This window comes from Pandoraea faecigallinarum (genome assembly GCF_001029105.3).
In the GTDB taxonomy this organism is placed as follows: domain Bacteria; phylum Pseudomonadota; class Gammaproteobacteria; order Burkholderiales; family Burkholderiaceae; genus Pandoraea; species Pandoraea faecigallinarum.
In genome coordinates, this window is the sequence record NZ_CP011807.3 from 4605389 (window position 1) to 4663059 (window position 57671).

General features: G+C 65.0%; 45 protein-coding genes and 1 pseudogene (2 of these 46 running past the window's edge). 33 read left to right on the forward strand and 13 right to left on the reverse strand.

Annotated features, from left to right (window positions below; translation table 11 throughout):
• From pcaF to AB870_RS20255, 5 genes are all read left to right on the forward strand, one after another.
• Positions 1-1052, forward strand: the 3' portion of a protein-coding gene (pcaF, locus tag AB870_RS20235) for a 3-oxoadipyl-CoA thiolase (protein WP_047906065.1). The gene continues 151 nt to the left of window position 1, outside the view; 1052 of the gene's 1203 nt are visible here — the last part of the coding sequence; the start codon falls outside the window, past its left edge; it ends in the stop codon at positions 1050-1052.
• Positions 1053-1075: 23 nt separating this feature from the next.
• On the forward strand, positions 1076-1858 hold the full coding sequence (gene paaG, locus AB870_RS20240; protein ID WP_047906066.1) for a 2-(1,2-epoxy-1,2-dihydrophenyl)acetyl-CoA isomerase PaaG: 783 nt from the start codon (positions 1076-1078) through the stop codon (positions 1856-1858).
• Between the two features lie 201 nt (positions 1859-2059).
• On the forward strand, positions 2060-2518 hold the full coding sequence (gene paaI, locus AB870_RS20245; RefSeq protein WP_418303973.1) for a hydroxyphenylacetyl-CoA thioesterase PaaI: 459 nt from the start codon (positions 2060-2062) through the stop codon (positions 2516-2518).
• A gap of 88 nt (positions 2519-2606) precedes the next feature.
• The gene (gene paaK, locus AB870_RS20250; protein WP_047906067.1) at positions 2607-3902 is read left to right on the forward strand and encodes a phenylacetate--CoA ligase PaaK; all 1296 of its coding nucleotides are present in this window, start codon (positions 2607-2609) and stop codon (positions 3900-3902) included.
• 102 nt (positions 3903-4004) lie between these two features.
• Positions 4005-5471 carry an IS1182 family transposase gene (locus AB870_RS20255; protein WP_053059455.1) on the forward strand — a complete coding sequence of 489 codons (1467 nt, stop codon included), beginning with the start codon at positions 4005-4007 and terminating at the stop codon, positions 5469-5471.
• A 105-nt stretch (positions 5472-5576) separates the two neighbouring features.
• Here AB870_RS20255 and mltA read toward each other — a convergent pair whose 3' ends face one another.
• A complete protein-coding gene (gene mltA / locus AB870_RS20260; protein ID WP_053059456.1) occupies positions 5577-6719 on the reverse strand; it encodes a murein transglycosylase A in 1143 nt (380 codons plus the stop codon).
• On the opposite strand from mltA, the gene AB870_RS20265 reads away from it, so the two are divergent.
• Positions 6718-6966: a hypothetical protein gene (locus tag AB870_RS20265; protein WP_053059457.1), complete on the forward strand. Its 249-nt coding sequence runs from the start codon at positions 6718-6720 to the stop codon at positions 6964-6966. The genes mltA and AB870_RS20265 overlap by 2 nt on opposite strands.
• A gap of 27 nt (positions 6967-6993) precedes the next feature.
• On the opposite strand, the gene apaG is transcribed toward AB870_RS20265, so the two are convergent.
• A complete protein-coding gene (apaG, locus tag AB870_RS20270) occupies positions 6994-7368 on the reverse strand; it encodes a Co2+/Mg2+ efflux protein ApaG (RefSeq protein WP_039393382.1) in 375 nt (124 codons plus the stop codon).
• A 329-nt stretch (positions 7369-7697) separates the two neighbouring features.
• Here apaG and rpe point away from each other — a divergent pair, with 329 nt between their 5' ends.
• The 8 genes from rpe (at position 7698) to AB870_RS20310 (ending at position 20684) form a co-directional block, all read left to right on the forward strand.
• Entirely contained in the window at positions 7698-8378 is a 681-nt protein-coding gene (gene rpe / locus AB870_RS20275; protein WP_047906069.1) for a ribulose-phosphate 3-epimerase, read from the forward strand.
• On the forward strand, positions 8375-9091 hold the full coding sequence (locus AB870_RS20280) for a phosphoglycolate phosphatase (RefSeq protein WP_047906070.1): 717 nt from the start codon (positions 8375-8377) through the stop codon (positions 9089-9091). Before rpe ends, AB870_RS20280 begins: the two co-directional genes overlap by 4 nt.
• Positions 9092-9499: 408 nt before the next feature.
• The gene (gene trpE / locus AB870_RS20285) at positions 9500-11005 is read left to right on the forward strand and encodes an anthranilate synthase component I (RefSeq protein ID WP_047906071.1); all 1506 of its coding nucleotides are present in this window, start codon (positions 9500-9502) and stop codon (positions 11003-11005) included.
• Between the two features lie 394 nt (positions 11006-11399).
• Positions 11400-12890 (forward strand): efflux transporter outer membrane subunit, encoded by a 1491-nt coding sequence (locus AB870_RS20290; protein WP_047906072.1) that lies wholly within the window; start codon positions 11400-11402, stop codon positions 12888-12890.
• Positions 12891-12909: 19 nt separating this feature from the next.
• Positions 12910-13983: an HlyD family secretion protein gene (locus AB870_RS20295; RefSeq protein ID WP_047906073.1), complete on the forward strand. Its 1074-nt coding sequence runs from the start codon at positions 12910-12912 to the stop codon at positions 13981-13983.
• Positions 13984-13993: 10 nt separating this feature from the next.
• A complete protein-coding gene (gene rbbA / locus AB870_RS20300) occupies positions 13994-16807 on the forward strand; it encodes a ribosome-associated ATPase/putative transporter RbbA (RefSeq protein WP_084663933.1) in 2814 nt (937 codons plus the stop codon).
• Positions 16804-18078 (forward strand): ABC transporter permease, encoded by a 1275-nt coding sequence (locus AB870_RS20305; protein WP_237169994.1) that lies wholly within the window; start codon positions 16804-16806, stop codon positions 18076-18078. Before rbbA ends, AB870_RS20305 begins: the two co-directional genes overlap by 4 nt.
• A gap of 236 nt (positions 18079-18314) precedes the next feature.
• Positions 18315-20684, forward strand: coding sequence for a DUF3141 domain-containing protein (locus tag AB870_RS20310; protein WP_047908483.1), 2370 nt, complete (start codon positions 18315-18317; stop codon positions 20682-20684).
• Between the two features lie 10 nt (positions 20685-20694).
• On the opposite strand, the gene AB870_RS20315 is transcribed toward AB870_RS20310, so the two are convergent.
• Together AB870_RS20315 and AB870_RS20320 are read right to left on the reverse strand one after the other, a co-directional pair.
• Positions 20695-22056 (reverse strand): ATP-binding protein, encoded by a 1362-nt coding sequence (locus tag AB870_RS20315; protein ID WP_047908484.1) that lies wholly within the window; start codon positions 22054-22056, stop codon positions 20695-20697.
• Positions 22053-22718: a response regulator transcription factor gene (locus tag AB870_RS20320; protein ID WP_047906074.1), complete on the reverse strand. Its 666-nt coding sequence runs from the start codon at positions 22716-22718 to the stop codon at positions 22053-22055. The genes AB870_RS20315 and AB870_RS20320 overlap by 4 nt, the downstream gene beginning before the upstream one ends.
• A 159-nt stretch (positions 22719-22877) precedes the next feature.
• Between AB870_RS20320 and dsbD the strand changes: the two genes are divergently transcribed.
• The 11 genes from dsbD to AB870_RS20375 all read left to right on the forward strand — a co-directional run bounded on the left by dsbD (position 22878) and on the right by AB870_RS20375 (position 36524).
• Complete coding sequence (gene dsbD / locus AB870_RS20325) at positions 22878-24830, forward strand: protein-disulfide reductase DsbD (protein WP_047906075.1); 1953 nt, start codon at positions 22878-22880, stop codon at positions 24828-24830.
• Positions 24827-25672, forward strand: a complete 846-nt coding sequence (locus AB870_RS20330; protein ID WP_047906076.1) for a TlpA disulfide reductase family protein — start codon at positions 24827-24829, stop codon at positions 25670-25672. Before dsbD ends, AB870_RS20330 begins: the two co-directional genes overlap by 4 nt.
• Before the next feature lie 3 nt (positions 25673-25675).
• Positions 25676-26557: a thiol:disulfide interchange protein DsbG gene (gene dsbG / locus AB870_RS20335; RefSeq protein ID WP_237169995.1), complete on the forward strand. Its 882-nt coding sequence runs from the start codon at positions 25676-25678 to the stop codon at positions 26555-26557.
• Between the two features lie 412 nt (positions 26558-26969).
• Complete coding sequence (locus AB870_RS20340; protein WP_047906077.1) at positions 26970-27557, forward strand: anthranilate synthase component II; 588 nt, start codon at positions 26970-26972, stop codon at positions 27555-27557.
• A 39-nt stretch (positions 27558-27596) separates the two neighbouring features.
• On the forward strand, positions 27597-28625 hold the full coding sequence (gene trpD / locus AB870_RS20345) for an anthranilate phosphoribosyltransferase (RefSeq protein WP_047906078.1): 1029 nt from the start codon (positions 27597-27599) through the stop codon (positions 28623-28625).
• A gap of 23 nt (positions 28626-28648) precedes the next feature.
• On the forward strand, positions 28649-29461 hold the full coding sequence (trpC, locus tag AB870_RS20350) for an indole-3-glycerol phosphate synthase TrpC (RefSeq protein ID WP_047906079.1): 813 nt from the start codon (positions 28649-28651) through the stop codon (positions 29459-29461).
• 175 nt (positions 29462-29636) lie between these two features.
• Positions 29637-30332 carry a CYTH domain-containing protein gene (locus AB870_RS20355; RefSeq protein WP_047906080.1) on the forward strand — a complete coding sequence of 232 codons (696 nt, stop codon included), beginning with the start codon at positions 29637-29639 and terminating at the stop codon, positions 30330-30332.
• 111 nt (positions 30333-30443) lie between these two features.
• The gene (locus AB870_RS20360; RefSeq protein WP_047906081.1) at positions 30444-31346 is read left to right on the forward strand and encodes a uracil-DNA glycosylase; all 903 of its coding nucleotides are present in this window, start codon (positions 30444-30446) and stop codon (positions 31344-31346) included.
• A 166-nt stretch (positions 31347-31512) separates the two neighbouring features.
• Positions 31513-33804: a TonB-dependent receptor gene (locus AB870_RS20365; RefSeq protein WP_047906082.1), complete on the forward strand. Its 2292-nt coding sequence runs from the start codon at positions 31513-31515 to the stop codon at positions 33802-33804.
• A gap of 285 nt (positions 33805-34089) precedes the next feature.
• On the forward strand, positions 34090-35232 hold the full coding sequence (locus AB870_RS20370) for a hypothetical protein (RefSeq protein ID WP_047906083.1): 1143 nt from the start codon (positions 34090-34092) through the stop codon (positions 35230-35232).
• Positions 35229-36524: a trypsin-like peptidase domain-containing protein gene (locus tag AB870_RS20375; RefSeq protein ID WP_047906084.1), complete on the forward strand. Its 1296-nt coding sequence runs from the start codon at positions 35229-35231 to the stop codon at positions 36522-36524. Before AB870_RS20370 ends, AB870_RS20375 begins: the two co-directional genes overlap by 4 nt.
• Positions 36525-36585: 61 nt before the next feature.
• Here the strand turns inward: AB870_RS20375 and AB870_RS20380 are convergent, their stop codons facing one another.
• Together AB870_RS20380 and AB870_RS20385 are read right to left on the reverse strand one after the other, a co-directional pair.
• On the reverse strand, positions 36586-37518 hold the full coding sequence (locus AB870_RS20380; protein WP_047906085.1) for a pirin family protein: 933 nt from the start codon (positions 37516-37518) through the stop codon (positions 36586-36588).
• Positions 37519-37564: 46 nt separating this feature from the next.
• Complete coding sequence (locus AB870_RS20385; protein ID WP_047906086.1) at positions 37565-38164, reverse strand: FMN-dependent NADH-azoreductase; 600 nt, start codon at positions 38162-38164, stop codon at positions 37565-37567.
• A 221-nt stretch (positions 38165-38385) separates the two neighbouring features.
• Here AB870_RS20385 and AB870_RS20390 point away from each other — a divergent pair, with 221 nt between their 5' ends.
• Positions 38386-39324, forward strand: coding sequence for a LysR family transcriptional regulator (locus AB870_RS20390; protein ID WP_047906087.1), 939 nt, complete (start codon positions 38386-38388; stop codon positions 39322-39324).
• 47 nt (positions 39325-39371) lie between these two features.
• Here the strand turns inward: AB870_RS20390 and AB870_RS20395 are convergent, their stop codons facing one another.
• The 3 genes from AB870_RS20395 to AB870_RS20405 all read right to left on the reverse strand — a co-directional run bounded on the left by AB870_RS20395 (position 39372) and on the right by AB870_RS20405 (position 43297).
• Positions 39372-41189 carry a M61 family metallopeptidase gene (locus AB870_RS20395; RefSeq protein WP_084663937.1) on the reverse strand — a complete coding sequence of 606 codons (1818 nt, stop codon included), beginning with the start codon at positions 41187-41189 and terminating at the stop codon, positions 39372-39374.
• 49 nt (positions 41190-41238) lie between these two features.
• Positions 41239-42003: a DsbC family protein gene (locus AB870_RS20400; RefSeq protein WP_047906088.1), complete on the reverse strand. Its 765-nt coding sequence runs from the start codon at positions 42001-42003 to the stop codon at positions 41239-41241.
• A 106-nt stretch (positions 42004-42109) separates the two neighbouring features.
• A complete protein-coding gene (locus tag AB870_RS20405) occupies positions 42110-43297 on the reverse strand; it encodes a UbiH/UbiF family hydroxylase (RefSeq protein WP_047906089.1) in 1188 nt (395 codons plus the stop codon).
• A 182-nt stretch (positions 43298-43479) separates the two neighbouring features.
• Between AB870_RS20405 and ypfJ the strand changes: the two genes are divergently transcribed.
• The gene (gene ypfJ / locus AB870_RS20410) at positions 43480-44349 is read left to right on the forward strand and encodes a KPN_02809 family neutral zinc metallopeptidase (RefSeq protein ID WP_047906090.1); all 870 of its coding nucleotides are present in this window, start codon (positions 43480-43482) and stop codon (positions 44347-44349) included.
• Positions 44350-44516: 167 nt separating this feature from the next.
• Positions 44517-45611, forward strand: a complete 1095-nt coding sequence (gene ychF, locus AB870_RS20415; RefSeq protein WP_047906091.1) for a redox-regulated ATPase YchF — start codon at positions 44517-44519, stop codon at positions 45609-45611.
• Between the two features lie 153 nt (positions 45612-45764).
• Here the strand turns inward: ychF and AB870_RS20420 are convergent, their stop codons facing one another.
• A complete protein-coding gene (locus AB870_RS20420) occupies positions 45765-46421 on the reverse strand; it encodes a GntR family transcriptional regulator (RefSeq protein WP_047906092.1) in 657 nt (218 codons plus the stop codon).
• Between the two features lie 204 nt (positions 46422-46625).
• Between AB870_RS20420 and AB870_RS20425 the strand changes: the two genes are divergently transcribed.
• From AB870_RS20425 to AB870_RS20435, 3 genes are all read left to right on the forward strand, one after another.
• Positions 46626-47987: an SLC13 family permease gene (locus AB870_RS20425; RefSeq protein WP_053059458.1), complete on the forward strand. Its 1362-nt coding sequence runs from the start codon at positions 46626-46628 to the stop codon at positions 47985-47987.
• 369 nt (positions 47988-48356) lie between these two features.
• The gene (locus AB870_RS20430; protein ID WP_053059459.1) at positions 48357-49673 is read left to right on the forward strand and encodes a glycosyltransferase family 87 protein; all 1317 of its coding nucleotides are present in this window, start codon (positions 48357-48359) and stop codon (positions 49671-49673) included.
• Positions 49674-49678: 5 nt separating this feature from the next.
• The gene (locus AB870_RS20435; protein WP_084663941.1) at positions 49679-50842 is read left to right on the forward strand and encodes a glycosyltransferase family 2 protein; all 1164 of its coding nucleotides are present in this window, start codon (positions 49679-49681) and stop codon (positions 50840-50842) included.
• On the opposite strand, the pseudogene AB870_RS27470 reads toward AB870_RS20435, so the two are convergent.
• A pseudogene (locus AB870_RS27470) lies at positions 50787-51251 on the reverse strand (GtrA family protein); the annotation flags it as partial. The gene AB870_RS20435 and the pseudogene AB870_RS27470 overlap by 56 nt on opposite strands.
• Before the next feature lie 213 nt (positions 51252-51464).
• On the opposite strand from AB870_RS27470, the gene AB870_RS20445 reads away from it, so the two are divergent.
• Positions 51465-53852, forward strand: coding sequence for a penicillin acylase family protein (locus AB870_RS20445; RefSeq protein WP_047906093.1), 2388 nt, complete (start codon positions 51465-51467; stop codon positions 53850-53852).
• A gap of 167 nt (positions 53853-54019) precedes the next feature.
• Here AB870_RS20445 and AB870_RS20450 read toward each other — a convergent pair whose 3' ends face one another.
• The gene (locus tag AB870_RS20450) at positions 54020-55516 is read right to left on the reverse strand and encodes an MDR family MFS transporter (protein ID WP_047906094.1); all 1497 of its coding nucleotides are present in this window, start codon (positions 55514-55516) and stop codon (positions 54020-54022) included.
• A 309-nt stretch (positions 55517-55825) separates the two neighbouring features.
• Positions 55826-56083, reverse strand: coding sequence for a GlsB/YeaQ/YmgE family stress response membrane protein (locus tag AB870_RS20455; protein ID WP_047906095.1), 258 nt, complete (start codon positions 56081-56083; stop codon positions 55826-55828).
• A 315-nt stretch (positions 56084-56398) separates the two neighbouring features.
• Here AB870_RS20455 and hemA point away from each other — a divergent pair, with 315 nt between their 5' ends.
• Positions 56399-57671, forward strand: partial view of a glutamyl-tRNA reductase gene (gene hemA, locus AB870_RS20460; protein WP_047906096.1) — the 5' portion only. The gene runs 14 nt beyond the window's last position; the window shows 1273 of its 1287 coding nt (coding positions 1-1273); its start codon is at positions 56399-56401; its stop codon lies off the right edge, out of view.

Below are 57671 nucleotides of genomic sequence, written 5' to 3' on the forward strand. Positions count from 1 at the left end.
ACGTCATCTACGGTTGCGCCAATCAGGCAGGTGAAGACAACCGCAACGTCGCCCGTATGGCGTCGCTGCTCGCCGAATTGCCCATCGATGTCCCGGGCGCCACGCTCAACCGCCTGTGCGGCTCGGGCATGGACGCCATCGGCACCGCTGCGCGCGCCATCAAGGCCGGCGAAGCCGGACTGATGATCGCCGGCGGCGTCGAATCCATGACGCGCGCGCCGTTCGTGATGGGCAAGGCCGACAGCGCGTTCTCGCGTCAGGCTGCAATCTTCGATACGACCATCGGCTGGCGTTTCATCAACCCGCTGATGAAAGCCCAATACGGTGTGGACTCGATGCCCGAGACCGCCGAGAACGTCGCGGACGACTTCAAGATCAACCGCGAAGATCAGGACCGCTTCGCACTGCGCAGTCAGGAGAAGGCCGCCCGCGCGCAGGCCGACGGCACGCTCGCTCAGGAAATCACGCCGGTGTCGATCGCCCAGAAGAAAGGGGACCCGATCGTCGTCGAAAAAGACGAACACCCGCGTGCCACGAGTCTGGAAGCGCTGGGCAAGCTCAAGGGCGTGGTCCGCCCGGACGGTACGGTCACCGCAGGCAATGCCTCCGGCGTGAACGACGGCGCATGCGCACTGCTGCTCGCGAGCGAAAGTGCCGCCAAGCTCCACGGTCTGACACCGCGCGCCCGCGTGCTGGGCATGGCCACCGCCGGTGTCGCGCCGCGCATCATGGGCATCGGTCCGGCGCCGGCCACGCTCAAGCTCCTCAAGCAACTGAACATGACGCTCGATCAGTTCGACGTCATCGAACTCAACGAAGCCTTCGCCAGTCAGGGCCTGGCCGTGTTGCGTCAACTCGGTCTGGCCGACGACGACGCGCGCGTCAATCCGAACGGCGGCGCGATTGCGCTGGGCCATCCGCTGGGGGCCTCGGGAGCGCGTCTGGTGACCACGGCGATGTACCAGTTGCATCGCACCGGTGGACGCTTCGCACTGTGCACGATGTGCATCGGCGTGGGGCAAGGTATCGCCATCGCCATCGAACGCGTCTGAGCCCATACCCGGAGGAAGCCCCGATGACTGCCACGGTACAACTGACGCTCAAAGACAACGTTGCGACGATCACGCTCAATCGCCCCGAGAAGCTCAACAGCTTCACGCGGCAAATGCATGCGGAGTTGCGCGACGCCCTCGACACCGCACAGGCCCAGGGCGCGCGCGCCATTGTGCTGACGGGTGCCGGACGCGGCTTCTGCGCCGGTCAGGATCTGGCGGATCTGGACTTCACGCCGGGCGCGTCGACCGACCTCGGCGCGCTGATCGACGAGAACTTCAATCCCCTGGTGCGCAGGCTGCGTGCGATGCCGCTGCCGGTGATCGCCGCCGTGAACGGTATCGCCGCCGGTGCCGGTGCCAATCTGGCGCTGGCTTGCGACATCGTACTTGCGGGAGCCTCCGTCAATTTCATTCAGGCCTTCGTGAAGATCGGTCTCGTGCCCGACACCGGCGGTACGTGGTTCCTGCCGCAACGCATCGGCATGGCGCGTGCGATGGGGCTGGCGATGCTCGGCGACAAGCTCTCGGCCGAGCAAGCCGAGCAGTGGGGCCTGATCTGGCGCTGCGTCGACGACGACGCCTTGCTGCCCGAAGCGCAGAAGCTGGCGACGCAACTGGCCACGCAACCGACGAAGGCGCTCGCTACCATCAAGGAAGCGCTCTACGCGTCGACGACCAACACGCTCGATCAGCAACTCGATCTCGAGCGCGACGGACAGCGCTCGCTGGGGGCCTCCTACGACTATGCGGAAGGCGTGAACGCGTTTCTCGAGAAGCGCGCCCCGAAGTTCGAGGGCCGCTGAACATCATGAACTCGGCTGAACGAGCCTGAACCAGGCGAAAAGCGAGCCGAAGAAAAACCGGACCGCGGAACCGCCACAGAATCGCCACAGAACCGCCACGGAAACGCCGAACACAGCAGCGACGCAACACCGGACGCCAGGACCACGCGCCGCGCGAGAGACCAACGACATAACAAGATCAGAGACACTCAGGAGCCCCCGATGAGCCAGACCTCCACGGCCACGAAGGCCGTCAGCGAAATGACGCCGGAAGAACTCGCCCATGCCACGGGCGTGGCGATGTACAGCACGGACCGTGCGAGCCAGTGGCTCGGCATGGAGTTGCAGGAAGTGCGCCCGGGGTACGCGCGCATGTCGATGCGCATCCGCGACGAGTTCCTGAACGGCCACGCCATCTGCCACGGCGGCCTGATGTTTACGCTGGCCGACTCGACGTTCGCGTTCGCCTGCAACAGCTACAACGTCGTCACGGTCGCGGCCGGTTGCAGCATCGAGTTCCTGAAGCCGGTCTCGGGCGGCGACACGCTCACCGCGGAAGCGCAGGAGCAGGTGCTCTCGGGCCGTCACGGCATCTACGACATCCGGTTGACGAACAGCGCCGGGGAAATCGTGGCGATGTTCCGCGGCAAGTCCGCCCAGATCAAGGGCAACGTCGTCTGACACGCCCGAGCAACACGCGAGGCCGCGCACGGCCTCGCAAGACAGAAGCGTAACAAGCGTAAGAAGCAAGTCCCCAAGGAGACAAGTCATGACCACCGCCTTGCCGCTCGAGCCGATCGAGAAAGCGAGCCTCAACGAACTGCGCGCCCTTCAGCTCGACCGTCTGAAGACGACGCTGCGGCATGCCTATGAGAACTCGCCGGTGTACCGCCGGAAGTTCGAAGAGGCCGGCGTCCACCCGGACGAACTGACCTCGCTGGCCGACCTGGCCAGGTTCCCATTCACGACGAAGCAGGACCTGCGCGACAGCTATCCGTTCGGCATGTTCGCGGTTCCGATGGAACAGGTTTCGCGCGTGCATGCATCCTCGGGCACGACGGGCAAACCGACGGTCGTGGGCTACACCGCCAACGACATCAGCACGTGGGCCGATCTGGTCGCGCGCTCGATCCGCGCTTCGGGCGCACGTCGCGGCGACAAAGTGCACATCAGCTATGGTTACGGCCTGTTCACCGGCGGCCTCGGTGCGCACTACGGTGCGGAGCGTGCGGGCCTGACGGTGATCCCGTTTGGCGGCGGCCAGACGGAGAAGCAGGTGCAACTTATCCAGGACTTCAAGCCGGACATCATCATGGTCACGCCGAGCTACATGCTCGCGATTGCCGACGAACTTGAGCGCCAGGGCATCGTGGCCGCCGAATCGTCGCTGCGCATTGGCATTTTCGGCGCGGAACCGTGGACGAACGACATGCGCACGGCTATCGAGAAGCGCATGGGCATCGACGCGGTCGACATCTACGGGCTGTCGGAAGTGATGGGCCCGGGCGTGGCGTGCGAGTGTGCCGAGACGAAGGACGGCCCGACCATCTGGGAAGATCACTTCTATCCCGAAATCATCGATCCGGAGACCGGCGAAGTGCTGCCGGACGGCGAGTTCGGCGAACTGGTGTTCACCTCGCTCACGAAGGAAGCGCTGCCCATCATCCGTTATCGCACGCGCGACCTCACGCGCTTGCTGCCGGGCACGGCGCGCACGATGCGCCGCATGGAGAAGATCACGGGCCGCTCGGACGACATGATGATCATTCGCGGCGTGAACGTGTTCCCCTCGCAAATCGAAGAACTGTTGCTGCGTCAGCCGGTCCTCTCCCCGCACTACCAGATCATTCTGGACAAGGAAGGCCCGATGGATACGATGGCGGTGGAGGTCGAAGCGGCCGTCGGCTGTGAGGACACCGCGGCGCTGCAAGCAGCGGGTGGCGAACTCAAGCGCGACATCAAGACGCTCATTGGGGTGTCGTGTGCGGTGCGTGTGAAGCCGGTCGGCGGCATCGAGCGCTCGGTAGGCAAGGCTCGCCGTGTCGTGGACAAGCGCCCGCGCTAAGCGACATCGATCCCCGTCGACATGAAAAAGCCCGCGACGCCGCGGGCTCAGATTGCTGACAAACCCTCGCCAAGTGCGAGGGTTTTGTTTTTTAATAGCAGGATGCTAAAGATCCCGACGCCCACGCAGCACGAACTCGAGATGGTGACGCTCGAGGAACTCGTGCCGAAGGACCACCTGCTGCGCCAGATCGACGCGGCAGTGGATTTCGAATTCATCCGCGAAAAGGTCGCGCATCTGTACTGCGCAGACAACGGTCGTCCGGCGCTCGATCCGGTGGTGATGTTCAAGCTGCTGTTCATCGGCTACCTGTTTGGGGTGCGCAGTGAGCGGCAGTTGATGCGCGAGGTCCAGGTCAACGTCGCCTACCGGTGGTTCGCCCGGTTTCGGCTGACCGACAAGGTGCCGGATGCATCGACGTTCTCGCAGAATCGCCGCCGACGCTTCACGGACACGACGGTGTATCAGGAGATCTTCGACGAGATCGTGCGCCAGGCGATGGGCCGTGGTCTGGTCGATGGCCGTGTGCTGTACACCGACAGCACGCACCTGAAGGCCAATGCGAACAAGAACAAGTTCGACGTGGTAAAGCTGGAACAGACGCCTGCGGCCTATCTGGAGAAGCTCAATGCGGCAGTGGATGCGGACCGGGCCGCGCATGGCAAGAAGCCGCTGAATCGGGGCGACGATGAGCCGCCGTCGAGCAAGGACACCAAGATCAGCCGGACCGATCCGGACAGCGGCTACATGGTGCGGGACGACAAGCCGAAGGGCTTCTTCTATCTGGACCACCGCACGGTGGACGCCAAGCACGCGATCATTACCGATACGCATGTGACGCCGGCCTCGGTGCACGACAGCCAGCCGTATCTGGAGCGGCTGGATCGACAGCGCGAGCGCTTCGAGTTCAAGGTGGAAGCGGTGGGGCTGGATGCTGGCTACTTCACGCCGGCGGTGTGCCAGGGGCTCGAGGAGCGGGAGATTGCCGGGGTGATGGGCTATCGCACGCCGAACCACAAGCCGGGGCTGTTCTACAAACGGCAGTTCCAATACGACGCGTACCGCAACGAGTACGTGTGCCCGCAGGGACAGGCGCTGCCGTACAGCACGACTAACCGGCTCGGCTATCGGGAATACAAATCCGATGCTCGGATGTGCCGGCGCTGCGCGGTGCGAGCGCAGTGCACGAACAGTGCCAACGCGGTGAAGGTGGTGACGCGCCACGTCTGGGAGCGCGCCAAGCAGCGGGTGGACGCGAGGCGGCTGAGCGAGTGGGGACGACGCATTTACGCGCGGCGCAAGGAGACGGTGGAACGCAGCTTTGCCGATGCCAAGCAACTGCATGGGCATCGCTATGCGCGCATGCGCGGGCTGCGCAAGGTGGCCGAGCAGTGCTTGTTGGCTGCGGCGGCGCAGAACATCAAGAAAATTGCGATGCTGGTGGCGCGCCTACGGGCGCGTGCAGGCGAGCGCTCGTACCTCTGGCGCCCGTTTCGGTGGCTCATGAGCGTCCTGAGGGCTTGTCTCTCAATGTGCGCGCCCTTACGCTGCCCATTCGCCCTTGCCTAAAAGATAAAACCCCTCGCTCCGAAAAACGAGGGGTTCGTCAGCAATCTGAGCCCGCGACGCCGCGGGCTTTTTCTTTGCGGGTCGGCGCCGGCCTAACGCCGGCGCTTACTGATTCGGCAGAAACACCCACATCTTGCCGCTCTGGCGCATGCGGCCGGCGAGGTCGCCCGCCTCGTCACCCAGCCCCCAGAAGAAGTCGGCGCGCACGCCCCCCTTGATGGCACTTCCGGTGTCCTGCGCGAACATCAGACGATTGATCGGCGAATTGGCCTGCGGACCGAATGGCGGGCGCGTGGTCGACAGGAACACGGGGCTGCCCAATGGAATCGACGCCGGGTCGACGGCAATCGAACGCTCCGCCGTCAGCGGCACCCCCAGCGCGCCGATCGGTCCTTCGATCCCTCCCACGCCGTGATTCGGCATCTCGCGGAAGAACACGAAACGCGGATTCACGTCGAGCAGCGCATCGACACGCGAGGGGTTGGCCCGCGCCCATGCACGAATGCCCTGCATCGTTGCCTGCGCCGCCGTGATCTCGCCCCGATCGATCAGCCAGCGGCCAATCGACTTGTACGGCTGATCGTTGTTGCCGCCGTAGCCCACGCGCATGACCGTGCCGTCATCGAGCAACACCTGTCCCGAGCCTTGCACTTGCAGGAAAAAGGCCTCGATGGGGTCATCCACATAGACCAGCTCGTTGCCGCGCAGGATGCCGCTGCGCATCAACTCGGCGCGCGCCGGCAGCGTGCCGGGCTTGCGCCCGGCGGGCCACTTGTAGAGCGGCGTCTGGTACACGCCGCCGCGCACGCGCGAACCGTGCAGCAGCGGTTCGTAGTAACCGGTGATCAGGCCGGTCTGCGTGCCGTCGGCGTTCGCGATGCGGAACGGCGTAAAGTACTGTTCGAAGAATTGACGAACGGCCGCGGCGTCGAGGTCGTCGAGTTGCTCGGACGCGCGGCAGGCCGGCTGCCACCGGATCTGGCGACCCAGCTTCACGCAGGTTTGCGCGAGCGCGAGACGCGCCCCGATCAGGGAGTCGTCCTGCCAGCCTTCGACGTCCCCCCACGAGACCGCCTGCATGCGTCCCGCACCGGAAGGGGGCGTTGCCACGTTCGACGGCGGCACGCCTGGACGGGACGGGGTCGACGGAGGCACACTCGAACAACCATAGAGCAATACGGCAAACACGGCGAGCGCCAGGCCCCGGCCAGCGCGCCACCGCCCGAACACGTTCAGGAAAAGCGTCATGAGTAATCTGTTCGATGAATATCCGGCCTTGCTGGTATTGCCGGAGGTCCTGCTGGCAATCGTGATCGTTGCCGCTATCGTGGTCTTGCGACGTAAACCGTCGCCCAGGCGCAGGGCTCGCCAGACGCGCACGGCCCGGCCCATGCCGAGCGATACCGTCGGTCCGATCGATTCGACCGATCCGCGCAGCCCGCACGCACCGGACGATCCGCTCAAGCGGGAAGACTGGTCCGACGACCGCCGCTGACGCCCCGTCGTTGCGCGCATACCCGGCTCAGTGCAGCGTGCGCGGCATGGTCAGCGCGAATTCGGCGATGGGCGCCTCGAAACGCGTGCCGTCCTCCGCCACGCAGAAGTACTCGCCGCGCATGGTGCCCACCGGCGTCGCGACCATCGCCCAGCTCGTGTACTCGAACTGCTCGCCGGGCTGGAGGAACGGTTGATGGCCGACAACGCCCAGCCCATTCACTTCCTGTACCTTGTTGTCGCCGTCGGTGATGACCCAGTGACGCGAGATCAACTGCGCCGGCACCTCGCCGCTGTTGCGGATGGTGATCGTGTAGGCGAACGCAAACTGCCGCCGGTCCGGCTCCGATTGTTCCGGAAGGTATTGCGGGCGCACGGTGACGGTAAATTCGTACTGGCTCATCGGGTGTTCCTGTAGCGCATGCGGGCTCTCTGATGTCGTTCTGGTCGGTACCGTGCAAGACGGCAGTGGCTTGCGCCATCGTGACAGGCGCAAAACGCAAGCGCTGTCCCGTTTTGCAAGGCATTCTGCGGCAAGTCGTCGCGGGTCGCAACCGGCAAACACCCCGCACTTCGCCGCGCGGGTCTCCCATGGCTCGCTGCCGCGCCGTCCCGGCGCCGTCTCGCGCAGCGTTGCATCGGGGCTTCCCGTCCGGTCAATCCGACACACTGCGGGCAGGCGTCATGCGAAAGCTTTAAAATATCGCTTTTGACGCCTTCCCCTGCCCCGCCATGACGCAATTCTGTATCGCCCCCAGCATCCTGTCCGCCGACTTTGCCCGGCTGGGCGAAGAAGTCCGTAACGTCGTGGCGGCGGGCGCCGACTGGATCCACTTCGACGTGATGGACAACCATTACGTTCCCAACCTGACCATCGGCCCGATGGTCTGCGAAGCGATCCGCCCGCACGTCGACGTGCCCATCGACGTGCACCTGATGGTGCGCCCGGTCGATCGCATCGTGCCCGACTTCGCGAAGGCCGGCGCCAACCTCATCACGTTCCATCCGGAAGCCTCCGAGCACGTGGACCGCACGCTGGGCCTCATTCGCGACAACGGCTGCAAGGCCGGCCTCGTGTTCAACCCGGGCACCCCGCTGCACTATCTGGATCACGTGATGGACCGCCTGGACATGGTGCTCATCATGTCGGTCAACCCCGGCTTCGGCGGTCAGTCGTTCATTCCGGAAGCGCTCAACAAACTGCGCGCCGTGCGCGCACGAATCGACGCCTACACGGCCGGGACCGGTCGTGAAATCCGTCTGGAGATCGACGGCGGCGTGAAGGTCGAGAACATCGCGGAAATCGCGGCTGCCGGCGCCGACACCTTCGTGGCCGGTTCGGCGATCTTCGGCAAACCCGACTACAAGGCGGTAATCGACCAGATGCGCGCCCAACTCGCGAGCGTCGCATGATCCAGAATCCGCATCTCCAGCTCGATGGCATCCGCGCCGTGCTGATCGACCTCGACGGCACGCTCGTCGACACCGCCGGCGACTTCGGTGTCGCATTGAACGCCATGCTGGCCGATCTCGACGCCGCGCCGGTGCCCGTCGAGCGACTGATGACGTTCGTGGGCAAAGGCACCGCCAATCTGGTGCGCAAGACGCTCGCCGAACGTTTCCCGGAAAGCGATATCGACGCGCTGTTCGAGCGCGCGCAGGACAAGTACGAAGCCGTCTACACGTCGATCAACGGCGAGAACACGGCGCTCTACCCGGAAGTGCGCGAAGGCCTCGCGGCCTTGCGGGAAGCGGGCCTGCCTGTCGCGTGCATCACCAACAAGCAGCACCGCTTTGCCGTTGCGCTGCTCGAACATTACGGCCTCGCCGGACAATTCGACCTCGTGTACGGCGGCGACTCGTGGCCCCGGCGCAAACCGGACCCCATGCCACTCGTCAAGGCGTGCGAGGCGTTCGGCGTTTCGCCGAGTCAAACCGTGCTCATCGGCGACTCGGCCAACGACGCGCAGGCCGCCCGCGCGGCAGGCTGCCGCTCGCTCACCGTGCCCTACGGCTACAACCATGGCGAATCTATACAAACGATCGACACGGATGGTATAGTCGCCTCAATTCTGGGCGCTGCCCGGGCGATTCTGCCCAAAGCGGCGTCCACACTGGCGAGTTGAATTCGCCGTCTTCCACACTGCATTCAAGCGCAATGTTCCTGAACAAGAAACGGAGTCTTAGCGTGATCGACCGGGGGGCCTGGCCCTGGCGACGCTGGTCCTGCTGAACCCTTCCCAAGGGGTGGCCGGGACCGCCGGAGTTCGTCTTCGGCAACCCGTTTCTTGCATCGTTGTTGTTCCCAAGAAGTCATTGATCGGCGCACCGTTTCCCGTTTCCCGCGGCGTACCGATTCGTCGAGACACATCGCAGCTTGCTGTTGCTCGCATCGCCCATGCGCGCGCGTTCGCTGCGGCTCGACGTGGGTCAGCACACCCGCCTCCCCGACACGACTCAGGTATTCTCAACGCCAATCCACGCCGATTCTGCGGGACCGCCCGCCGGCAACAAACCTGCAGGCAGAGTGCATCATGACCGAACTCGAATTCAAATCGCTGGCCAATCAAGGCTTTAATCGCATCCCGTTGATCGCCGAGGCCTTTGCCGATCTCGACACGCCGCTCTCGCTCTATCTGAAGCTGGCGCAGGGCGACAGGCGCGGCGCCAACACCTTCCTGCTTGAATCCGTCGTCGGGGGCGAGCGCTTCGGCCGTTACTCTTTCATCGGTCTGTCGGCGCGCACACTGCTGCGCAGCTTCGGTCCGAAAACCGAAGTCGTGCGCGACGGCACGGTCGTCGAGACCCACGAGGGCGATCCGCTCGAATTCATCACCCAGTTCCAGGCGCGCTTCAAAGTGGCGCTGCGCCCGGGCATGCCGCGTTTTTGCGGCGGCCTCGCCGGCTACTTCGGCTACGACGCCGTGCGCTATATCGAAAAGAAACTCGCGCACACCACGCCGCGCGACGATCTGAATCTGCCCGACATTCAATTGCTGCTCACGGAAGAACTCGCCGTGATCGACAATCTGACGGGCAAGCTCTATCTCATCGTCTACGCCGATCCCACGCAGCCTGAAGCCTATTCGAAGGCGCGTCTGCGTCTGCGTGAACTGCGCGCCCGGTTGAAAGCGCCGGTCGACGCCCCCGTCACCTCGGGCAGCGTACGCACCGAGACTTTCCGCGAATTCGCCAAGCCGGACTATCTGGCCGCCGTCGCCAAAGCCAAGGAGGCCATTGCCGCCGGCGAACTGATGCAGGTGCAGGTCGGCCAGCGCCTCATCAAGCCGTATCGCGACGCCCCGCTCTCGCTCTACCGCGCGCTGCGCTCGCTCAACCCGTCGCCGTACATGTACTTCTACAACTTCGGTGATTTCCAGGTCGTCGGCGCTTCGCCCGAGATCCTCGTGCGTCAGGAACGTCGCCAGACGCCGGACGGCGAGCAGGAGATCGTGACGATTCGGCCGCTGGCCGGCACACGCCCGCGCGGTGCGACGCCCGAGCGCGACGCCGAACTGGCGAAGGAGTTGCTTGGCGACCCGAAGGAAATTGCCGAACACGTCATGCTCATCGATCTGGCGCGCAACGATGTGGGCCGTATTGCGCAGACGGGCACCGTCGAAGTGACCGACAAGATGATCATCGAGAAATACTCGCACGTGCAGCACATCGTAAGCTCGGTGGAAGGTCGCCTGCAACCGGGGCTGTCGAACATCGACGTGCTGCGCGCCACCTTCCCGGCCGGCACGCTCACCGGCGCGCCGAAGGTTCGCGCCATGGAACTCATCGATGAACTGGAGCCGGTCAAGCGCGGCCTGTACGGCGGCGCCGTCGGGTATCTGTCGTTCGGCGGCGAAATGGATGTGGCCATCGCGATTCGCACGGGCGTCGTCAAGGACGGCAATCTGTATGTGCAGGCAGCGGCTGGCATTGTGGCCGACTCGGTGCCCGAATCCGAATGGCAGGAGACGGAAAACAAGGCCCGCGCCGTGCTACGCGCCGCCGAGCAGGTGCAGGACGGACTCGACGCCGAGTACTGATGCATCCCGGTGTGCTCGTCCCGGTGCACCGTTGCACCAATGTGAAGCACGTTGCCGTTTGAAACGCGACAGCACCACGCATATTGCATGCATGTGAAGCCATCGCCGAAAGGCCTCGAATCGATGCTCCAGTCGATTCGGGGCCTTTGTTGATTTAGCACAACCGTTCGCTTTTTTCGACCACTCCGGTATACGCCAATTGACGTCACCCGCGATATAGTTAGGTGTCCGTCGGGAGGTCGAAGCTTCTATGGCGAAACCATGCAATCCACGTATGCGTTCCGGCGCCGCGAATACCCATGCGACGCGCCGGGCACCCATTGCCCCCACAAAGTCTGTCACCGCCGTCAGCGGTATCGCGGCCGCGGGGATAGCTATCCTGCTCGGCGGCTGTATGTCGATGGCGCCCACGTACGAGCGCCCAGCCGCGCCTGTCGCCAATATCTGGACGTCCGACGCCGGCCCTTCATCGGTCACGCCGGCCACGCCGTCCACGGTCGCCCCCCAGCCGGCATCCGCCCTCGACTGGCGCGAGTACTTCGCCGACCCGCAGTTGCGCAGTCTCATCGAGACCGCGCTGGCCAACAACCGCGACTTGCGCGTCGCACTCGCGCGTGTGGAGCAGGCGCGCGCGGTGTATGGCATTCAACGCGCCGATCTCTTCCCGTCGGCGGGCATCGGCGCAAGCGGCACACGTCAGCGCCTGCCCGGCGACCTGAGTCTCACCGGCAACCCCTACATCAGCAGCCAGTATCAGGTCGGTCTGGGGCTATCGACGTGGGAGCTGGACTTCTGGGGGCGCATCCGCAATCTGAAAGACGCCGCGCTCGACGATTACCTGGCGTCCGACGCGTCGCGCCGGGCGCTTGAACTGAGCCTGATCTCGCAAGTCGCGCAGACGTGGCTGAGTCTTCGCGAATACGACGAGCGCATTGCTCTCGCGCAGCAGACCGTCGACAGCCGCGCCGAATCGTTGCGGATCTTTACGCGGCGAGAACAGGTCGGGTCGACGTCGAAACTCGATCTCACCGAAGTCACTACGCTCTGGCAGCAGGCGCGCGCGCTCGTCACACAGCTCCAGCAGCAACGCGCCGCGCAGGCGCATGCGTTGCAGGTGCTCGTCGGCATACCCATCGACACCTCGCCGCAGGCGCTTGACCGCATGGCCGACGACGCCAGTCTCATGCGTGATCTCGACCCCGGCCTGCCCTCGTCGCTGCTCGAAGACCGCCCCGACATCATTGCAGCCGAATATCAACTGCGCGCCGCGCACGCGAATATCGGCGCGGCGCGTGCGGCGTTCTTTCCGCAGATCACACTGACCGGCTCCGTCGGCACGGCGAGCAGCGCGCTCGATGGCCTGTTCAAGGCGGGCAGCGCCGCATGGTCGTTCACGCCGAGCATCAACCTGCCGATCTTTCAGGGCGGGCGTCTCGTGAACAATCTCGATCTGGCCGAAGCGCGCCGCGTGGAGTCGGTCGCGAATTACGAGAAGACGATTCAGGGCGCATTCCGCGACGTGGCTGACGCCCTGAGCGCACGCCGATGGCTGGCCGATCAGGTGACGATCCTGCAAGCGACGCAGGACGCACAGGCCGAGCGCGCGCGTCTGGCAAAACTGCGTTACGACCACGGTGCGGCGGCATTCCTCGAAGTGCTCGACGCCCAACGCGATCTCCTCGCCATCGAACAACAGACGGTTCAGACCCGCCGCGCGCTGCTCTCGGCACGGGTATCGCTCTACGCGGCGCTCGGCGGTGGCAGCCGCCTCATGCCCGCGGCCGGCGTCCCTGCCGGTCCGTTCGCGCGCACGCCGCGCGTTGTCGAACCGACACCTGCCGCACCGGCGGCCAACACCCCGAACACAGCGCAGACCGTCCAATAAATTCAAGAGGTCACAAGACATGACGCTTCCCAACGCCAAGAAACTCGTTCCAGCCCTCGTCATACTCGTTGTGATCGCACTGGGCTGGTATGGCTGGAAGACCTACAGCAACGCCGGTCCGGGCGACGGCTTCGCCAGCGGCAACGGGCGTATCGAAGCGACGGAAGTCGATGTCGCGACAAAGATGGCCGGACGTGTCGAAGCCATCTACGTGCGCGAGGGCGACTTCGTCAAGGCAGGTCAGGTCCTCGCCAGGATGCAGATCGACACGCTCAATGCGCAGCGCGACGAAGCGCGTGCGCAATACCAGCAGGCCGTGACGAATGTCGCGGCGATTCAGGCCCAGGCAGCCGCGCGTCTGTCGGACAAGGCGACGGCACAGGCGAATGTCGCCGCACGCGAAGCCGAACTCGACGCTGCCCGGCGCCGGCTCGCGCGCTCCGAAACGCTCTCGAAGGAGGGCGCATCGTCGGTGCAGGAACTCGACGACGACCGCGCGCGCGTGCGCAGTACCCAGGCCGCCGTGACCGCCGCCAAGGCGCAAGTCGCGGCGGCGCAGTCCGCCGTCGAGGCAGCCAACGCACAGGTCACCGGCTCGAAGTCCACGGTCGAAGCCGCGCAGGCCACCATCAACCGGATCGAAGCCGACATCACGGATAGCGAACTCAAGGCCCCGCGCGACGCTCGCGTGCAGTACCGCGTGGCACAACCGGGCGAGGTGCTTGCCGCCGGCGGCAAGGTGCTCAACCTCGTCGACCTGTCCGATGTGTACATGACGTTCTTCCTGCCCGAAGCCGTCGCCGGACGCCTCGCCATGGGCGCCGAAGCGCGCATCGTGCTCGACGCCGCGCCGCAGTTCGTCATTCCCGCGAGCATCTCGTTCGTCTCGAGCACCGCGCAGTTCACGCCGAAGACCGTGGAAACGGAAAGCGAGCGCCAGAAGCTGATGTTCCGCGTGCGTGCTCAAATCGCGCCCGAACTGCTGCAACAGCATCTGAAACTCGTGAAGACCGGCCTGCCCGGGGTCGCGTGGGTGAAGACCGACAGCAAGGCCGAATGGCCGGCCCAATTGCGCACGAAGCTGCCGCAGTGAGCCGTGCATCATGACGCTCCCGCCCCCCGCTCCCCGCTCGCCTGATGGCGCCCCGCGCGCGCCTGCGCAGCACGCGCCACCCGTCGTCCACGTAGCGGGCGTCACGCTGAAGTACGGCAGCAAGACCGTCGCGCTGGACAACGTCTCGATCGACATTCCGGCCAATTGCATGGTTGGGATGATCGGCCCGGACGGTGTGGGCAAATCGACGCTGCTCTCGCTGATCGCCGGGGCGCGCGCCGTGCAGACGGGTACTGTCGAGGCGCTGGGCGGCGACATGGCGAGCAAGGCGCACCGGGAACGGGTGTGCCCGCGCATTGCCTACATGCCGCAAGGGCTGGGCAGGAACCTCTATCCGACACTCTCCGTCGAGGAAAACCTGCAATTCTTCGCGCGTCTGTTCGGCCACGACGCCGTCGAGCGCCGTCGGCGCATCGACGACCTGACCCGCAGCACCGGTCTGCATCCGTTCCTGGACCGGCCGGCCGGCAAGCTCTCGGGCGGCATGAAGCAGAAGCTCGGTTTGTGCTGCGCACTGATCCACGACCCCGATCTGCTGATTCTTGACGAGCCGACCACCGGCGTGGACCCGCTCGCCCGTGCGCAGTTCTGGGACCTCATTGCCCGCATCCGCCGCGAGCGTCCGACCATGAGCGTGATCGTGGCCACGGCATACATGGACGAGGCGCAGCGCTTCGACTGGCTCGTCGCCATGGACGCAGGCAAGGTACTCGCGACCGGCACGCCTGCCGAACTGCTCGCCCGCACACGCCGGGACAGCCTCGAAGCGGCTTTCATCGACTTGCTGCCGGACGAGAAGAAGCGCGGCTACGAGCCGGTCGTGATCCCTGCCCTGCACATCGACGAACACACGGAGATCGCCATCGAGGCGAAAGGGCTGACGATGCGCTTCGGCGATTTCGTGGCCGTCGATCATGTGGACTTCCGCATTCGTCGCGGCGAGATCTTCGGCTTTCTCGGCTCGAACGGATGCGGCAAGTCGACCACGATGAAGATGCTCACCGGTCTGCTTCAGGCGAGCGAAGGACAGGCGTGGCTGTTCGGCCACGAAGTCGATCCCAAGGACATCGATACGCGACGCCGTGTGGGCTATATGTCGCAGGCCTTCTCGCTCTATACCGAGCTGACGGTGCAGCAGAATCTCGTGCTCCATGCACGGCTGTTCCACGTGCCGGAAGCCGACGTCGAGGCCCGCGTCGCCGAAATGGTGCGGCGTTTCGATCTGGCGGAAGTTCTCGACGCCTTGCCCGACAGCATTCCGCTGGGCATGCGTCAGCGTCTTTCGCTCGCCGTGGCGATGGTGCACAAGCCCGAATTGCTGATCCTCGACGAGCCGACCTCGGGTGTCGATCCTGTGGCACGCGACAACTTCTGGCGTCTGCTCGTCGAGCTCTCGCGCCGGGACCGGGTGACGATTTTCATCTCGACGCACTTCATGAACGAAGCCGAGCGCTGCGACCGCATCTCGCTGATGCACGCAGGCAAGGTGCTCGTCTCGGATCCCCCCGCGAAGATCACGAAGGACAAGGGCGCGCATACGCTCGAACAGGCGTTCATCGAATATCTCGTCGAGGCTGGCGGCGGGACACCGCAAGCGCCCGAAACGGCCAACGCGGCGAAGACCGCCCCCGCGGCGCACGCGGATCAGGCGAATCAAGGGGACCGGGCGCACCGCAAGGGTTTTTCGCCGGGGCGCATGATCAGCTACCTCTGGCGCGAGGCGCTGGAACTGCAACGCGACCCGGTGCGCGCCACGCTCGCGCTCGTCGGCTCGCTCGTGCTGATGCTCGTGATGGGGTACGGCATCAGCATGGACGTGGAAGACCTGCGCTACGCCGTGCTCGATCGCGATCAGACGACGCTCAGTCAGAACTACGCGCTCAATATCGCCGGTTCGCGCTACTTCATCGAACAGCCGCCCATTACCGATTACAACGACATGGATCGCCGTTTGCGCGACGGTGAACTGTCGCTCGCCATCGAGATACCGCCGGGCTTTGCGCGCGACGTCTCCCGCGGCAAGGCCGTGCAGATCGGCGCATGGATCGACGGCGCGATGCCGACGCGCGCGGAGACCGTACAAGGCTACGTCCAGGGCATGCATCAGAACTGGCTCGCCGATCAGTCGCTGCGACGGCTCGGCGTGAGTCCCACGTCGTCGCTCGACATCGAGACACGCTTTCGCTACAACCCCGACGTCAAGAGCCTGCCGGCGATGGTGCCCGCCGTGATCCCGCTGCTTCTGCTGATGCTGCCCGCCATGCTCACCGCCCTGTCGGTCGTGCGCGAGAAGGAGATGGGATCGATCCTGAATCTGTACGTCACGCCTGTCACACGCACCGAATTTCTGATCGGCAAGCAGATTCCGTACGTGGCGCTCGCGATGCTCAACTTCCTGCTCATGGCGCTGCTCGCCGTAACGTTGTTCGGCGTTCCCATCAAGGGAAGCTTCCTGACGCTCATCACCGCCGTCTTCATATTCAACGTGGTCGCAACGGGCATCGGCCTGCTGGCGTCCACTTTCACCCGCAGTCAGATCGCGGCCCTGTTCTTCACGATGATCGGTACGATGATTCCGGCCGTGCAGTTTGCCGGGATGATTACGCCGGTGCCGTCGATGGAGGGCTCGGGCCGGTTCATCGGCGAGATCTATCCGGCGACTTACATGCTCATCATCAGCCGTGGCGTCTTCAACAAGGCCCTCGGCTTCGGGGATCTGGGCAGCGCCTTCTGGCCGATGCTCATGGCCGTGCCCGTCATACTGGGCACCACGATCCTGCTGCTCAAGAAACAGGACAAATGATGGCCAGCCCGAGCACGCCACACGGCTCCGCGCCCAATCCTTCACCGACGCCACCGACGCCACCCACGCCGCCGTCATTGCCGGCTTCGCCGTCGGCAACGGCCGCGCCATCGCGCGCGGCGCCGCCACGACGCCGTCACCCGTGGCTACGGCATCTCGCGAACATCTACCGCCTCGGGGTCAAGGAGCTGTGGAGCCTCGTGCGCGATCCGATGATGCTGATCCTGATCGTCTACACGTTCACGGCCTCGGTCTACTCCTCCGCCACCGCGCAGCCCGACACGTTGCATCTGGCACCCATCGCCATCGTTGACGAAGACGCCTCGCCGCTGTCGCAGCGCATTGTCTCCGCGTTCTACCCGCCGCAGTTCACCGTGCCGCAGATGATCACGGCCGATGCTGTCGACCGGGGCATGGACGAAGGCGCATACACCTTCGCGCTGAATATCCCGCCGAATTTCCAGCGCGACGTGCTCGCGGGCCGCGCCGCCGAAGTCCAGCTCAACGTCGACGCAACCCGCATGAGCCAGGCGTTCTCGGGCAGCGGGTACGTGCAGCAGATCGTCTCCACGGAAGTCCGCGAATTTCTCCAGCGATACCGCTCGACGCCCGAACTGCCGGTGGATCTGGCGTTGCGCGTGCGCTTCAATCCGACGTTGGAGCGCGCGTGGTTCGGCTCGCTCATGCAGATCATCAACAACATCACCATGCTGTCGATCATCCTCACCGGCGCCGCGCTCATTCGCGAGCGCGAGCACGGCACCATCGAGCATTTGCTCGTCATGCCGGTGACACCGACCGAGATCATGCTGGCGAAAGTGTGGTCGATGGGGCTGGTGGTGCTGATCGCGGCTGCCATGTCGTTGTGGCTGATCGTGAGCGGTGCGCTGCATGTGCCCATCGGCGGCTCGGTCGCGTTGTTCCTGCTGGGCGCCACGCTGCACCTGTTCGCGACAGCCTCGATGGGGATATTTCTCGCAACGCTCGCCCGCTCGATGCCGCAGTTCGGCATGTTGCTGATTCTGGTGCTGCTGCCGCTGCAAATGCTCTCGGGCGGGAACACCCCGCGCGAGAGCATGCCGAAGCTGGTGCAGGACGTCATGCTCGTCGCGCCTACAACGCACTTCGTCGAGTTGGGACAGGCGATTCTGTTCCGTGGCGCCGGGATCGGCGTCGTGTGGGTGCAGTTCATGGCGCTCGCCGTCATCGGCGCCGTGTTCTTCACCGTCTCGCTGCGGCGCTTTCGCCGCACGCTCAGTTCGATGGCGTAACGCTCGCGGCCCGGCGGCATCTCCGTCGCCCCCCATCGCGGTGTTCGCCGACCCTGTCATGCCGGATTTGTGAGGTCATTGCCATGCCTGCCAAGTCGTCTGCCGCACACGAGCGCCGCCCCTCGCGTCGCGCCTTGCCTGGCGCCTCCCATCGCAGCAGCGATGCGGCGCATGCCTCCCACACCGACGACACAAATGCCGCGCACGGCGCTCCATGGCTGGCGAATCTGCCGTGGATGGCCGCCGCCGCCGAATACGCCGTGGACGCCTGGCAGCGCAGCGTACTGTTTGCCGACGTCATGCGCCAGCGCGGCAATCAATATCAGGAACATCTCGCCGAATCCGCACCGAATGTGCTGGATTTCGCGGCCGAAGTCATTCTCGATGCGCACACACTGCCGCGCCCGTGCAACTACTGCCTGATGCGTATCCTCGCGCCGGAGGACACCCCGACGCTGCCCAACGCGCGTCCGTTCGTGGTAGTCGACCCGCGTGCGGGGCACGGCCCGGGCATCGGCGGCTTCAAGCCCGACAGCGAGATCGGCGCGGCGTTGCGCGCCGGGCATCCGTGCTATTTCGTGGGTTTTCTCCCCGATCCGGTCCCGGGGCAGACGGTGGAAGACGTGATGCGCGCCGAGGCCGCGTTTCTGGAGAAAGTGATTTCCCTGCACCCGGAGAGCGCCGGCAAACCCGCCGTCATCGGCAATTGTCAGGCGGGCTGGCAGGTATTGATGACCGCGGCCATGCGCCCGGAACTGTTCGGTCCGATCATCGTGGCGGGTGCGCCGGTGTCGTACTGGGCCGGCTGGCGCGGGCGCAATCCCATGCGCTATTCGGGCGGCCTGCTCGGCGGCAGTTGGCTCACCGCGCTCACGAGCGATCTCGGCGACGGTCGTTTCGACGGCGCATGGCTCGTCGAGAACTTCGAGAATCTCGACCCGGCGAACACGCTCTGGCGCAAGAAGTACCATCTGTACGCGAACGTCGACACGGAGGCGCCGCGCTATCTCGGTTTCGAGAAATACTGGGGCGGGCACGTCTTCCTGAACGCGCAGGAAATGCAGTACATCGTCGACAACCTGTTCATCGGCAATCGGCTCACGAGCGCCGAACTGATTACCAGCGACGGTATCCGTCTCGACTTGCGCAATATCCGCTCGCCCATCGTAGTGTTCTGCTCGTATGGCGACAACATCACGCCCCCGCCGCAGGCGCTCGGGTTCGTCACCGACATGTATCGCGACGACGAGGAAGTCCTCAGTCACGATCAGACCATCGTGTACGCCACGCACGACAGCATCGGCCACCTCGGCATCTTCGTGTCGAGCAGCACCGGGCGCAAGGAACATCGCAAGTTCGTCAACAACATCGATCTGATCGACGTGCTGCCCGCGGGTATCTATCAGGCGCAAATCGCCGACAAGACGCGCGACACCGTGCACAGCGAACTGGCCGAAGGCGACTACGTGATGTCGATCCAGCGGCGCAGTGTCGAAGACGTACGCGCCATCGTGCAACCCGACCCGGAGAGCGACCGGCGATTCGCGGCAGTGGCCCATCTGTCGGACATCCACCTCGGTTTGTATCGCAGCCTCATGCAACCATGGGTGCGCGCGATGGTGACGCCAACCTCGGCGTACTGGATGCGCCTGCTGCACCCGCTGCGCGTGAACTACGAACTGTGGTCGGATCGCAATCCGTTTGCCGTGCCCTTCGCCGGGAAAGCCGGGCGTGTGCGCGAGACGCGGCGTCCGGTGTCGCCCGACAATCCGTTTCTTGCGCTGGAGCATGCAGTGTCGAGCGCCATCGAGCAATCGCTGAACTTCTATCGCGACGTGCGTGACGACGGCTACGAGAAGGCGTTCGAATTCATCTACGGTCAACCGTGGGTACAGGCACTCGCCGGACTGCATGGCAGCGATGGCGCGGCGGTGCGCGTGCATCCGGGCACCTCACCCGAACACGTGGCATTCGTGAAGGAAGCGCTCGAACTGCGCCGCCACGAGGTGCGCCAGGGCGGCGTGCTCGAAGCGGGCATTCGCGCGCTGCTCTGGGTGCATCGTTTGCATGGCGAGGCTGACGAGCGCCAGTTCAATCTCGCGCGGTCGTTGCCGCGAGGCGACGCGCAGATTTCCATCGAACGCTTTCGCGAGATCATCCGTCGCCAGGCCGGGCTGCTGCGCATGGCGCCGAATGCGGCCATGGACGCGATTCCGGGCATGCTGGCGCAGGCCTCGCCCGAGCATATTCGCCTCGTGGCGAACGCTGTCAGGGATCTGAGTTTCGCCGTACCGCTGGAGGATGGCGAGCAAAACGATCTGGACCGGGTGCTCGCGGTCTTCGAGCGGGCCGCGGAAAAACGCGAGGGCCAGATGTCCGGGCCGTTGGAGCGTCAGGCGAAAGCGTCATCGCAACGCCCGGCGCGCGCATCGCGAAAAACGAGCGCAGGCACAAAGTCGTCCGCGAAGGCCGCGACAGGTGCGACAGGTGCGACAGCCAAATCGACGCGTGCCAAATCGATGCGCGCCAAACCGGCGAGCGTCAAAGCTGCGACTGCCGGGGCGGCCGGGACCGCGCGTCGCCCGGCAACGAAGAAACCGGCATGACCACCGCCGACTATCGCGCGCAAATGTCCTTCGACGGTGCCGGCCGGGGCGAGGCCGGCACGTCCAGCCGCGCGAGCAACCCGCCGCCCTCTCGCGGTGCAAACGTCAACGTTCCATCGAAACGCGCGACGATCGCCCGCACGATGGAAATCCCGAGGCCGGCGCCCTCGCCTCGCCGGCGTCCCTGATCGCCGCGCCAGAAGCGCTGCCCCACCCTTGCGGTCTGCGCCGGCGCGAGTCCCGGCCCGCGGTCGGCCACTTCAATGCAGTAGCGCCGGTTCGCCTCGTGCGCATGCACCGTCACGCCGATCTCACTGCCCGGCGGCGAATACCGAACCGCGTTGTCCACGAGGTTTCTCACCGCCGTGCCGAGCATCGAGCTGGGCAGGACGGATCCACTGTCTGCGCCCGACATCCGGAACGCGAACCGATCGGTCTCTCCCCATTCGCTCAGCACGCCGGCGATTACGCTGCCCACGCACTCGCATTTGTCCTGCTCGTGCACCGGCGCCTCTGCGTGCGCCAGCGCCATCAACTGGTCGAGCGTGTGGCGCAGACGCTTCACGCCGGCACCGACCTGCTGCAAGGCGATTCTCGACGGCTCGCCTTGCGTCATCTGCGCGACCTGCAAGTGCGTGTCGATGGCCGTGAGCGGCGTACGAAGCTCATGGGCGGCACCATCGGTAAACGCACGCTGCCCCGCCAACGTCTTCGCCAGCCGGTCCTGCCATTCGTTCAGTGCCGCCACAACAGGTTTCAACTCGGTGGGCGCGCGTCCGATGTCGACCGGCGTCGTGTCGTCGGTTTGCTTGCGACGCAGGGTCATTCGCAGGGTATCGAGCGGTCGCAGCCCTCGCCCGATACCGATCCAAAGCGCCAGCAGGCCACCGACGACCGCGATCAGGAACGGCACGCCCGCCGCGCGCAGCATGTCGCGTGTGAGTGCCGCGCGCCGGTCCACGAGATCGGCCGTCATCACCTGATAGCCCGCGGCGTCCTGCAACACGTAGATGCGCCAGCGACGGCCGTCGATCTCCCGCGTGCTGAAGCCGACCGGCAATGCGAGCGACGCCGATTGCGGTCCTTCCCCGGTATGCGCGAGCACGGCCCCCTGCAACGAGCGGATTTCGCACGCGATACCCTCGCCCGCCCCCGCACGGAACACGCCGGCCCAGTCGCGCTCCCCGGTCGACGGGGAAAACGCGGCGCGTGCCATCAGGCCGGACACCATCGTCGCAGACATGGCAAGGCGCTCGTCGAGTGCCTCGTCAAGGCGCTCGCGCACGCCTTGCATCATCCAGCCCGCCGCCGCCATCCACAGCACGGTCAGCGCGACCCCGGCAATGAGGACCGCACGCAGCCGAAGACTCATGACAGGCTCCATCCCAGGCGGTAACCGAGGCCCCGCGCTGTCTGGATAGCGTCGCACCCCAGCTTGCGTCGCACATTGTGAATATGGACATTCAGCACGTTGCTGTTGACGCGCTCGGTCATGCCGTACAGGCGCACGTGCAGCATGTCGGGGGATAGCCATCGGCCGCGGCTGCTCGCGAGATAGGCGAGCAGGTCGACTTCGCGGCGGGAGAGTTCGACGGGCACGCCGTTGAGCCACGCGAGCCCGCTCGCCGGATCGAGCCGCAGTGGACCGGCCTCGATGATCTGTACGGCCCGCCCATGCGTGCGGCGCACCAGCGCATGCAAACGCGCCGCAAGTTCGCGCAGATCGAACGGCTTGACCATGTAGTCGTCCGCACCGGCATTGAGTCCCGCGATGCGGTGCTCGATGCCGTCGCGCGCCGTCAGGATGAGCACCGGTACATCGGGCTCGACGGCACGTACGCCGGCGATGATGCCCAGACCGTCGCCGTCGGGCAAACCGAGATCGAGCACCAGCGCATCGAAGGTATTTTCGGCATGGGCGGCCATCGCGGCCTCGCCGCAGGCGCTCGCTTCGACGTGAATTCCCAAAGTCGAGAGCCCCGCAACGATGCCGTTCGCAATCGGAGGATCGTCTTCTACCAGCAGTACTCGCATTGATTCACGCCTCTTTCTGGCCTGGTTCGGGCACGCCGACATGTTACGGATAACGTGCATGCCGGTCAGGCGACGTTTCGCGCGACGGCGCGCGTTAACTTTCAGTTAATCGTTCTCGACCACGCTCTGTCTTGTTTCGATTGATTCAGGGAGGACAGATTGCGACGCCGAATCGTTTTCATCTTTGTGATTTTGCTCGGCGCACTCGGTGCGCTTCGCGTGCCCGGGGCGCTGGCCGCATTGCCATGGCAGTCCGGCGCGCAGGTGCTCGACGCCGCGCAGGTGCTCCGCCTGGATGCACCGCGCCATGAGAACGGCGACATTGTCGTCGGCAGCCGAATTGCCAAGGATCACTACGTTTATCGCCATTCACTGCGTGTAGAGGACGCAGCGGGAAAGCCGGTCGACTTCACGCTGTCGGACGGCAAGCCCCACGTCGACGAGTTCTTCGGCGAATCCGAGATCTACTACGACGACCGTCTGCGGCTGAAGTTTCATGCACCGCTAACGGACTACGTCGTGCTGCATTGGCAGGGATGTGCGCAGGCAGGCATCTGTTATCCGCCGCAGACCATCCGGATCGCGCTATCGGGCGCTGCCGCGCCCGCGCAATACGGCGATGCCTCGTCGGCACTCGCGGCGCTGTCGGCACTGGCGGCATCCGGCGAGGCTGCCGAACCCGCGATGCCAGGCAGCGACGCGATAGCCCCTGCCACGCCGGCCGTCCCCACGCCAAACGGCGCGGCGGCTGCCACGGCCACCGTACCGCTGGCCGCCGATCAGGAAGCGGCCAATCAACTCGCCACGCTCGATCCCATTGCGGCCAAGCTGTTGTTCTTCGGCCTCGGGCTGATGCTGGCCTTCACACCGTGCGTGCTGCCGATGGTGCCCATCGTGTCCACGATGATCGTGGGCAACCGGCCTACGCCGATGCGCGCGCTGGCCCTGTCGTCGGCATATGTGCTGGCCATGGCGCTCACTTATGCCAGCGTGGGCGTCGCGGCAGCGCTTGCGGGAGCGAACCTGCAGGCGACGCTGCAATCGCCGTGGCTCCTGAGCGCCTTCGCCGCGCTCTTTCTGGTGCTGGCCGCATCGCTGTTCGGCATGTTCGAGATTCGTCTGCCGTCGTTCATCGCGAATCGTCTCGACGCCGCCGGACGCCATCGCACCGGCGGCACACTGACCGGCGCGGCGGTGCTGGGCTTCCTCTCCGCGTTGCTCGTCGGCCCCTGCATGACCGCGCCGCTGGCAGGCGCCCTGCTTTACATCGGCCAGACCGGCAATGCGTGGATGGGGGGCGGCGCACTCTTCGCGATGGGCCTCGGCATGGGCATGCCGCTGCTGGCCATCGCACTTTTCGGGGCGCGTATTCTGCCGCGTCCGGGGGCATGGATGGTGCGCGTGCGCATCGCGTTCGCTTACGTGATGGTCGGCATGGCGATCACGATGCTCGGCCGTTTCCTTCCCGGGCATGTCAGTCTCGCCCTGTGGGGCGCACTGGGCCTCGGGGTGGCCGTCGGCGTGGCCGGTTGGGCGTGGGCGATTCGTGGAACGCCGGCAGGCTGGGCGGTGGGCTTCATGTCGGCGCTGATCGGACTGTGGTCCGTGATGTGGCTCGTTGGCGCGGCATCGGGCAGCGACTCGTTGATGCGCCCGCTGGCGCAGGCCGGCGCCGTCACCGGCGGGCCGGGCGATGCGCGCTCGCGCAGCGCACGCCCGGTCGACTACGTGCGCGTCAAATCGGCGCACGACGTGGAGGCCCGCATCGCGCAAGCCGCCGGCAAAGGACAATGGACGCTCATCGACTTCTATGCCGATTGGTGCGTGAGTTGCCACGTCATCGAACGCGACGTGTTCGGCGATCCGGAGGTCGCCGCGCGTCTGGCGCAGATGCAGGTGCTGCGCCCCGACGTCACGAAGCATGACGCCGTCGACCAGGCGCTGATGAGACGCTGGAGCGTGCTCGGTCCTCCAACGCTCATCCTCGTCGATGCCTCCGGCAAGGAGGTGCGCGAGCATCGCATGGTCGGCGAGCTGAATGCCCAGACGTTCCTGAGCCGTCTCGATGCAGCGCAGGCGGCGCAGACCGCAAACGCGGCGCAGGCATCATGATCGCCCTCGGCCCGTTCCCCATGAACGCGGCGGCGGTCGCGGCAGCGGCGATCTTTGCCTGGCTCGCCGCCCGATACCTCCTGCGCAAGACAGATGCCCCATCGCGCCGCGCCGGCGCCGCCATCTTGCTCGACGCCGTATTCGTCGGCCTGTTCGCCGCCCGCGCGGTTTACGTGCTGCGCTGGTGGCCCGATTACGCGGCGTCGCCGCTGTCCATCGTCGCCATCGGCGATGGGGGCTTCGACAGGCTCGGCGGCCCCGTCGCGGCGCTCGCATGGGCGCTGTGGCGCACCCGGCGCCACCCGATACGCAGGCGTCCGATAGTCGCCGGGATGCTGGCGGGCGTCGCGGTGTGGGGCGCCTTGCAGGCAGCGCTGACGTTGGCGCTGCGCGAAGCTCCGCCGTTACCTGCGCTCACGTTGTCCGACATTCGTGGTCGTCCCATGCCCCTGGAGAGGCATCTCGGCAAGCCCATCGTGATGAATCTCTGGGCGAGTTGGTGCCCGCCGTGCCGTCGTGAAATGCCGGTGCTCGCCCAGGCGCAGACGGACTATCCGGACGTGCAGTTCCTGATGATCAATCAGGGCGAGGCGGCACATACGGTGGCAGCGTTCGTGCAATCGCAGGGACTGACGTTCGACCATCTGCTGCTCGATCCCGATTCCCAAACCATGCGCGCCGCGCAGACGCGCGCCCTGCCCACCACGCTGTACTTCGATCCGACGGGTCGTCTGGTCGATGCGCATCTGGGCGAGCTGAGCGCCGCGGGTCTGCGCGACGTGATTCACCGCAAGCTCCGGCAACCTTCGCCATTCCCGGCGTCTTCCCCACGAAAGGAGTAACTCATGTCGGTTCGCAAGACCCTCGCTTTTACCGTCGGCTCACTGGCTGCACTCTTCCTCTCGTCATCCGGCATGGCAGCGGACGCGGTCTCGCCCGCCCATGTTGCTGCGCCCGCCACCACCGCCCTCACCGCTGCACCCGCCGCTGCACCCACCGCGCCCGTTGCATCCGGCACACTCGCCGCGTCGGCCACTGGCCCGGCCGTCGTGCAGGCACTGGCGCGCGAGGGCGTGACGGCGTTGCAGCCGTTCGACACGGGCGTCAAGGACCTGGCCGGATACGCCGGGCTGGCAGGACAGCAGCCGGTGGCGGTCTACGTGCTGCCCGACGGTAACGGCATCGTCGGCACGCGCATCGGGGCGGACGGCAAGCCGCTCGACGTGGAGCGGGTGACGAAACTCATCGAGACGCCGCTGGGGGAAGCGATCTGGTCGAAGCTCGGCGCATCGCAGTGGGTGCAGGACGGAAAGAAGGACGCCCCGCGCATCGTCTACACGTTCGGCGACCCGAACTGCCCGTACTGCAACCGGTTCTGGGAAGCGGCGCGCCCGTGGGTCGATTCGGGAAAAGTGCAGTTGCGCCATGTGCTCGTGGCCGTCATCAAGGCGGACAGCGTGACCAAGGCTGCCGCCATTCTCAGCGCTTCGAATCCGTCTGCCGCCCTCACGCAGAACGAACAGAAGTTCAGGCAGGGAGGCATCAAGCCCGCGCGCAATGTCTCCAAGACCGTCGCGCAGACGCTCCAGTCCCACCAGATGCTGATGGCCGAACTCGGTTTCCGGGGCACGCCGGGGATCGTCTACCGCAACGGCAAGGGGGTCGTGGAGCGCACCAACGGTATGCCGCCGCCCGAGGCGCTAACCGCCATTCTGGGAGCGCGCTGAGCGGCAGCAGCGTTGGGTGACGAGCGGTCCGGCACGCCGTCCGGGCGCGATCCGGTTGCCGGCCCCGGGTAGCAGAATCGTCGAATGGCCCCCGCTATCCGGCGCACATTCTTGCGAGAAACGGGCGGATGACGCGCGAAACCGGCCGAATCGCCGCTTTTTGCGACACCCGCCCACGGCGTGCCGAAGATACTGCTACAATCGCCTCACTATGAAGTCGCATCAGTCTTCCTCCCTCCTCTGGTCGCCCCTGACCGCTGCCCTGCGCTGGTGGCGGTAACCCGCCACGTCTATCTCATCCCCATAGCGCCCTCCCCCGCGGACCGCGAATTCCATGTGGGGGCATGCTCAGGGGGCCATCGCAAATTCCACGCGTTCGACAATCTTTGTCACCAGACGAACAGGGACCATCATGCTGCTGATGATCGACAACTACGACTCGTTTACCTACAACATCGTCCAGTACTTCGGTGAGCTGGGCGAGGACGTGCGCGTCTTCCGCAACGACGAAATCACACTCGACACGATTGCCGGACTCGCCCCCGAGCGTATCTGTCTGTCGCCCGGGCCGAGCTGCCCGGCCAATGCCGGCATCACGCTCGACGTGCTCAAGCGCTTCTCCGGCGAAATCCCCATTCTTGGCGTATGCCTCGGCCATCAGGCCATCGGGGAGGCCTTCGGCGGCAACGTCGTACGTGCGCAGCAGATCATGCACGGCAAGGTAAGCGAGATCGAAACCACGCAACAGGGCGTGTTCGCGAACCTGCCCAAGCGCTTTACCGTTACCCGTTATCATTCGCTCGCCATCGAGCGCGCCTCGCTGCCCGACTGCCTCGAAGTCACCGCCTGGACCGACGACGGCGAAATCATGGGCGTGCGCCACAGGACGCTCGACGTCGAAGGCGTGCAATTTCACCCCGAGTCGATTCTGTCGGAGCATGGCCATGCCGTGCTGCGCAACTTCCTGCAAGCGGCGCCGCGCGCCGCCATCGCCGCCTGACGGCGGACACGGCCCCACCGACAGAGGAGAAGTCGAAAAATGATCACCCCGCAAGAAGCGCTTCAGCGCACCATCGAACACCGCGAAATTTTCCACGACGAGATGCTGCACCTGATGCGTCTCATCATGAAAGGCGAGATTTCGCCTGTCATGTCGGCGGCCATCATTACCGGCCTGCGCGTAAAGAAGGAAACCATCGGCGAGATCGCCGCGGCCGCGCAGGTCATGCGCGAATTCGCGAATCACGTCGACGCGCCGTCCGACGAGCATTTCGTCGACATCGTCGGCACCGGCGGCGACGTGTCGCATACCTTCAACATCTCCACGGCATCGATGTTCGTTGCAGCCGGCGCGGGCGCCAAAGTGGCCAAGCACGGCAATCGCGGCGTGAGTTCGAAGTCTGGCAGCGCCGACGTGCTCGAAGCCCTGGGCGTCAACATCATGCTCTCGCCGGCGCAGGTCGCCGAGTGCCTTGGCGAAGTCGGTATCGGGTTCATGTTTGCCCCGAACCATCATCCCGCGATGAAGAACGTTGCCGCCGTGCGCAAGGAAATGGGCGTGCGCACGATCTTCAACATCCTGGGGCCGCTCACCAATCCGGCCGGCGCACCGAATCAGTTGATGGGCGTGTTCCACCCGGATCTGGTCGGGATTCAGGTCCGGGTGATGGAACGTCTGGGGGCCGAGCACGTGCTCGTCGTCTACGGCAAGGACGGCATGGACGAAGTGTCCCTCGGCGCCGCCACGCTCGTCGGCGAACTGAAGGACGGCAAGGTCACCGAGTACGAAATTCATCCCGAGGACTTCGGTTTGCAGATGGTGAGCAACCGCAGTCTGAAAGTCGGCAGCGCCGAGGAATCGAAGATGATGCTCATCGAAGCGCTCGAGAACACCGCGGGAACCGCGCGCGAGATCGTCACGCTCAATGCCGGTACGGCGCTGTACGCGGCCAACCGTGCGACATCGATTGCCGACGGGATCGCCATGGCGCGCGAGTCCATCGCGAGCGGCGCCGCGCGCAGGAAGCTCGATGAATTCGTCACATTCACGCAGCGCTTCAAGGCGTAAGTTTTCCCGGACTCCTTATTGATATGTCTACCGTTCTCGACAAGATCCTGGCCGTGAAGGCCGAAGAAGTCGCCGCCGCCCGGCGGGTGCGCGACTTCGCGAGCCTGCGCCGCGACGCGGAAGCGACCGTTGGCGACAGCGCACTGCGTACGCGCGATTTCGTGGGCGCCCTCCGTACGAAGATCGACGCCGGCCTGCCCGGCGTGATCGCCGAGATCAAGAAGGCCAGCCCGTCGAAGGGCGTGATCCGCGAGGATTTCGTGCCGCCGCGCATTGCCGGGTCGTACCGGAAAGGTGGCGCGGCCTGCCTGTCGGTGCTCACCGATGTGCAGTTCTTTCAGGGCGCGCCCGAGTATCTGAAGGCCGCGCGCGCGGCGTGCGATCTGCCGGTACTGCGCAAGGATTTCATGATCGACGCCTATCAGGTGTACGAGGCGCGCGACATGGGCGCCGACTGCATTCTGCTCATCGCCGCGGCGCTGGAGCTCTCGCAGATGCGCGAGCTCGAGGCGCTGGCGCACGAGCTAGGCATGGCGGTGATCGTCGAAGTGCATGACGGCCGGGAACTCGACGCCGGCCTCGAACTGCGCACGCCGCTGCTGGGCATCAACAACCGCAACCTGCACACCTTCGAAGTCACGCTCGACACGACGCTGGGGCTGTTGAAACACATTCCGCAGGATCGCCTCGTCGTGACGGAGTCGGGTATCCTGTCGCGTGACGACGTGACGCGCATGCGCGCGGCCAACGTCAATGCCTTTCTCGTCGGCGAAGCGTTCATGCGCGCGCCCGAGCCGGGCGACGCGCTTGCTGCTTTGTTCGACATGCCTCGCTGATTCACTGACTCGCTGACTCGCCGCCCCGCTGCATCGGGGATCGTCAGGCGAATCGCGCAAGCGAACCATGGTGCGGTGCCCCGCATGGGCGCCGCGCGACTTCCGGCGAGGCGCGCCGTTCCGGCCTCGGATCGCGATGCCCGCCTCGACCGGCGTTCCCTGACAGGAGCGGCCCATGGCCCTCGAACGCGAACTCAAACTTGCCCTGCCCGGCGATCTGCCCGCCTCGCGCGCCGACGCGCTGATTTCCCATCTCGATCGCCTTCCCGGCGCACAGGCCCGGGGCGAACGCCATCTCGTCAATCGCTATTTCGACACGCCGGATCTCGCCCTTGCGCGCGCGAAAGCCGCATTGCGCCTGCGCTATGTGGCGCGTGACGGGCATGCCGGACAGTGGCTGCAAACGCTCAAGTCCGTCGGCGTGGCACGCGACGGAGTGCACGTGCGGCACGAATGGGAGTTGGCCGTGCATGGCGAAGCGCTCGAACTCGCACCGCTCATCGCCGCATGCGACATGCCTGCGACGGCAGCGTTGTTACGCGACGAAGGCGAGCGCGTCGTCGCACAGTTCGAGACGAATTTCGTGCGACGCCTGTGGCGCTATGTCGCAGGCGACGGCACGGCCGTGGAGATTGCGTTCGACCGTGGCGAGGTGGCTGTCGAGGCCGACGGGTTACGTCACACGGAACCGCTGATCGAAGTGGAACTGGAACTGCTCGACGCCCCGGATGACGACCGCGACGGCCAGGGCGAGCGCATTTTGCAGGCGCTGGCGCGGGACCTGTGTGCCGTGCTCGCGGAGTTGCACAGCGATAACGTGAGCAAGGCGCAGCGCGGTTACCGGCTGCGGCAGAAGGTGCTGGGCGGCTGAAGCGGGCAACGACGGGCCGACGCGACAGGGACTGCGCGGGCACCGAAGCATCGAAGCGCACCATCAAGACGATTCATACCTCCATATTCGCACATCCGACAGACTGACCGCATGGCACCACGTACCCCCCCCTCCTCGCGCGCCCGCGGGACCGCCAAATCCGCGACCGGCACCGGCGAAAACCGGCAAGGCTCCCTGTTCGACGGCGCAAGCGATCCGGTGAACGGCGACGGCAGGACCGCGGACATTGCAAGCCTTCCCCGCGATCACACAGGCGGCCACACCGTCGCCGGTCCGCTCAAGGGGCACATCGAAGACCAGTTCGACGCCTTGCCGGGCGCATGGAAAGCGCTGGTCGCGCCGTTTGTGCAGAGCGAGGCGTATGCCCCCCTGTGCCGATACGTCGACGCCGAAGTCGCCGCCGGCAAGACCGTCTACCCGGCGGACATCTTCCATGCGCTGCGCATGACGTCGCCGAAAGACGTCAAGGTCGTCATTCTCGGGCAGGACCCCTATCACGGCGAGGACCACGGCATTGCACAGGCGCACGGCATGGCATTCTCGGTGCAGCGGGGCGTGCGTGTGCCGCCGTCGCTGCGCAACATCTACAAGGAGATCGAGCGGGATCTGGGCATCGCCCCGCCCCCGCACGGCAATCTCGATGCATGGGCAAAGCAAGGCGTGCTGCTGCTGAACACGACGTTGACGGTGGAAGCGGGGAACGCGGCAAGTCACGCGAAGCCGTTCAAAAAGGGCGGTTGGCAGGCATGTACGGACACCTTGCTATCGGGCCTCGCCGCTCAGCAAGGCCCACTGGTGTTTCTGCTGTGGGGCAGCCATGCGCAGGCCAAGGCACCGCTGTTGTCGGGCCACGGGCACCTGCTGCTCGAAGCTCCGCACCCGTCCCCGCTGTCGGCCCATCGCGGCTTCCTCGGTTGCGGACATTTCAGCGCCGCCAATGCGTTTCTGGAACAACACGGCAAGACCCCGATCGACTGGCGGATCCCGGCGTAATTTCAATATATCGATTCGCATACGCAATTCGCGTTTACATGAAATGGCGAAGACATTAAACTTTCGGCCCGTAATGAGAACTTTTATCAATCTCATTAACAATAACTAAATCGCGCGTTGCCCGGCCTGTGAAGCGTCGACGGCGGCGCCTTCGCCGGAAACACGTATGTCCAACGCCTTTCAGGCGCGTCAGCGCCTGCTCGCTTCCGCCTGCGCCTTTGTCGTCGCCGGCAGTTTCGCCTCCCTTCCCGCCCACGCCCAGAGCGCTCAGTCGACGTCCGATGTCACGCCCGGCGCCTCGCCGCAGGCGTCCGGCCCGGCACAGGCCAATGGCAATGCCGCAGCCGCCGTCACCCTGCCGACCACACAGGTGAACGACAGCGCCGTCGCTTCGCCCATGCAGACGAAGACACTGCCGTCGTACAAGTTCGTCGCGCCGCTGCGCGATACGCCGCGCTCGATCACCGTCATTCCCGAAGAACTGATCAAGCAGACGAACGCCACGACGTTCGCCGAGGCGCTCAAGACCGTGCCCGGCATCACGTTCCTCGGCGGTGACGCCGCCGCGAACCCGTCCGCCGACCGTCCCGTCATTCGCGGCTTCGAATCGCGCAACTCGATCTTCGTCGACGGCATGCGCGACTCGGGCGTGCAGAACCGCGAAACGTTCGCCATCGAGAACATCAGCATCATCAAAGGCCCCGACTCGGTCTACGCAGGCCGAGGCGCCGTGGGCGGCAGCATCGACATTACGACCAAGACCCCGCGTCTCGAAGACTTCACCAACGCGAGCCTCGGTCTGGGCACCGACAGCTACAAGCGCCTGACGATGGACGTCAATCGCCAGATCAACGATCAGACCGCCGTGCGTCTTAACGTGATGGGCCACGACGCCGACCAGGCCGGCCGCAACAACGTGTATAGCAAGCGCTGGGGTGTCGCGCCGTCCGTGGCATTCGGCCTGAACAGCCCGACCACGGTCACGGTGAGCTATTACCACCTGAATTCGTACGACATGCCGGACTTCAGCGCACCGTTCCGCGCCGCCGGCGGCACGCCCGACGGCGGTTTTCAGCGCAACCAGTTTTATGGCCTGAACAATCGCGATTACCGTCGCGGCCAGACGGATACGGGCGAGATCAAGGTCGAACACCGCATCGACGACACGTGGAAGATCAAGAACACGACGATGGTCGGTCGCGCCACGCTCGACTACATCGCGACGAACCCGCAATTCCTGAGCACGAACCCGAACATCATCGCGCTGCAAGCCAAGAGCGGGAAATACGCCACGAACAGCATTGCCAACCAGACGGAACTGACCGGCAAGGCGACCCTGTTCGGCTTCGAACACACGTTGACGGCAGGCCTCGAATTCAGCAACGAACAAAGCCGCTACGAGGGCTACCTCGTGACGGACAGCGCGGGCAACAACATTCGTTCGACAAACTCCACCGCGCTGTGCGCCGTTCCGTACAACTGCACGACCATCGGCAACTGGAACCCGGATAATCCATGGACCGGCAGCATCGCGCTCAACGGCGATAAAGGTTTCCCCGGCGCCGCGACCAACACGCGCACCAACGTCGCGTCGGCCTATCTGTTCGACAGCGTGAAACTCTCCGAGCGTTGGCTCCTGAATGCGGGCGCGCGCTTCGACCGCTTCGACGTGAACGCCGTGCAAGCCGGGGTACCCGACCAGAAGAATATTTCGAACCTGTTCAGTTTCCAGTTGGGGCTCGTCTATAAGGTGTTGCCGTCGTTGAGTCTATACGCGTCGTACGGCACCTCGGCCAATCCGCCGGGCTCGAACAGCGGCCTGGGCGGCGGCAACGACCAGATCACGTCGGCCAACAACAACCTCTCGCCCGAGCGCAGCCGCAACATCGAAGTCGGCGCGAAGTGGGACGTGATCGATCAGCGCCTGTCGCTGAGCGCCGCCCTGTTCCAGACGGATAAGACCAACGCGCGCGTGTCCGACGGACTCGGCGGGCAGATCAACGCCGGTAGCCAGCGGGTGCGCGGCGCCGAACTCGGCTGGGCCGGCAGTTTGACGAACCACTGGCGTGTGTTCGGCGGTTATTCGTATCTGAACGCGCTCACCACCGACGCCGGCCCCGCCGCCGCCCCGGGTTCGAACGGTTTGCCGATGGTGATGGTCCCCAAGCACAACCTCACGCTGTGGACCGACTATGAAGTCATGCCGAAGCTCACGCTCGGCGCAGGCATGACGCTATCGAGCCTCACGTACGCTTCGGTGACGGCAACGACCCGCAAGTGGACACCCGGCTACGCCCGCTTCGACGCGATGGCCACGTACCGCGTGTCGCGCTCGGTCGATCTGCAACTGAACGTGCAGAATATCTTCGACAAGAAGTATTACTCCAGCGCTTACCCGATCTACGCGACGTGGGCGCCAGGGCGCACCGCCATGCTGACGCTGAACTTCCATCAATGATCGTGCATCGGTAAGTGTTGCCGTCGGACACGGGAAAGGGGATCCGGTCATCGCGACCGGGTTCCCTTCGCATTTCGGGAACGATGGCCGACGCGTCCTCAACCAGTACAGCGAAGCCTGATTTCAAACGGCCGATTCACCCCCTTCGCCAAGTTGTGTGGCCGCGATCTGCGTGCCATGATGGCGCCGCGCCGCACGACGCATGCCATTCCGGCATCTCTGCCGCATCACCATAATCAGAAGACGTTCGTCACAACGTAGTTTGCCTGTTCGTTCGGGGGTTCGATGGCAAATCGGGGAATCACTGCTGCCGCGCGTGCGATCACCGCGCGCTCGTTCGTTATCGTCATGGCCGCCGTGGCCGTCACCGCACTCGCGGGATGCTCGGCCACGCAATTCCGCAAAAAAGATACGCTGCAAGACGCCGCCAATGGATTCGACGGCGCGGTAAAAGCATCCGCCAACGCGCTGGACGTCGAGATGAAGTCACGGGCGCGCGTAAGGCGGGCGGAGGCCATCGAAAATTACGTCCGCACCTTCAGAGGCAACCCGCGACCCGACGAGGACATCGCGGCCGGCGATGTCCTCGGCTCCTTCGCCCGTTTCGTGTGCGCCGGGTCGGACAGCTTTGTCAGGGAACGCGCGGCGATGGCCTATTCCAACGCCTATTCGAGCGGGCTGAAGGATGTGCTTGCCGAGGGCGACGATTCGATAGGCGGCCAATGGACGCGGCTTCAGGCGTTGCGAAAACCGATCAAGGTGCCTGGCGTCGCGGACGACACACCGCCGCAGGAAGCCGTGCTGGCCTGTGCGATTGCGCTTGAGGAGCAACTCTCCAAGTGGCATGGACGCGCCACCACCGACGCCAGCCGGGAGACGCTTGTTGCGGCCGTGCCGGCCGCCATTGCGGCATACAAGGCCATCGTTGCGTTGGTTCAGACCGGACTCACGGCGTACAACGATATGGAGGCGAAACAACGCTTCGCCGACTACGTGAACCGCTTCCATGCCGATTTCACGAAGGTGATGGATCGCGACTTTGCCGCGTCGGATATCGAAAGGGCATGGACGACACGGCAGATCGTCTCGTTGCAGCGACCGCTGGCCACGTTTCGCAAGCTTCTGATCACGCCGGCCGGCATCTCGAACGACAACGACGATATCCGGATTCGGGAACTCGGCATGCAGGCCAACGAGCAACTGGCCGAGTACGATGCGCTGCACGCGAGCCAGTCTCCCGTGCAGTTGCGCGAAAAACTGGTGGCAGCGGAAGATCAGCTCTTCAAGCTGGTGAACGACAAACACGTGTCGATCTCCGAGTTGATCGCGTTCTTCAACGAGTTGAAAGACGATTTCAACAAGGCCAAGGGCCAATATGAAGCCGCCGACGCCGCTGTGCGCGCGGTTCCCGGGGCGTGGCAGCAATGAAGCGGCTCGCACTGAGGATCGCGGCCGCCGTGCTGACTTCCGGCTCCGCCGCCAACGCTTTCGCCCAATGGCAGGCACCGCCTGCGCCCGAGCGGCCCGCGCCCACGGTCATCCCCACGATTTCGGTGAAACCGGTGGTGACCGAAGTCCCCACCGTGCCGCCTGCCGTCGCCACCCAGGTCGTGCAGGAAGCAAGATCGTCGGACGTGAGAGAGGCCTTGAAGCAGCAGGACCTGTCGTTGAAGAAGGAGCAGGCAGCGCTGCTGCGCGCGCCTCAGACACCGTTGATCGCCGCCAAAGTCGACGGTATCGCCAAGGCACGCATGAACATCGCCTCGGCGAACAATCTGCTGATCGGCGGCGCGCCAGATGCCGAGGAAGTGCTGACGGACCAGCTGGAAACCATTCTGGCGATCATGCGGCCGGTCTACGGATTCTGCTCGGGCGCCCCGTGGGTCGACGAACAGACCGTCGGCTGGGCGACGTGGCGGGATGCCGTGCGTCCGATTTCCAGCCGTATCGCGGCCGTCGCCCGAAGTGTCGGCGTGATATTCATGTATGACGATGCGCAGTCCACCATCGCCAGGGTCGGCGCGACCGTCTTCGTTGTCGGCAAGTCGCACGTCGTCACCAATCGCCACGTACTCAAGGACTACGCCTATCGCGATAGCTCCGGCAAGTGGGTCATGAACGACGACAAGCAGATTCTCTCCGTGTCGTTCCCCTACGAATACCGGAAATGCGATGCCCGCACCACGCCGCGCGACGTTCGGATCATCGGCATCGAAAGTGTGGGCGACGCCGACGACGACACTGCCGATTTCGCGATTTTGCGGACCGAGGACAACGCATTGCCGCCACCGCCGCCGCTGGCCGATGTCTACGATCTCGACGACGGTGCCAGAGTGGCTGTCATCGGCTATCCGGCCCGGCCGGTCAACTGCGAAGCCAAGCTCAGGCCCGGCGAAGAATGCGCGAACCTGACCGACCCCCAGATCGATGCGCTGTTCGCGTTGCCGAACCATTCCACCACGTTTCCGGCAGAGCGCTTCGCCCCGGGGTTCACGATACCGAGTCCCAAACTGGACGACATGCTGTTCACCTACGACTCGTCAACCTGGAAGGGCAATTCTGGCTCGCCCGTCATTCGCCTGTCGGACGGCAAGATCGTCGGCCTGCATTCCGGCGGGAAAAGCCGAAACAAGGGCAAGCAAATGGAGGGGATTTACAACAACGGCATCAAGATCGAACGGGTGCGAAAGGCGCTTGCGGACGCGGGCATCACACAGTGACCCCGCAGTGGCCGCTCAGTGGCCGCTCAGTGATCGCGCAGTGATCGTGCAATGAGCGCGATTACCCTGCCTCGTTGCAGTCCGGCACCAGCGCGCCCATCGATCCTTGCTGATAGCGACGTGTGAGGGCGACGAGATCGCCTTCGTCGCGTGCGGCGAAGTTGCCTCGATAGACCACGGCGCCGCCGAGCGGCTCACCGCCCGTCAGCATCAGGCGGGCGCCCTGGCGTCCGGCCAGTTGCCAAACGCCCGGCGGCAGCAACAACGCTTGCGCCCCGGCGCCTTCCGCACGTAGTACGTGACCGGGGGCGTGACCGCCGGCGTGAGCGGCGAGCGCGGCTTCGCCTTGCGCAATCAGCGCGACCCAGCGACGTCCGTCGCACGGAATTTCCAGCGTAGGCAGCGCATCCGCCAGCCAGTCGAGTTGCAGCAACGTGGTGCGGCCGCCGTCTGCGCGCGCCACCCGGCGCCCGGCCCACTCACCGCAGACCAGCGTCAGGTCGACATCACCTTCGCGCCAGCGCGGCATCGCCTCGGCACGCACGACCGTTTGCGACGGCGCGCCGTGCGGATGGTGCCCGGCACGATTGACGACCATGCGCACGCCGCGCACCGCTGCGCGAGCGTTCTCGGGCGTGTCCTCATGCACTGTGCCGCAATGGGTTTCGAGCCACAGCAGATCGCCGGGATTCACCCGATCTTGGCCACCGTGCGCATGCCGGCAACGCAACGATGTCGTCGATTCGGGAAACAGATACGTCGCCACCACACATCCGGCATGCGGATGCGGCGGGATACAGGCGCCCTGACGACGGAAGACGTCGATCGACAGAAACGGATCCGTCTGTTCGACCTGATCGAAAACGCCCGCCCCCGCCGCGGCCGCACATCGACCGGGACGGGAGACGGGAAGCACGCGCGGGATGGCCGGCGCCTCGGCATGGGCGGCCTGGCGTCTTGCCGGGCGCGGATGCAGCGGTGTCGAGTTGGCCATGGGGGACCCGGCGCGTGCGGGAGACTGCTCAGTGCCGCGCGACGGCTTAGAGCGCGGCGATGGCTTCGCGGGCGCCGGCGAAGGCGGCCGCCGCCGATTCCGGACCGCGCGCCAGACCTTCGGCGAAGATGAACGTCACGTCCGTCATGCCGAGGAAGCCGAGAATCGACTTGAGGTACGGGGTCTGGCTGTCGGCCGGCGTGTCCTTGTAGTTGCCGCCGCGGGCGAACGCCACGATCACCTTCTTGCCCTGGATCAGGCCTTCCACGCTGCCATCTTCACGGTAACGGAAGGTGACGCGGGCACGGGCGATCCAGTCGAAGTACGACTTGAGCTGCGTCGGCACCTGGAAGTTATACAGCGGCACGCCGAATACGACGTAGTCGGCCGCCTGAATTTCGGCGATCAGCGCGTCGCTGCGGGCGATGATGGCCTTCTGCGCGTCGGTGCGCTGCTCTTCCGGCGTGAAAAAGGCGCCGATCACGGCTTCGTCGAGATGCGGCACACCGTCGGTCAGCAGATCGCGCACGACGACCTTGGCGCCGGCGTTCCTGGCAACGAGTTGAGCGACCGCTTCATTGGCGAGCGTGGTCGAGTTCGCACCTTGCGAACGGGCGGCGGAATTGATTTGCAGAATGGTGGTCATTTCACTGGCTCCAGAGCCGGGGTAGTTCCCGAAGGGTTCGAAAATCCGTTCGCGCCTGGCCCCCGTCTCGGGTCTGCCGTGAATTGCGCGTCGGCTTGGGATGAATTCTAGTTACCCCCAAAAATGAAACAAGCCGGTAAAATCGAATTGTTTGTTCCCATTTTGGAACAATGCCCATTGACGGCAATTTTGCTGAATGACGCGTCACCGAGGAGCGCGCGATGATTGACGACCTGAACGACATGCTGATCTTCGCGGAAGTCGTGCGCTCCGGCAGCATCACGCGGGCGGGCGAACGTCTCGATTTGCCCAAGGCCACGGTCAGCCGGCGTCTGTCGCGACTGGAGTCGCGCCTCGGGACCAGACTGCTGCACAAGACGACACGGCGCCTGGAACTGACGGAAGTCGGCGAGGCGTATTACGAGCGTTGCCTGCCGATTCTCGAAGAGGTGGAAGAGACGCGGGATTTCGCGTCGCAGATGTCGAGCAAGCCCCGTGGCCGCCTGCGCATCACCGCGCCTGCCGACTTCGCCGCGCAATGGCTCGCCGTGCCGCTCGCGACCTTCTGTGCGGCTTATCCCGAAATCACCGTCGATGTCGATCTGAGTTCGCGTCAGGTCGATCTGATCGCCGAGCGCGTGGACGTCGCCATTCGCGCCGGCCAACTCTCCGATTCCACCCTGGTGGCGCGTCCGCTGCTCGTACTCACGCGCAGTCTCTACGCGAGTCCGCTTTATCTGAGTGCCACGGGCCTGCCCGCCGCGCCGGACGAGCTGGCAGATCATCGCTTCGTGATCCTGCAAGGCGCGCGGCGTCTGTTCAATTCCGACACGTTGCACAAGGGCCGTCAGCGCATGGACATCACCATGCACGGCGCGATTCAGGTCAACAGCATGGGAATGGTCAAGGAAATGGCGTTGGCGGGCAGCGGTATCGCTGCGCTCACCGACATTCTGGCGGAGGATGCCCTGCGTTCGGGCCGTCTGGTGAAGGTGCTGCCGGACTGGTCGCTACCCGCGAGTCCGGTGCATCTGGTCACGCCATCGCGACGTTTCCTGCCGCGCAAGACGCAGGCCTTCATCGAGCATATGCTCGCGGTCGCACGCACTTGCCCCGAGGAAAATCGCGACCCGTCGGTGCCCGGTCCCGCACAGGGCTAGCTGCCTCGCGCAAGGCCCTTACCTTACCTCACCGCACCGTCGGACGATCAGTCCGCTGCCAGCCACTTCTCGCGACGCTGTGCCGCGCCGCGATCGCGTGTCTCGGCGATACGGTATTGCGAGATTTCGGGGGCATCGAGCGTGAGCGTGGTCTCGCGCAACTCGTCGCGGCGGAAAGCATGCACCGTCACCTTGTCGCCCGTGCGGTAGCGCTCCAGCAGCTTGTCGAGATTGCCCGAAGTCACACGCAGGCCGTCGATGGCGACGAGCGAGTCGCCCGCCGAGAGACCGGCGGCCTGTGCCGCACCGCCATCGAACACCTGGGCGAGCGTCACGTCGTCACCGCGCTTGCCGGTCTTCGCACCGATGGACGGACGACCGTTCTCCGGCGTCACCGGCGCAAGCGTAAGCCCCATGCGCTCAAGCAGCGATGCCAGCGGCAGGTCGCGCGTGCCGTTGATGGCGGTCGCGAAGAAATCGGACAGATCGAGGCCCGAGACTGCTTCGAAGAACGGCTGCACGGCGTCTTCCTCGATCCCCACGGGCGAGCCGCGATAGAAGTCGCGGCCGTAACGCTGCCACAGCGCGCGCATGATATCGTCCAGCGACTTCTGTCCGCGCGTCTGCGCGCGAATCGTCAGATCCAGGGCGAGCGCGACGAGCGAGCCCTTCGTGTAATAGCTCACGATGGCGTTCGGTGCGTTTTCGTCCTGACGGTAATACTTCGTCCAGGCGTCGAACGAACTTTCGGCAACGGTCTGCTTGAGACGCCCGCTGCCGCGCAGCACGTTCGCGACCGTCTTCGCCACGAGTTCGTAATACGCCGGCGGTGCGATCACGCCGCTGCGCACGAGCATCAGATCGTCGTAGTAGGACGTGAAGCCTTCGAACAACCACAGCAGCCGCGTATAGTTCTCCCGATCGAGCGCGTATGGCGCAAACGCAGCCGGTTTGATGCGCTTGACGTTCCACGTGTGGAAGTACTCGTGACTGACCAGACCGAGGAAGCCGCGATAAGCGTCGCTCATGCGGGCCTGTCCTTGCACCGGCAGGTCGTGACGGCTGGCGAGCAGCGCGGTCGAGGCACGATGTTCCAGCCCTCCGTAGCCATCGCCGACCGTCATGAGCAGGAAAACGTAACGCGACATCGGCACACGCGAGCGCGAGCTTGCGCCCGGCTCGAACAGACGAATCTGCGCCTCGCAGATCTTCTTCATGTCGCGCAGCAAGCGGTCCAGATCGAGGTTGGGCACGGGCCCCGTGATCGCCACTTCGTGTGTCACACCGCAGGCCTTGAACGTGCCGTGCACGAACGTTCCCATTTCGACCGGCGAGTCGATCAATTCGTCGTAGTCCACCGCGAGGTAGCGGCCGAAGTCCAGCGCCGCCGTGCCTTCGGCCAGTTCGAGTGCCGTTGCCACACGCCACGACCTGAACGCCGCACCGCGCGGGCGCAGCACGTCCACTTCGCACGGTGCGTGCTCCTGCCCCTGCACGCGCAGAAACACGCTCGTGCCGTTGAAGAAGCCGTGCGTGTCGTCCAGATGCGCCGCGCGCACCGACAGATCCCACGCGTACACTTCGTACGTCACGATCAACGTGCCCTTGCACGGCGCGGCCTGCCACGTGTGCTTGTCGAGCTTGTCGAGCGCGATCCTGCGGCCTCGGCACGTCGCACCGATCGTCACGATGTTGCGCGCGAACTCGCGCACCATATAGCTGCCCGGAATCCATGCGGGCAGCGTGAAGCGCTGGCCCTCGGGCGCAGGATTCGAGACCGTGACGCTCACTTCGAACAGATGGGCGGCGGGCGACTTCGGAACGATGGCATACCGGATGGCAGCTTGAGCGGACATGGCTTTCATGAGAGGGCGGCTTCTTGTTCTCGGGAAGGGGCAGGCGGCGGCCGGAAGATTACTTGAGCGTGGCCAGGGCCTTTTCCAGCTCTTCGGCAGGCACCGCGCCCGGCAGACGGCGACCGTCGGACAGAACGATGGTCGGCGTGCCCGTGATGTTGAGCTGATGGCCCAGCGCGAAGTTGTCCTTGACCGGTTTGTCGTCGCACGAGGCGGCCGGCGTCGGCGGGGTCTTCTCGCCGATCATCCAGTCGTGCCAGACCTTGAGCCGGTCCGGCGCACACCAGATCGCCTTCGACTTGGCGTCCGAATCCGGGCCGAGCACCGGATAGAGGAAGGTATAGACGGTAACGTTGTCGATCTTCGAGGACTTCAGCGTCGCTTCGAAGCGCTTGCAGTACGGGCAGTTCGGATCCGAGAAGACGGCGATCTTGCGGCTGCCGTTACCCTTCACGTACTTGAACGACCGGTCGAGCGGCAGCTTGGCGAAGTCGATTCTGTTCAGTTCGGATTGGCGCGCTTCGGTCAGGTTCCGGCGCGTTTTCGTGTCGATCAGATTGCCGCCGAGAATCACGTATTGCGCCTTCTCGTCGGCATACATGATCTCGCCACCGACGGACACTTCGAAGAGGCCCGGAATCGGTGTGCGCGCGACCGACTTGACCGGGGCGTCATCGCCGAGCTTCGTCTGCACGGCGGACTTCACGCGATCGAGCGTTGCGTCGGACTTGTTCTGCGCGACGGCGGACGCCGTGAAGGTCGCGGCGCAAACGGCGGCGAGTGCAAATCCAGCGAACGCCGCGGCGCGATAACGTTGCAACATCGAGTATCTCCAGAAGTGTGTCGATCGAGGGGCGCGGCCGGCACGGCCGGTCCTCACCGACGCTGCCGACGCCCGGAAGCGATCGGCGGGTCAACGATTCAGGGGGTCAGCCCAGGGCGCGGCCGATCAGGAATTTCTTGACGAAAGGCAGCATGTTCACGCTGTCGAGTCCCGCGTTGCGAACGAACTTCGCGAGCGGGCTGCTCGTCGAGAACAGCTTGTGCAAGCCGTCCGTCGTGAACGCCATGCTGCCGATATCTTCCTTGCGGGCGCGTTCGTAGCGACGCAGTACCGCGGCGTCGCCGCAATCGCGGAACGATTCGCGTCCGGCAATAGCGTCGCCAAGCGCCGCCACATCCCGCAGACCGAGGTTCATACCCTGTCCGGCGAGCGGATGCACGACGTGCGCCGCGTCGCCGACGAGCGCCACGCGCTGCGCGATCAGCCGCCTGGCCTGCGCGAGAACGAGCGGGAAACCCTGAGCGCGCGCTGAGACCGGTGTGAGGCGTCCGAGTTCACCGTGGGCGAAGGTTTCGATGCGTTGCGCGAGTTCTTTGGGATCGATCGCGAGCAGATGCCGGGCGTGATCGTTGGCTGCGGACCAGACCAGCGAGACGTGCTGACCGGGCAGTGGCAGCAACGCAATGATTTCGCCGTCGTGAAACCACTGGAACGCAGTATCGCGGTGCGGGCGTTCCGCGCAGAAGTTGCACACGACGCCCAACTGCTCGTAGGGGCGCACCGAGCCGTCCAGCCCGGCGGTGCTGCGCACCCACGAGTGCGCGCCGTCTGCACCCACAACGAGCGCGGCACGCAGCGTCTTGCCGTCCGACAGACGCACCGACGCGGCGGCGGCATCGACTTCGAGCGCTTCGGCCCGGGCGTCGAGCCATTGGACTTGCGGGGAGAATCGCAGCGCCGCATCGAGCGCACGCTCCAGATTCGACGACTCCGCGATCCAGGCGAGTTGCGGCACCGCCGCCTGATAAGCGGAGAAATGGAGGCTGCCGCGCTCGTCGCCGAACACTTCCATGTCGTAGACGGGATTGATGCGCGCCGGATCGACGGCCTGCCAGACCCGCATGCGTTCGAAAAGCACCTGAGAACTCGACGACAGTGAGTAGATGCGGGCGTCCCACGTGTCGCTCCCGACTGGGGCGGCGGCGGCTGGCTGAGCGAGCAGGGCAACGGACAGGCGAGCCTGTGACAGGAGCAGAGCGGCGGCCTTTCCGACCAGACCGCCACCGACGACGACGACATCGTGCGTTTGGCTGGAGGTTTGCGTTTGAGACATGCGGCGAATGCAGCGCCTGCGCCTGAATCGCGCGAGCCGGCTGGTTCAGAGAAAACGAGATGGCGTATTGTCGCACGCCCGCCGGGCCAGCGACTCCCTGCCCCGGCGCGATGTCCGGGACGCAGCGTCGCAGTCCGTTCCCCGGCGCTATACTTCGGCGCATACAGACACGGAGTCCCCCTATGCGCCTCGATAACGAATCCGAAAGCCAGAACGTCGAAGACCGCCGGGGGGGCGGTTTCGGAGGGCGCACGACCATCGGCATCGGCACGATAGTCGTGGCGCTGGCTGCCTCCTACTTCTTCGGGATCGACCCGCGCGTCATCATTCAGGGCTCGCAGATGATCCAGGGGCAGACGCAGTCACAACCCCAGACCAACCCGAATGCCGCGCCCGCCAACGATCCCAAGTCGGTGTTCACCCGCAAGGTGCTCGGCAATATCGAGCGCACCTGGGCAACGGTGTTCCCGCAGCAACTCAATCGTCAGTACGTTCCGCCGAAGCTGGTGCTGTTCTCGGGCGCGACGCCGACCGCGTGCGGCACCGGACAAACCGCCATGGGGCCGTTCTACTGTCCGGGCGACAGCAAGGTCTACATCGACTTGCAGTTCTACGACGAGTTGCGCCAACGCTTCGGCGCAGGCGGCGACTTCGCGCAGGCGTACGTCATCGCCCACGAAGTGGGCCATCACATCCAGAATCTGCTGGGCATTTCCGAGAAGTTCGACGAGACGCGACGTCGCGTGAGCGAGGCGCAGGCGAATGCGTTGTCTGTACGGCTGGAGTTGCAGGCGGATTGCTTCGCCGGTGTCTGGGCGAACAACGCGGCCAAGGCGAATCAGCAGTTGCTGGAGCCGGGCGACATCGAGCAGGGTCTGAAGACGGCGGCGGCCATTGGCGACGACCGTTTGCAGCAACAATCGCAGGGTCGCGTGGTGCCGGAGTCTTTCACTCACGGCACGAGCGCCCAGCGGGTGTATTGGTTGCGCCAGGGCCTGCAAACGGGCGACATGCGCAAGTGCGACACGTTCTCGGCAAAGCAGTTGAGCTGATGCGCCCGGCCCGGGTCGCCCCGGCGGGCACCCGGCGACCGGTAAAGGTGCCGTTGAGGGCGGAACGGGTACAATAGCGGACTTTCCGCGACGCAATCCCGGGCCCGTTCCACGGTGTTCACCGGGCATTTGTCGGCGCGCACTTATCGGATCAGACAGGATTTAGCATGAGCCTCAAATGCGGCATCGTCGGTTTGCCCAACGTCGGCAAGTCGACCCTTTTCAACGCGCTGACCAAAGCGGGCATCGCTGCCGAGAACTACCCGTTCTGCACCATCGAGCCGAACGTCGGCGTGGTGGAAGTGCCGGACCCGCGTCTGAGCAAGCTCGCCGAGATCGTCAAGCCCGAGCGCATCATGCCGGCGACGGTCGAATTCGTGGACATCGCCGGTCTGGTGGCGGGTGCGTCGAAGGGCGAAGGTCTGGGTAACCAGTTTCTCGCCAACATCCGTGAAACGGACGCCATCACGCACGTCGTGCGTTGTTTCGAAGACGAGAACGTCATTCACGTTGCCGGCAAGGTGAACCCGATCTCGGACATCGAAGTCATCAACACCGAACTGGCGCTGGCCGACCTGGGCACGGTCGAGAAGGCGCTGCAACGCTACACGAAGGCCGCCAGGTCGGGCAACGACAAGGAAGCGGCCAAGCTGGTGGCCGTGCTGGAGAAGGTGGTGCCGGTGCTCAACGAAGCGCGTCCGGTGCGCTCGCTCAAGCTTTCGGAAGACGAACTGGCGCTCATCAAGCCGTTCTGTCTGATCACGGCCAAGCCGACGATGTACGTCGCGAACGTGAAGGACGACGGTTTCGAGAACAACCCGCATCTGGACGCCGTGCGCAAGTACGCCGAAGCCGAGAACGCGCCGGTCGTGGCCGTGTGCGCGGCCATCGAGGCCGAGATTGCGGACATGGAAGACGCCGACAAGGCCGAATTCCTCGCCGACATGGGCATGGACGAGCCGGGTCTGGACCGCGTGATCCGTGCGGGCTTCAGGCTGCTGGGCTTGCAGACGTATTTCACCGCGGGCGTGAAGGAAGTGCGCGCATGGACGATCCACGTGGGCGACACCGCCCCGCAAGCGGCCGGCGTGATTCACACCGACTTCGAGCGCGGCTTCATCCGCGCCCAGACCATCGCGTTCGACGACTACATCCAGTACAAGGGCGAACAGGGCGCGAAAGAAGCCGGCAAGATGCGCGCAGAAGGTAAGGAGTACGTCGTGCAGGATGGCGACGTGATGAACTTCCTGTTCAACGTCTGACGCGAGCCCGCGTTACGCCACGAAACACCCCGGCCCTGTGCCGGGGTGTTTCGTTCTGGAGTACCGGTTTGTCGCGTCACGGGTGCAAAACGGACGGCGTACCGGCCCCCGCCCGGCACCATGTCCCGGCGCCGCCCATGCGGTTAGACCCGATCACGCCGCCCATTCCTCGCGAATGATCTTTGCGATCTGCTCGCCCGTTGCGCGATTGTGGGCCTGTACCAGCGCTACGGCGCCCGCGTCGTCTCCGGCTTCGCACAGACGCAGCAGTTCGCGGTGCTCCTCGTGCGAGCGCGTTGCATTGCGCGGCTTTTGCCACGTCAGAAACAGATAGCGTCCGAGATTCAGCCGCGCCGTCGCAACCGCGCGCTGGAAGTACGGGCGCTCCGCCTTCGCGTACAGCATGCCGTGGAACGCCGCGTTGCGCGTCACGATGTCCGTAAGCTCGGTCGCCGCCTCCAACGCGTCCAGCACCGCCCGCGCGCGGGCCAGATCGGCGCGCGACAGGTTCGGCATCGCCAGCGCCATCAAACGGCCTTCCAGCAACGCACGGAAATCGGCCAGTTCCCGCGCATCGTCTTCGGTGAGCGATGTCACCACCGTGCTCCGATTCGTACGGCTCACGGCAAGCCCGTCCGACGCGAGCATCGTCAACGCCTCGCGCACCGGCACGTGACTCACACCCAGCGCCGCCGCCAGATGGTCCTGGCGAAGCGGCTCGCCCGGCTTCAGCTCGCCGCGTCCGATCTGCTCGCGCAGCGCCTCGTACGCTCGCTCGACCGCAGTCCCCGCAATGGATTCGTCGCGCATTGTCAGCCCCTTCCGGTTAACTATATATAATCACGTAAATTATATATTATTTAGAGAACGGTGAATCCAATGCCTATCGTCGGCCCTTCAGCACCTTCAGCACCGCCGGCCCCATCGCGGTCCACGCCTTCCATGTCTTCCGCCTCGGCCAGTTCATCCCCTGTTCCCACCGCATTTCCGCCTGAGGGTCTTTGGAAGCACGCGTTGCTGCTCGGTATCGGTGTCGCCGTGGGAGTTGCATTGTTCGCGGCGGGGCTGCGCGGCAACACGCTTGCCGTGGCCGTCGTCGTCCTGCTCTGTCTCGGCTACTGGGCGACGGGCTGGCTTCCCGACTTCGTCGTCTCCCTGATGCTGATGTTTCTGCTGATGACCTGCACTTCGCTCGGTGCAAACGTCGTCTTCTCCGGCTTCACATCGAGCGCGTTCTGGCTCGTCTTCAGCGGCGCGGTCATCGGCATGGCGCTGAATGTCACCGGATTGGGTGAGCGCGTCGCCGTGCGACTGGCAGATCATTGCGGCCATGCGTATGGTCTCGCGCTCGCAGGCTTTGTTGCCATCGCGTTCGCACTGGGGATCGTCATGCCGTCCACGCTCGGCCGGATCGCCATCCTCACGCCCATCGTGCTGAGCTTCTGCGACCGCGTGGGGCTCACGCCCGGCCGCCCCGGTCGCACCGGCCTGATGCTCGCCACGGCGTTGGCCAGTTGCGAACTGTCGACGGCGATTCTGCCCGCCAACCTGCCGAACCTCGTGATGGCCGGCACCGCCGAAGCGGTGCTCGGCCTGCGCCTCGGTTACGGCGAATACGCCATTGCGCTCGTCCCCACGCTCGCCATGGTTCGCGGCGTCGTGCTGGTCGCCGTTGCCCAGCGCCTGTTCCCGGACCGCCTGTCGGCCCCCGTTATCACGGGCGCGAACGATATCCCCGCGCCACGCCCGTCGATGCGCACGGACGAAAAGCGGTTGCTGGGCGCACTTGTCCTTATGCTCGTGCTGTGGCTCACCGAACCATGGCATCACATCGCAGCGGGGTGGATCGGCCTGGGCATCGCATTGCTGTGCCTCGGGCCATTGCGCCTCGTGAATCCGGACGCCTTCCTCAAACAGGTCAAACTCGCTCCGCTCTGGTTCGTCGCGGCCATCATCGGACTGACGGCGGCTGTCGACCATGCCGGTCCGGCCAACGCGTTGCGCCCCGCGCTTGCCCATCTCGATCTGGCGCAGATGTCGACGATGCCGGCCTATCTGGTGCTCGTCGGCCTGTCGATTGCGCTCGTGTGCCTCGTCACATCGAACGCCGCCCCCGCGCTCTTCACGCCGCTGGTGCCTGCGCTCGCCCTCGGCGCACCGCTCGGCATGAAGGCGGTATTGCTCACGCAGACCGTCGGCATCTCGACCATCGTGCTCCCCTATCAGGCGCCGCCGCTCGTGCTCGCCATGGCACTCGCAGGCGTGGGCATTCGGGACGCCACCCGTTATTGCCTCGCCACCACGCTCGTCGCCCTGCCAAGTGTCGTGCCGCTGACAGCCCTCTGGTGGCAGGCGATCGGACGTCTTCACCAGTGAACCCGCGGGTAGCGCCATCCCGCCCGCCACGGCCGAGTCTTCATTTCAAACGCGGGTTTGGGAGGGCGAGGGGCGGGACACCATCGGCTGTCCACCGGCATGATTCCGCGTGATGCGGCGTTGGACCCGCTTCGACGCCACTCGATGCGGCTTTCTCACCACGCCGGTCTCTTCGGAGACCGGGTCGTCTAATATGAAATCGCATCGCGCCTCGGGAATGCGCTGCTTGAGGTGCTTGGCCGCATAACGCGACAATCGCGACAATCGCGACAATCGCTCATCGGACAGGACAACATCGCCGCACGCGCATACCAAAGGCAGTCACCGTAGTCGAACCGCGCCGTTTCATGCAGCCAAGGGGGTTCTTGCATGACATCGAAGTCGCCGGCTGTCACCCACGTTTCACCGGACGCGCCACGCGAGCGGCGGCACTGGTCCGAGGATCCGGCCCGCATCCGTCTTTACGGCGGGGCGGGCATCGTCATGACGCTTGCCGTGTTCGTCGCGTGGGGGTACCGATACCTGCTATCGGGCCCGCCGGGCGTCAGTCCGATCGCCATCGACTTTCTGCCTTTCTGGAGCGCCTCGCACTTCGTGCTGCAAGGGCATGCGATCGACGCCTACAACGTCGAGTTGATGTCGAAACTGCAAATCGCCGCGCAACCCTGGGCCGCCCGCATCGGCGGCTACCTGCCGTGGTTGTATCCCCCGGTGATGATGGTGTTTCTCGCCCCCCTCGCGTTGCTGCCCTATGTCTACGCCTACGCGCTGTACGCGCTGGTCGGTCTGAGTCTGTACTACACGGCGCTGCGCCGTACGCTCCCGTGGCCGGGCGCCCGCGTGCCCACACTGGGCTTTCCCGGCATCATGCTCGTGATCGTTGCCGGTCAGGTTGCGCTCTACACTACGGCGCTCGCGGGCTTCTCGCTCGTGTTGCTACGCAAGCGCCCCGTGTGGGCCGGTGTGTTCGCCGGGCTGCTGTTCATCAAACCGCATGTCGCGCTGCTCTTCCCGCTCGCCTTTGTGTGCGCACGGGAGTGGCGTGCGCTCGCTGCGTGCGTCGTCACCGTCATCGGCACCACGGCGCTCGCTGCCGTTGTTTTCGGCTTCGACGTCTATCTCGCGTTCGTACACGCCTCGGAGTTTGCCCGCCAGAGCATCGTCAATGGCGCGGCGCAGATCGCGCGCGTGCCGAGCTTCTTCATCACGGCGCGCATGCTGGGGGCGTCGGTCGGCGTCGCGGCGGCGGCCCACGCGGTCGTGGCGCTGTGCGCCGTCGCCGTGCTGATCGACTTCTGGCGGCGTGCGGGAGCGTTCGCGTTGCGCGCTGCCACGCTCGTATGCGCCACGACCCTCATCAGCCCTTATCTCTACGATTACGATCTCGCGCTGCTCGCCGTCGTCATCGCCTGGTATGTGCGTGACGGCCTCGCACGCGGCTGGCTGCGCGGCGAACGCGAGTGGCTCGTATTGCTATGGATCACGCCTTTGCTCGGGCTGCTGGGTTCGTTGCAGATCGGCTTCCAGTTCCTGCCGTTCATTACGCTCGGCACGCTGGTCATGCTGTGGCGGCGCCGTCGCCGTCTCGCTCACGTGCCGGATGCGAATGATGCGAGCGAAGCCGGTGACGCCGGTGGCGCCGCCACGCCCCGCCGTCGCGTCACCACGCCGGCGTTCACGAGGTAACTGCCATGCCCCGCGCCGCCGCTCGTCCCGATTCGTCTCACTCCGCCCACCGCACGCCGCTCGTCACGCTCGTGGTGCCCTGTCACAACGAAGCGCCAGCGCTCGCGAAGTTCTACCGCACATTGGCCCCGGTGCTCGACGGCGTTGCCAATGCGCGTTTCGAGATCGTTTGCGTGAACGACGGCAGTACCGACGATACGCTCAATGTGCTGCTCGCCCTGCGCCGCGACGACCCCCGCATACGCATCGTCGATTTCACCCGTAACTTCGGCAAGGAAGCGGCGCTGAGCGCCGGCATCGACGAGGCGCTGGGCGACGCCGTCATCCCCATCGACGCCGACTTGCAGGACCCGCCCGCGCTCATCCCGGTGATGATCGAACGCTGGCGCGACGGTGCCGAGGTCGTGCTCGCCAAACGCACCAATCGCGCGAGCGACAGCGTCGCCAAACGCGTGGCGGCCGGGTTTTATTACCGCGTCCACAACCGGCTCTCGGAAGTGAAGCTGCCGGAGAACGTCGGCGATTTCCGGCTGATGGACCGCCGTGTCGTCAGCGCCATCAAGCGTCTGCCGGAGCGCTGCCGCTTCATGAAGGGCCTGTTCGCATGGGTCGGGTTTCAGACGGAAGTCGTTGAGTACGTGCGCGAGCCGCGCGCTGCGGGCGAATCGAAATTCTCCGGGTGGCGGCTGTGGAATTTCGCGCTCGAAGGCATTACCAGCTTCAGCACGGTGCCGCTGCGCTGCTGGACGTACATCGGCGTGTCGCTCGCCCTGATGTCGCTCACGTATGGCAGCTACATTGCGCTGCGCACGATCATCCACGGCGTCGACGTTCCCGGCTACGCGTCGTTGCTCGTCGGCGTTCTGTTTCTCGGCGGGATTCAGCTCGTCGGCATCGGTGTCATCGGCGAGTATGTGGGCCGCATCTATTACGAGTCGAAGGCACGTCCCCTGTATCTCGTACGACGCCGTTATCAGTCCGGCGTGAAGGTGAGTCAACTGCCCTCACGCGCCGGCATGCGGGCGCCCGGCCGCCCCCTCATGCGCGTCGATATGTCCAGTAGCGATGGAGCAGGAAAGTCGTCGGCGGCACGATCAGCACGACCGCAGCGATCCCGATCCAATGGTTCCCTCCGAGACGCTCGACCGTTCGTGCGACGAGCGTCGTGAGCAGAAGCCCGAAAATCGAGACCGGCAGGAACCGCGCGAGGCTCGTGCGATGGACACGCGCGGAGAAGCTCCAAAGCGTATTGAGCAGATAGGAGCACGGCGTCGCAACACAGAATGCCACGGCATTTGCGAGCACCGGACCCGCACCGGCCGCCTCGATGAGCGTGATCGCGACGATCACATGCACGGCCGTCGAAATCACGCCCGACACCCCGAAGCGCATAAGCGGCACGAGCCACGTTCGTACGTGGGGCGACGCTCGCAAGCGTTGCAGCCGCGAGGAAGATGCTGAAGAAGATGTCTGACGCAAGTCCGGCATCGTTTCGATCATCCAAGTGGCGTTCATGGCCGGTTCGCCTGCCAATACCGGCACATGCCGCAGGATTGCCGAAAGGTTGCAATGCAGCATCGGTGCATCGGCCCGTCGGGACTGAACGACTAAGAATTTATGCCATTTTCGCGAGACGTGGGTTGCATGCCTGTGCGAGACGTCTAGGATTGCGATGTACTCCGCAATGAAAAGACGACGTCCGACAACGACAGGAGGAAGACAATGCAACGCCCCAATGCCATCCACGCCGCCAGTGCTCTGGCTTTTGCCGTCACCACGTAGAGCGCGTCCCTGTATGCCGCCGATGCCACGGCATCGTCCCCCGCTTCCGCTTCGGCGCCCGCCCAAACGCTGAGCGTCGAAGGGTTATTGCAACCCGCCGACATTCTGATCGACCATAACGGGGTGCCGCACATCTTCGCCGCCAATGAGCGTGACGGGTTCTTCGTGCAGGGTTTCAATGCCGCACGCGATCGTCTGTTCCAGATCGATCTCTGGCGGCGCCGGGGCCTCGGACAACTCTCCCAAGTGTTCGGGCGCGCCTATCTAGCGCAGGACGATGCTGCGCGGCGCTTCGTCTACCGGGGCGACATGGGCGCGGAGTGGCGTCGGTACGGCCCCGACGCCAGACCGGCCGCCGAAGCGTTTGCGGCAGGGGTGAATGCCTACATCGACTGGCTCGCGCGACATCCCGATCAAATGCCGTACGAATTCCGCAAGGTCGGCTACTGGCCCGCGAAATGGAGCGCGGAGGACATCGTACGCATTCGCAGCCACGGCCTGACACGCAATCTGAAGAGCGAGGTCGCCCGCGCCAAGGTCGTGTGCAAGGCGTCGCTGGACGCCGACAGCGTGCGCGTCGGCCTGCAACCCGCCTGGAAGACGCAGGTGCCCGACGGTCTCGATCCGTGTCTGCCCGACGACCTGCTCAAGGTCTTCGATCTCGCCACGCAAGGCGTGAAGATCACGAAGGAATCGCTGCAACAGGCCAATGCCGATATCGTGCAGGTCGCCGAGAACGGGCCGTACGACGTCTCCACCGAATCGGCGGAAGGCAGCAACAACTGGGTCGTGTCGCCGCAAAAGTCGGCGACGGGCCGCGCCATCATGGCGAACGATCCGCACCGCGCCTATGCGGCGCCGAGCCTGCGCTACATCGTGCAGGTAAGCACTCCCACGCTCAATCTGATCGGTGCCGGCGAGCCGGCCATTCCGGGCGTCGCCATCGGGCACAACGGCACCATTGCGTTCGGTCTCACGATCTTCAACATCGATCAGGAGGATCTGTACGTCTACGACCTGAACCCGGCCAATCCGGACCAGTATCGCTACCGTGGCAAATGGGTGCCGATGCGCACCGTCCACGAAACCATCGACGTGCGCGACGGTGCACCGGTCCACACAGATCTCAAATTCACCAGGCACGGGCCCGTCATTTATGTCGACGCGGCCAGGCATCGCGCGTATGCCGTGCGCACCGCGTGGCTCGAACCGGGCATGTCGCCCTACTTCGACGCCATGCGCTACATGCGCGCCAAAACCTATGCCCAGTTCCAGACGGCACTCGACACATGGGGAGCGCCCACCGTCAATCAGGTCTATGCGGATGCATCGGGCAACATCGGCTGGGTGCCGAGCGGCATGGCCCCGATTCGTCCGAACTGGGACGGTCTGATGCCCGTGCCGGGTGACGGGCGCTATGAATGGGCCGGCTTCTGGCGGCGCGACCAGTTGCCGTCGTCCTATAACCCGGCAAGCGGTTATTTCACGACGTCCAACGAGATGAACATGCCCGCCGGGTATCCCTACGCGCAGCGCAAGCTCGGCTTCGAGTGGACGAACGGCTCCCGGCACGCGCGCATCGACGAGGTGCTCAAGGCGAAGGACAAGGTATCGCTGGAGGATTCGGAACGTTTGCAGAACGATATCGTGTCGATACCGGCGCGACGTCTGGTAGCACTGCTGGCGCCGCTCACGAGCGACGATCCGCAAACGTCTGCGGCGCTTGCGCTACTCAAGGGGTGGGATGCGCATATGGGCGCCGATTCGGCCCAGGCCGCGCTGGAGGAGGTCTGGTTCAGCCGGCATCTCGGCCGTGCCTACAAAAATGCGGTACTCCCCAAGTCGGCCGCCGAAACGTTTGGCGCGCCGGACCCGGCGGCAATGCTCGATGCACTCGAACAGCCTGCCGCCCGTTTCGGCGCGAACGCCAACGCCAAGCGCGACGCCGTGCTGCTCACAAGTCTGGGCGAGGCGTGGGCGGAGATGGTCAAGCTGCAAGGCAGCGACCCGGGCGCCTGGCAATGGGGCAAGCTTCAGACGAACCTGAACGCGCATCCACTCGCCGACGCCGTGGACGCCGACATGCGCGCCAGGCTCAACGTCGGTCCGCTCGCGAAGGGCGGCAGTGCGTTCACGCCGAACCAGTCGACCTATCGCGTGAGCGACTTCCGGCAGACGAACGGTCCGTCGTTCCGGATCGTGGTCGACGTAGGCAACTGGGACAACACGCGCGCGATCAACTTGCCGGGCGAATCGGGCAATCCCGACAGCCCGCACTATCGCGATCTGGCACAGAAGTGGCTCGACGGTGAGTATTTCAAGCTGCCATATTCGCGTGAGGCCGTGGAAGCCGCGACGGAGTCTCGGCTGCATCTGGTGCCTGCGACGGCACGTTGACTGGGGAAAACGCAGGCGGCTGGCTTGGCAGGCCCAACCGCTTGCTGCCGGTGCGCAGTCGGAGTCGATCGCACCTCGTCCAGGCGTGACGCGGACATCGGGTCCGCATGGAACCCTCATGAAACCCTAATGAAACCCGCATGGAATCCGCGTCGAGCGAGCGTCGATCAATGCCCGCCGGGCACGAACTCCGGCTTGTCGCGTTTGATGCTGCGCGAGTCGACGGCGTTGGTCGGCACCAGCAAGAGCAGGAGCACCACGCCGATAGAGATCGCGAGGATCGACAGGAACGTGAGATGCAGCGAGTGTTGCAGCACCGCCCGGATCGCCTGATCGGCCACCGTGGACACCCCGCGATCTTCGAGCACGTGGCGCAGTTGGTCGGAGGTCACTGGCGCGAGGCCGCTCGAATGCGTCAGCCCGAAGTTGAGCACCGCACCGAAAAGCGTCGCGCCCAGCGTGCTGCCGAGATTGCGCGAAAAGATGTTCGACGCCGTGGCGCTACCGCGCTGCGAGGGATCGACGATTTCCTGAATCAGCACGAGCGCGCTCACGCTGCCCGTGCCCATCGAGAAGCCCATCAGCAACGAGCCGAACCCGGCGAGCAACGGCGAACTGCCCGGCCCGAGCAGGGCAAAGACGAGTCCGCCGAGCGGCATGAGCAGGCTGCCGCCCACGAGAATGCGCCGCAGACCGAATCGCGTGAACGTCTTGGCCGCAAAGGTCGAGCCGATGGGCCAGCCGACCATGATCATGGTGAGCGCCATGCCGGCCACGACCGGTGTTTGACGAAGCACGCCCTGAGCGTACATCGGCAGAAACGTCGTCAAGCCCATCAGCACCATGCCCGAAAGCAGCGTCGCCGCATTGGCCGCGGCAATCGGACGGCGGCTCCACAGCGCGAACGAGATCATCGGATCCTTGGCGCGCCGCTCCTGCCAGACGAACAGCAATACGGCGATGGCGCAAGCAAGGACACCGCCCCATACGTGGGTATCGCTGAATGCGTTCGCGTCGGTCAGGGCGATCATCAAGGCCGCCACCGCGATGGTGAAGAACACGGCGCCCATCACATCGATGCTCGGTCGCTGACGCGGGGCGTCCTCGTGCAGATAGGCCACGAAGCCCGCCGCGGCCAGCAAACCGATCGGAATGTTGATCCAGAAGATCCACGACCACGACAGGTCGCGGATGATGAGACCGCCGAGCATCGGACCGAGCACGGCCGAAATGGCCCACACGCTGGCGAGCCAGCCTTGCACCTTGCCGCGCTCGCTGATCGGGTAGTGATCGGCAACGATCACAAGGCTCACCGGCTGGATGCACGCGGCACCCACACCCTGCAACAACCGGAAAGCGATCATCGCGGGCATCGACCAGGCCAGCCCGCCGCCGAGCGAGGCGATGAGAAAGACCGCGATACCCACGAGAATGACGGGCTTGCGGCCATAGAGGTCGGCGAGCTTGCCGAACACCACGGTCATGGCCGTCTGCGCGAGCAGAAAAGCAGAGAAGACCCAGCTGTACAGATTCAGGCCGCCGAGCTGGGCAACGATTTGCGGCATGGCCGTCGAGATGATCGTGGCTTCGATGGCCACCATGGACGTTGCGGCCATGACGGATGCCACAATCAATGGCCGCACGGAATTGCGTGTCGCAGACATGTAATTTTTTGAAGTGGGAGTGCGTAACAACTTGCCAGAGAGGCGCAGCACCCTGTCGGATGCGGCCACCGCGCCAGTTAGCGAAAGACGGGGATCGAACGTGGCGGCAATGCCGCACGCGTAGTCAAGACGGCTTGGGCCTGGCGATGGCGACAAGCATAGCCGAATGCGGCAAAGCGCGTATGGCGCTCGCGGGCGGGCGGCGCCCTTGTCAAGGGCGCCTTGCGGGGCGTGGGCACCCGCCGGTACGCGCGTCCAATCCCCCTATCCGCGTTCGGGTTTTGGAAGGTTTCGGACGACGAAATACCGTCAGGCCGTACTGCGATTGCGCTTGATGACGCCGTAGATTGCGAGCAGCACGATAGCGCCGATGATCGAGGCGATCCAGCCGGCCGACTCGCCTTCCGAGTACAGATGGAGGAACTGACCGACATATTTGGCGAGCAGCGCGCCGGCAATGCCGAGAATGATGGTCATGATGATGCCCATGCTGTCCCGCCCGGGATGCAGGGCGCGCGCGATGAGACCGACGATCAGACCGACGACGATGGTGCCGATAATGCCCATGACGAACCTCCAAGGACGGGAACCCGAACGCAGTATAGCCCCGATTTCCGAACGCTCGCGTCCAATCCCGAAACCGCCCGCTGCCGTGTTGCGTCCATCCGACGGCCGCCCAGACGTCTGATATATCAAGAGAATTCCCCCGCGGCCGTCCCGGCCCGGACGTCGCTATGCCGGGTATAAGGGATGTCTATTTGGCAAAAACGGGCATCTGCGCGATGATGAGGCACGCTGTCACAATGCGCGGGGCATGCGGCGCCACTGAAACGGGCATCGCGTCGACGCGCTATAATCAGGGGCTATCGGATCCCCCACATCATGCAACTGCTCGCTCTCGGCCTGAACCACCATACGGCGCCCGTCTCGCTGCGCGAACGGGTGGCGTTTCCGTTCGAGCGGATCGAGCCGGCGCTGGCTGGCCTCAAGAGCCTGTGGACCGGCAGCGCCAAGTTGAGCGCCCCCGAGGCCGCCATCCTGTCGACGTGCAACCGCACCGAGATCTACTGTGTGACCGACGACGCCGCCGCCCGTGAGCGGGCGGTGCACTGGCTTTCCCAGTTCCACAACATTCCCGCTGGCGACCTCGCTCCCCATCTGTACGCCCTGCCCCAGTCGGACGCCGTACGTCACGCCTTCCGCGTGGCGAGCGGGCTGGACTCGATGGTGCTTGGCGAGACGCAGATTCTGGGGCAGTTGAAAGACGCCGTGCGCACGGCCGCCGAGGCCGGCGCCCTGGGCACGTATCTGAATCAGCTTTTCCAGCGCACGTTCGCGGTGGCCAAGGAAGTTCGCGGCCAGACCGAGATCGGCGCGCATTCCGTGTCGATGGCCGCCGCCGCGGTGCGCCTCGCGCAACGCATTTTTGAGAGCATCAGCACGCAAAAGGTGCTGTTCATCGGCGCGGGCGAGATGATCGACCTGTGCGCGACGCACTTCGCTGCGCAGAATCCGAAAGCGCTCTACATCGCCAACCGGACCGCCGAGCGCGGCGAGAAGCTTGCGGAGCGTCTGGGCGGCACAGCCATCCGTCTGTCGGAACTTCCGCAACGTCTGCACGAGTTCGACATCGTCGTGTCGTGCACGGCGAGCACGCTGCCGCTGATCGGCCTGGGTGCCGTCGAGCGCGCCATCAAGGCCCGCAAGCACAAGCCGATGTTCATGGTCGATCTGGCCGTGCCGCGCGACATCGAACCGGAAGTCGGCCGTCTGGCAGACGTCTTCCTGTACACCGTCGACGATCTCGGTGCCGTCGTGCGCGAGGGCAATGCGCTGCGTCAGGCCGCCGTCGCGCAGGCCGAGGCGATCATCGACACGCGTGTGCAGAATTTCATGCAATGGCTCGACGCGCGCAGCGTCGTGCCGGTCATTCGCGACATTCACGGCACTGCCGAGGCCATGCGCGTGGCCGAACTCGAGCGTGCCCAGCGCATGCTCGCGCGCGGCGACGACCCCGCCGCCGTGCTCGAAGCCCTGTCCCAGTCCCTCACCAGGAAATTCCTGCACGGGCCGACCCACGCGCTGAACACGGCGCGCGGCGATTCGCGCGAGCAAATCATTCACCTCATTCCCGAACTGTTCCGCACCTCGGGAT

Bases quoted from the DNA above. Each gene is read 5' to 3' on its own strand.
- paaG (WP_047906066.1), top strand. From the start codon at position 1,076: ATGACTGCCACGGTACAACTGACGCTCAAAGACAACGTTGCGACGATC.
- paaI (WP_418303973.1), top strand. From the start codon at position 2,060: ATGAGCCAGACCTCCACGGCCACGAAGGCCGTCAGCGAAATGACGCCG.
- paaK (WP_047906067.1), top strand. From the start codon at position 2,607: ATGACCACCGCCTTGCCGCTCGAGCCGATCGAGAAAGCGAGCCTCAAC.
- AB870_RS20255 (WP_053059455.1), top strand. From the start codon at position 4,005: ATGCTAAAGATCCCGACGCCCACGCAGCACGAACTCGAGATGGTGACG.
- AB870_RS20265 (WP_053059457.1), top strand. From the start codon at position 6,718: ATGAGTAATCTGTTCGATGAATATCCGGCCTTGCTGGTATTGCCGGAG.
- mltA (WP_053059456.1), bottom strand. From the start codon at position 6,719: ATGACGCTTTTCCTGAACGTGTTCGGGCGGTGGCGCGCTGGCCGGGGC.
- apaG (WP_039393382.1), bottom strand. From the start codon at position 7,368: ATGAGCCAGTACGAATTTACCGTCACCGTGCGCCCGCAATACCTTCCG.
- rpe (WP_047906069.1), top strand. From the start codon at position 7,698: ATGACGCAATTCTGTATCGCCCCCAGCATCCTGTCCGCCGACTTTGCC.
- AB870_RS20280 (WP_047906070.1), top strand. From the start codon at position 8,375: ATGATCCAGAATCCGCATCTCCAGCTCGATGGCATCCGCGCCGTGCTG.
- trpE (WP_047906071.1), top strand. From the start codon at position 9,500: ATGACCGAACTCGAATTCAAATCGCTGGCCAATCAAGGCTTTAATCGC.
- AB870_RS20290 (WP_047906072.1), top strand. From the start codon at position 11,400: ATGTCGATGGCGCCCACGTACGAGCGCCCAGCCGCGCCTGTCGCCAAT.
- AB870_RS20295 (WP_047906073.1), top strand. From the start codon at position 12,910: ATGACGCTTCCCAACGCCAAGAAACTCGTTCCAGCCCTCGTCATACTC.
- rbbA (WP_084663933.1), top strand. From the start codon at position 13,994: ATGACGCTCCCGCCCCCCGCTCCCCGCTCGCCTGATGGCGCCCCGCGC.
- AB870_RS20305 (WP_237169994.1), top strand. From the start codon at position 16,804: ATGATGGCCAGCCCGAGCACGCCACACGGCTCCGCGCCCAATCCTTCA.
- AB870_RS20310 (WP_047908483.1), top strand. From the start codon at position 18,315: ATGGCCGCCGCCGCCGAATACGCCGTGGACGCCTGGCAGCGCAGCGTA.
- AB870_RS20315 (WP_047908484.1), bottom strand. From the start codon at position 22,056: ATGAGTCTTCGGCTGCGTGCGGTCCTCATTGCCGGGGTCGCGCTGACC.
- AB870_RS20320 (WP_047906074.1), bottom strand. From the start codon at position 22,718: ATGCGAGTACTGCTGGTAGAAGACGATCCTCCGATTGCGAACGGCATC.
- AB870_RS20330 (WP_047906076.1), top strand. From the start codon at position 24,827: ATGATCGCCCTCGGCCCGTTCCCCATGAACGCGGCGGCGGTCGCGGCA.
- dsbG (WP_237169995.1), top strand. From the start codon at position 25,676: ATGTCGGTTCGCAAGACCCTCGCTTTTACCGTCGGCTCACTGGCTGCA.
- AB870_RS20340 (WP_047906077.1), top strand. From the start codon at position 26,970: ATGCTGCTGATGATCGACAACTACGACTCGTTTACCTACAACATCGTC.
- trpD (WP_047906078.1), top strand. From the start codon at position 27,597: ATGATCACCCCGCAAGAAGCGCTTCAGCGCACCATCGAACACCGCGAA.
- trpC (WP_047906079.1), top strand. From the start codon at position 28,649: ATGTCTACCGTTCTCGACAAGATCCTGGCCGTGAAGGCCGAAGAAGTC.
- AB870_RS20355 (WP_047906080.1), top strand. From the start codon at position 29,637: ATGGCCCTCGAACGCGAACTCAAACTTGCCCTGCCCGGCGATCTGCCC.
- AB870_RS20360 (WP_047906081.1), top strand. From the start codon at position 30,444: ATGGCACCACGTACCCCCCCCTCCTCGCGCGCCCGCGGGACCGCCAAA.
- AB870_RS20365 (WP_047906082.1), top strand. From the start codon at position 31,513: ATGTCCAACGCCTTTCAGGCGCGTCAGCGCCTGCTCGCTTCCGCCTGC.
- AB870_RS20370 (WP_047906083.1), top strand. From the start codon at position 34,090: ATGGCAAATCGGGGAATCACTGCTGCCGCGCGTGCGATCACCGCGCGC.
- AB870_RS20375 (WP_047906084.1), top strand. From the start codon at position 35,229: ATGAAGCGGCTCGCACTGAGGATCGCGGCCGCCGTGCTGACTTCCGGC.
- AB870_RS20380 (WP_047906085.1), bottom strand. From the start codon at position 37,518: ATGGCCAACTCGACACCGCTGCATCCGCGCCCGGCAAGACGCCAGGCC.
- AB870_RS20385 (WP_047906086.1), bottom strand. From the start codon at position 38,164: ATGACCACCATTCTGCAAATCAATTCCGCCGCCCGTTCGCAAGGTGCG.
- AB870_RS20390 (WP_047906087.1), top strand. From the start codon at position 38,386: ATGATTGACGACCTGAACGACATGCTGATCTTCGCGGAAGTCGTGCGC.
- AB870_RS20395 (WP_084663937.1), bottom strand. From the start codon at position 41,189: ATGAAAGCCATGTCCGCTCAAGCTGCCATCCGGTATGCCATCGTTCCG.
- AB870_RS20400 (WP_047906088.1), bottom strand. From the start codon at position 42,003: ATGTTGCAACGTTATCGCGCCGCGGCGTTCGCTGGATTTGCACTCGCC.
- AB870_RS20405 (WP_047906089.1), bottom strand. From the start codon at position 43,297: ATGTCTCAAACGCAAACCTCCAGCCAAACGCACGATGTCGTCGTCGTC.
- ypfJ (WP_047906090.1), top strand. From the start codon at position 43,480: ATGCGCCTCGATAACGAATCCGAAAGCCAGAACGTCGAAGACCGCCGG.
- ychF (WP_047906091.1), top strand. From the start codon at position 44,517: ATGAGCCTCAAATGCGGCATCGTCGGTTTGCCCAACGTCGGCAAGTCG.
- AB870_RS20420 (WP_047906092.1), bottom strand. From the start codon at position 46,421: ATGCGCGACGAATCCATTGCGGGGACTGCGGTCGAGCGAGCGTACGAG.
- AB870_RS20430 (WP_053059459.1), top strand. From the start codon at position 48,357: ATGACATCGAAGTCGCCGGCTGTCACCCACGTTTCACCGGACGCGCCA.
- AB870_RS20435 (WP_084663941.1), top strand. From the start codon at position 49,679: ATGCCCCGCGCCGCCGCTCGTCCCGATTCGTCTCACTCCGCCCACCGC.
- AB870_RS20450 (WP_047906094.1), bottom strand. From the start codon at position 55,516: ATGTCTGCGACACGCAATTCCGTGCGGCCATTGATTGTGGCATCCGTC.
- AB870_RS20455 (WP_047906095.1), bottom strand. From the start codon at position 56,083: ATGGGCATTATCGGCACCATCGTCGTCGGTCTGATCGTCGGTCTCATC.